Source organism: Paenibacillus sp. NPDC058071, assembly GCF_042885235.1.
Lineage (GTDB): Bacteria > Bacillota > Bacilli > Paenibacillales > Paenibacillaceae > Pristimantibacillus.
In genome coordinates this window covers 287,347-331,006 of record NZ_JBHVSK010000004.1, presented here as the reverse complement: position 1 = coordinate 331,006, position 43,660 = coordinate 287,347, and the positions used below count along the sequence as shown (strand labels likewise).

Annotated in this window: 39 protein-coding genes (1 of these 39 cut by a window edge); 12 read left to right on the top strand and 27 right to left on the bottom strand. The window is 51.9% G+C overall.

Features of this window, described 5'->3' with window-relative positions; translation table 11 throughout:
• Window positions 1-723 precede the first annotated feature (723 nt).
• From ACFVTB_RS09150 to ACFVTB_RS09130, 5 genes are all read right to left on the bottom strand, one after another.
• Complete coding sequence (locus ACFVTB_RS09150) at window positions 724-2,754, bottom strand: ABC transporter ATP-binding protein (protein WP_387747654.1); 2,031 nt, start codon at window positions 2,752-2,754, stop codon at window positions 724-726.
• 39 nt (window positions 2,755-2,793) lie between these two features.
• Window positions 2,794-4,542 carry an ABC transporter ATP-binding protein gene (locus ACFVTB_RS09145; protein WP_387747652.1) on the bottom strand — a complete coding sequence of 583 codons (1,749 nt, stop codon included), beginning with the start codon at window positions 4,540-4,542 and terminating at the stop codon, window positions 2,794-2,796.
• 655 nt (window positions 4,543-5,197) lie between these two features.
• Window positions 5,198-5,398, bottom strand: a complete 201-nt coding sequence (locus ACFVTB_RS09140) for a cold-shock protein (RefSeq protein ID WP_387747935.1) — start codon at window positions 5,396-5,398, stop codon at window positions 5,198-5,200.
• A gap of 296 nt (window positions 5,399-5,694) precedes the next feature.
• On the bottom strand, window positions 5,695-6,033 hold the full coding sequence (locus tag ACFVTB_RS09135) for a hypothetical protein (RefSeq protein ID WP_387747650.1): 339 nt from the start codon (window positions 6,031-6,033) through the stop codon (window positions 5,695-5,697).
• 48 nt (window positions 6,034-6,081) lie between these two features.
• The gene (locus ACFVTB_RS09130; protein WP_387747648.1) at window positions 6,082-6,783 is read right to left on the bottom strand and encodes a pirin family protein; all 702 of its coding nucleotides are present in this window, start codon (window positions 6,781-6,783) and stop codon (window positions 6,082-6,084) included.
• A 147-nt stretch (window positions 6,784-6,930) separates the two neighbouring features.
• Here ACFVTB_RS09130 and ACFVTB_RS09125 point away from each other — a divergent pair, with 147 nt between their 5' ends.
• On the top strand, window positions 6,931-7,104 hold the full coding sequence (locus ACFVTB_RS09125) for a hypothetical protein (RefSeq protein WP_387747646.1): 174 nt from the start codon (window positions 6,931-6,933) through the stop codon (window positions 7,102-7,104).
• Between the two features lie 37 nt (window positions 7,105-7,141).
• Here ACFVTB_RS09125 and ACFVTB_RS09120 read toward each other — a convergent pair whose 3' ends face one another.
• The 3 genes from ACFVTB_RS09120 to ACFVTB_RS09110 form a co-directional block, all read right to left on the bottom strand.
• On the bottom strand, window positions 7,142-8,059 hold the full coding sequence (locus ACFVTB_RS09120) for a helix-turn-helix transcriptional regulator (protein ID WP_387747644.1): 918 nt from the start codon (window positions 8,057-8,059) through the stop codon (window positions 7,142-7,144).
• 293 nt (window positions 8,060-8,352) lie between these two features.
• Complete coding sequence (gene yidC / locus ACFVTB_RS09115) at window positions 8,353-9,204, bottom strand: membrane protein insertase YidC (RefSeq protein ID WP_387747642.1); 852 nt, start codon at window positions 9,202-9,204, stop codon at window positions 8,353-8,355.
• On the bottom strand, window positions 9,156-9,503 hold the full coding sequence (locus ACFVTB_RS09110) for a hypothetical protein (protein WP_387747640.1): 348 nt from the start codon (window positions 9,501-9,503) through the stop codon (window positions 9,156-9,158). Before ACFVTB_RS09110 ends, yidC begins: the two co-directional genes overlap by 49 nt.
• A 213-nt stretch (window positions 9,504-9,716) precedes the next feature.
• Between ACFVTB_RS09110 and ACFVTB_RS09105 the strand changes: the two genes are divergently transcribed.
• Complete coding sequence (locus tag ACFVTB_RS09105) at window positions 9,717-11,825, top strand: multicopper oxidase family protein (RefSeq protein ID WP_387747933.1); 2,109 nt, start codon at window positions 9,717-9,719, stop codon at window positions 11,823-11,825.
• Between the two features lie 133 nt (window positions 11,826-11,958).
• Window positions 11,959-12,933: an aldo/keto reductase gene (locus ACFVTB_RS09100; RefSeq protein ID WP_387747638.1), complete on the top strand. Its 975-nt coding sequence runs from the start codon at window positions 11,959-11,961 to the stop codon at window positions 12,931-12,933.
• On the opposite strand, the gene ACFVTB_RS09095 is transcribed toward ACFVTB_RS09100, so the two are convergent.
• The gene (locus ACFVTB_RS09095) at window positions 12,930-13,844 is read right to left on the bottom strand and encodes a LysR family transcriptional regulator (protein WP_387747636.1); all 915 of its coding nucleotides are present in this window, start codon (window positions 13,842-13,844) and stop codon (window positions 12,930-12,932) included. The genes ACFVTB_RS09100 and ACFVTB_RS09095 overlap by 4 nt on opposite strands.
• Window positions 13,845-14,010: 166 nt before the next feature.
• On the opposite strand from ACFVTB_RS09095, the gene ACFVTB_RS09090 reads away from it, so the two are divergent.
• Window positions 14,011-15,099 carry a YeiH family protein gene (locus ACFVTB_RS09090; RefSeq protein ID WP_387747634.1) on the top strand — a complete coding sequence of 363 codons (1,089 nt, stop codon included), beginning with the start codon at window positions 14,011-14,013 and terminating at the stop codon, window positions 15,097-15,099.
• A gap of 32 nt (window positions 15,100-15,131) precedes the next feature.
• Here the strand turns inward: ACFVTB_RS09090 and ACFVTB_RS09085 are convergent, their stop codons facing one another.
• The 3 genes from ACFVTB_RS09085 to ACFVTB_RS09075 form a co-directional block, all read right to left on the bottom strand.
• Window positions 15,132-15,710, bottom strand: coding sequence for a hypothetical protein (locus ACFVTB_RS09085; RefSeq protein WP_387747632.1), 579 nt, complete (start codon window positions 15,708-15,710; stop codon window positions 15,132-15,134).
• A gap of 58 nt (window positions 15,711-15,768) precedes the next feature.
• Window positions 15,769-16,515 (bottom strand): type I methionyl aminopeptidase, encoded by a 747-nt coding sequence (gene map / locus ACFVTB_RS09080; RefSeq protein WP_387747931.1) that lies wholly within the window; start codon window positions 16,513-16,515, stop codon window positions 15,769-15,771.
• 240 nt (window positions 16,516-16,755) lie between these two features.
• Window positions 16,756-16,965 (bottom strand): hypothetical protein, encoded by a 210-nt coding sequence (locus ACFVTB_RS09075; protein WP_387747630.1) that lies wholly within the window; start codon window positions 16,963-16,965, stop codon window positions 16,756-16,758.
• Between the two features lie 269 nt (window positions 16,966-17,234).
• Between ACFVTB_RS09075 and ACFVTB_RS09070 the strand changes: the two genes are divergently transcribed.
• Window positions 17,235-17,738, top strand: coding sequence for a hypothetical protein (locus ACFVTB_RS09070; protein WP_387747628.1), 504 nt, complete (start codon window positions 17,235-17,237; stop codon window positions 17,736-17,738).
• Between the two features lie 252 nt (window positions 17,739-17,990).
• A complete protein-coding gene (locus ACFVTB_RS09065; protein WP_387747626.1) occupies window positions 17,991-20,279 on the top strand; it encodes a PAS domain S-box protein in 2,289 nt (762 codons plus the stop codon).
• 557 nt (window positions 20,280-20,836) lie between these two features.
• On the opposite strand, the gene ACFVTB_RS09060 is transcribed toward ACFVTB_RS09065, so the two are convergent.
• From ACFVTB_RS09060 to ACFVTB_RS09045, 4 genes are all read right to left on the bottom strand, one after another.
• Window positions 20,837-21,385, bottom strand: a complete 549-nt coding sequence (locus ACFVTB_RS09060) for a CatB-related O-acetyltransferase (RefSeq protein WP_387747929.1) — start codon at window positions 21,383-21,385, stop codon at window positions 20,837-20,839.
• 108 nt (window positions 21,386-21,493) lie between these two features.
• Window positions 21,494-22,738, bottom strand: a complete 1,245-nt coding sequence (locus tag ACFVTB_RS09055; RefSeq protein ID WP_387747624.1) for a polysaccharide deacetylase family protein — start codon at window positions 22,736-22,738, stop codon at window positions 21,494-21,496.
• 126 nt (window positions 22,739-22,864) lie between these two features.
• A complete protein-coding gene (locus ACFVTB_RS09050; protein ID WP_387747622.1) occupies window positions 22,865-24,241 on the bottom strand; it encodes a sensor histidine kinase in 1,377 nt (458 codons plus the stop codon).
• A 15-nt stretch (window positions 24,242-24,256) separates the two neighbouring features.
• Window positions 24,257-24,955, bottom strand: a complete 699-nt coding sequence (locus ACFVTB_RS09045) for a response regulator transcription factor (protein WP_387747620.1) — start codon at window positions 24,953-24,955, stop codon at window positions 24,257-24,259.
• 259 nt (window positions 24,956-25,214) lie between these two features.
• Here ACFVTB_RS09045 and ACFVTB_RS09040 point away from each other — a divergent pair, with 259 nt between their 5' ends.
• Window positions 25,215-26,015 (top strand): lipoate--protein ligase family protein, encoded by an 801-nt coding sequence (locus tag ACFVTB_RS09040; protein WP_387747927.1) that lies wholly within the window; start codon window positions 25,215-25,217, stop codon window positions 26,013-26,015.
• Window positions 26,016-26,264: 249 nt separating this feature from the next.
• On the opposite strand, the gene ACFVTB_RS09035 is transcribed toward ACFVTB_RS09040, so the two are convergent.
• From ACFVTB_RS09035 to ACFVTB_RS08990, 10 genes are all read right to left on the bottom strand, one after another.
• On the bottom strand, window positions 26,265-26,702 hold the full coding sequence (locus ACFVTB_RS09035; protein ID WP_387747618.1) for a threonine/serine exporter family protein: 438 nt from the start codon (window positions 26,700-26,702) through the stop codon (window positions 26,265-26,267).
• 24 nt (window positions 26,703-26,726) lie between these two features.
• Window positions 26,727-27,545 carry a threonine/serine exporter family protein gene (locus ACFVTB_RS09030; protein WP_387747616.1) on the bottom strand — a complete coding sequence of 273 codons (819 nt, stop codon included), beginning with the start codon at window positions 27,543-27,545 and terminating at the stop codon, window positions 26,727-26,729.
• Between the two features lie 149 nt (window positions 27,546-27,694).
• Complete coding sequence (locus ACFVTB_RS09025) at window positions 27,695-29,080, bottom strand: MATE family efflux transporter (RefSeq protein ID WP_387747614.1); 1,386 nt, start codon at window positions 29,078-29,080, stop codon at window positions 27,695-27,697.
• 120 nt (window positions 29,081-29,200) lie between these two features.
• Entirely contained in the window at window positions 29,201-30,385 is a 1,185-nt protein-coding gene (locus ACFVTB_RS09020) for a response regulator (RefSeq protein ID WP_387747612.1), read from the bottom strand.
• On the bottom strand, window positions 30,382-32,235 hold the full coding sequence (locus tag ACFVTB_RS09015) for a sensor histidine kinase (RefSeq protein ID WP_387747610.1): 1,854 nt from the start codon (window positions 32,233-32,235) through the stop codon (window positions 30,382-30,384). Before ACFVTB_RS09015 ends, ACFVTB_RS09020 begins: the two co-directional genes overlap by 4 nt.
• An 82-nt stretch (window positions 32,236-32,317) precedes the next feature.
• Entirely contained in the window at window positions 32,318-33,208 is an 891-nt protein-coding gene (locus ACFVTB_RS09010) for a carbohydrate ABC transporter permease (RefSeq protein ID WP_387747608.1), read from the bottom strand.
• Window positions 33,209-33,225: 17 nt separating this feature from the next.
• A complete protein-coding gene (locus ACFVTB_RS09005) occupies window positions 33,226-34,119 on the bottom strand; it encodes a carbohydrate ABC transporter permease (RefSeq protein ID WP_387747606.1) in 894 nt (297 codons plus the stop codon).
• 126 nt (window positions 34,120-34,245) lie between these two features.
• Window positions 34,246-35,583, bottom strand: a complete 1,338-nt coding sequence (locus tag ACFVTB_RS09000; RefSeq protein ID WP_387747604.1) for an extracellular solute-binding protein — start codon at window positions 35,581-35,583, stop codon at window positions 34,246-34,248.
• Between the two features lie 223 nt (window positions 35,584-35,806).
• Window positions 35,807-37,003 (bottom strand): polysaccharide deacetylase family protein, encoded by a 1,197-nt coding sequence (locus ACFVTB_RS08995; RefSeq protein ID WP_387747602.1) that lies wholly within the window; start codon window positions 37,001-37,003, stop codon window positions 35,807-35,809.
• Between the two features lie 99 nt (window positions 37,004-37,102).
• A complete protein-coding gene (locus ACFVTB_RS08990; protein ID WP_387747600.1) occupies window positions 37,103-38,296 on the bottom strand; it encodes an ROK family protein in 1,194 nt (397 codons plus the stop codon).
• A gap of 250 nt (window positions 38,297-38,546) precedes the next feature.
• Between ACFVTB_RS08990 and ACFVTB_RS08985 the strand changes: the two genes are divergently transcribed.
• Entirely contained in the window at window positions 38,547-39,185 is a 639-nt protein-coding gene (locus ACFVTB_RS08985; RefSeq protein WP_387747925.1) for an NAD(P)-dependent oxidoreductase, read from the top strand.
• 1,159 nt (window positions 39,186-40,344) lie between these two features.
• On the opposite strand, the gene ACFVTB_RS08980 is transcribed toward ACFVTB_RS08985, so the two are convergent.
• Window positions 40,345-40,830 (bottom strand): glutathione peroxidase, encoded by a 486-nt coding sequence (locus ACFVTB_RS08980; protein WP_387747598.1) that lies wholly within the window; start codon window positions 40,828-40,830, stop codon window positions 40,345-40,347.
• 186 nt (window positions 40,831-41,016) lie between these two features.
• On the opposite strand from ACFVTB_RS08980, the gene ACFVTB_RS08975 reads away from it, so the two are divergent.
• The 4 genes from ACFVTB_RS08975 to ACFVTB_RS08960 all read left to right on the top strand — a co-directional run.
• Window positions 41,017-41,457, top strand: a complete 441-nt coding sequence (locus ACFVTB_RS08975) for a MarR family winged helix-turn-helix transcriptional regulator (RefSeq protein ID WP_387747596.1) — start codon at window positions 41,017-41,019, stop codon at window positions 41,455-41,457.
• Window positions 41,458-42,018: 561 nt separating this feature from the next.
• Window positions 42,019-42,390 (top strand): GntR family transcriptional regulator, encoded by a 372-nt coding sequence (locus ACFVTB_RS08970; protein WP_387747594.1) that lies wholly within the window; start codon window positions 42,019-42,021, stop codon window positions 42,388-42,390.
• The gene (locus ACFVTB_RS08965; RefSeq protein ID WP_387747592.1) at window positions 42,387-43,289 is read left to right on the top strand and encodes an ABC transporter ATP-binding protein; all 903 of its coding nucleotides are present in this window, start codon (window positions 42,387-42,389) and stop codon (window positions 43,287-43,289) included. The genes ACFVTB_RS08970 and ACFVTB_RS08965 overlap by 4 nt, the downstream gene beginning before the upstream one ends.
• On the top strand, window positions 43,286-43,660 hold the 5' portion of the coding sequence (locus ACFVTB_RS08960; protein WP_387747590.1) for a hypothetical protein. It continues 309 nt past the right edge of the window; 375 of the gene's 684 nt are visible here — the first part of the coding sequence; its start codon is at window positions 43,286-43,288; its stop codon lies beyond the right edge, outside the window. The genes ACFVTB_RS08965 and ACFVTB_RS08960 overlap by 4 nt, the downstream gene beginning before the upstream one ends.

Genomic DNA, 43,660 nt, shown 5'->3' with positions numbered 1-43,660 from the left:
ACCGTCACACCTATCGGACCCCCGCACATCGCATGCTGTCTCAGCTTGCAGCCTCACGCTACCGTAGAACCCTTCGGACCCCATACATCACAAATTGTCTCCAATCTGCTGCCCCCGCTACCTCAACATTTTTCGCGCTCCCCGCTTTTCTGTTACCCATTGCTTAGCGGCCCCTTCTTTTTGAGCAATAACTGCAAAAAAGCAGTTATTCGCGCCCAGTCGCAGCCATTTCTTCTCAATAACTGCATTTTTGCAGTTATTTCCCGAGAAATCCCTCTCCTCAGCCGTTTCGATCGATAATAACTGCATTTCGGCAGTTATTGTTTGGAATGGAGCAGGTACGGTTCGAAATAAATGCCTTTTTGCATTTATTTCCTCGACGACCTGCTGCGCATGCCCACGCCTCGTAAGCGAGTATAATTGCTTACTATTACCCAACAAATCAATACCTTTTCCACCACCAACTGCACTCCTGCATCGCAGACCCTACATGAGGATTAACGCCAACATGCACCTGCGACCAACCACTCCATTAGGTACCGCGTACACACCTTCGAACAAACCCTTCATATCTGTCATTAGGCAGTGCTTCAAATGAATAAACACCTTAGCATCTCCAAGGCACATGCGACCACCGAACCTGCAAGCGCCCGACCCAGCCCAACCGTCACGGAGCAAAAAAAACCGCGCGCCGAGAACGGCGCGCGGTGCGAAAGCTCGCGATTAAGATGCAGTCACCGCAGCGCCTTGCTGCAGTTGGTACATCGCGAAGTACTTGCCTTGATGCTCCATCAGGGCGTCGTGATCGCCGCGCTCAACAATACGTCCGCGATCGAGCACGAGAATTTGATCCGCTTGGCGAATCGTCGACAGACGATGCGCAATCACGAATGTCGTGCGGCCCTTCTTGAGCACATCCAGCGCACGCTGAATGATTGCCTCGGTCTCGGTATCGATGCTGGCCGTCGCTTCGTCCAGAATCAGAATGGCCGGATCGTAGGCAAGCGCCCTTGCGAAGGAAATCAACTGGCGTTGACCCGCCGATAGCGTGCTGCCCTTCTCGATAACCGGCGCATCGATGCCGCCCGGCAGCGATGCGAACATGTCGTATGCACCGACATCGCGGAGCGCCTGCTCGACCGCTTCCCGGCTGATCGCCGGGTTGTCGAGGCTGACGTTGGAAGCGATCGTTCCGGTGAACAGGAACGGATCCTGCAGAACGATGCCCATATGCTGGCGCAGATGCTGCTTCGAAATCGACTGAATATCGGTGCCGTCGATGGAGATCGTTCCTTGGCCGGAATCGTAGAATCGGAACAACAGGTTCAGTATCGAGCTTTTTCCTGAACCGGTATGGCCGACAAGTGCTACTGTTTGCCCTTGGCGAGCGGTAAAGGTGATGTTTTTCAGCACAAGCTCATCCTTTTTATAGGCAAAAGAAACATCCTCGAACTTCACCTCGCCCTTGTACCGTTCGATCGCTCCCGGCGCCACGTCGATGCCCTCTTGATCCATCAGCGTAAACACCCGCTCCGCCGATACGCGGGCCGTCTCCAGGTTCGAGAGCTGGTTCACCACGCCGACGATCGGCTGAAACATCCGGTTCATCAGATCGACGAACGCGTACAGCACGCCGACCCCGATCGTTGCGCCCAGCCAGTCGCCCCAGAACATAATAATGATAACGAGAAACAGGATATTACGAATGACGTTAACCAGGTTGTGCGACGTAATTGAGTTCAAGCTCAACAGCTTGTTTTGATATTTAAAATAGTAATCGTTCAGCTCGTTGAACTCGTCGGTCGTTTCTTTCTGGCGGCGAAAAGCTTGAATAATCGGCATTCCTTGAATCGATTCATTGATCATGCCGTTAATTTCGCTCAGCTTGGTACGGATGATCCGGTTATACTTGGCCGCAAATTTGCGGTATACCTTGATCCATACAAGCAAAATCGGCACCAGCGGCAGCGCGAACAGCGCAAGCCGCGCATCCAGCAGGAACAGCGCTCCGTAGATGGCAGTCATGTAGACGATGGCCGAGAAAAAGTTGGCCAGAACCGCCACATACAGCTCGCGGATCGCTTCCGTATCGTTTGTAATCCGCGATACGACTTGGCCCGCGGCCAAGGTGTCGTAGTAGCCGACCGGCAGCTTTTGCGTGTGGGCGAACACGTCGTTGCGCATTTTCCGGACGATTTTGTTGGCCGACGTCTGCAAAAGCAGCCTTTGCCCGTATGTGAATACAGCACCCAGAACCAGCAAGCCGAAGTAGATGCCGGCGAGCTTCATTAAGCTCGGGATTTCCGGCTTATAGAAAGCATAGAGCTCCTTAACCGACATCCGGGTCACCGGAAACGTCGCCTTCTCGCCGGTTGTTTCGTTCGCGACGGTCATTTCCTTGCCGTCCGGCGAGACGGTTCGTTTGCCCCCTTCGAAAGGAAGGGCGCCTTCCAGCCAGTAGAACACTCTTCCCGATTGAAGCACTCGAACCTCAGGTCCCTTTGCTTCACCAGGCTCGTAGTGATCCTCGCGTTTATACCATTTTTCTTTATATTCGGCGGCGTAGCTTTCTTCCGCTGAAACCGCGTGCCATTTCTTCTCGACGCCGAGAATATTTTGATCGATCATGCGCTTGGCGATAAACGGTCCGGCAAGCTCGGAGCTGACCGCCAGCATCAGCAGAAGCAGCGCCCACAGGATCGGTTTCTTGTACAGCATGGCGTATTGAAACAATCGTTTGCCCGTTTGGCCCATTGTTTGGAACGCCTCCCCTCTTACGCTTTCTATTTTGATTTACGATTCGATCAGCGACTCCAGTTGCTGACGCTCGTATTGCTCTTTATACCAGCCGTCCTGCTGAACCAGCTTTTCATGACGACCTTCCTGCACGATGCGGCCTTCATCCAGCACGATGATCCAATCGGCGTGCTGCACAGCCGACAGACGGTGCGTCGTAATCAGGGTCGTCTTGCCAGCACGCTCGGTGCGAATGCCTTCAATGATTTCTGCTTCCGTGCGGCCGTCAACCGCCGACAGCGCGTCGTCCAGCATTAAAATTTCCGGATCGGCAATAAGCGCACGCGCAATGCTCACCCGCTGCTTCTGTCCGCCCGAAAGAGCGACGCCCTTCTCGCCGACCATCGTCTCCAGACCATCTGGCAAGAACTGAATGTCTTTAGCAAAGGAAGCTCTCGCGAGCGCCCGCTGCAAGTCATCTTCCGTTCCTTGACCCTTCAGGCCAAACAGTATATTTTCCCGGATCGTCTTCGAGAACAGAATTGGAGATTGCGGCACATAGCCGACCCAGCCTAGAAGCTGTTCGATCTGCAGCTTGCCAAGCGGCGTTTCCGATACCGTAATACGTCCATTCCCGATCGGATACTCGCGCAGCAGTTGCTTGAGCAGCGTCGTTTTGCCGCTGCCGGTCCGTCCGACGATACCGAGCGTTTGACCTTTGCGGAGCTCGAACGATACGTCGCGGAGGTTATCGAACGATGAGGACGGATAGCGGAACGTTACCCGGTCGAAACGAATCGTTTCCGGATTGCCTACCGGTATCGTGTCCGAATCGTCTTCGACGTCCGGTTTATAGCCGAGTGTTTCGTTTACCCGGTCTAGCGACGCATTGCCGCGCTGCATAACGTTAATCAGCTCGCCGATCGCGAACATCGGCCAAATCAACATCCCGAGATACACGTTAAAGGATACAAGCTCTCCGAGCGTGATTTCGCTATGAAAGACGAGGTAACCGCCGTAGCAAAGGCCGATCAAATAGCTGAGGCCGACCAAAATTTTCATCGTCGGCTCGAACAGCGCGTCGATTTTAGCTACCTCGATGTTTTTATCGAATACTTCCTTGGTTTTGTTCTCAAATCGTTCTTGGCTCGCTTCTTCCTGCACGAAAGCCCGGATGACCCGAACGCCGGAAACCGACTCGAGCACCTGGTCGTTCAGTTCGCCGAACGCATCCTGCGATTCCATGAACCGGGCGTGGATCTTTTTCCCGAAGTACGTCATCGCTAGTGCCATAAACGGCAGCGGAAGCAGAGCGGCGATGGTCAGCTTGAAGCTGATCAGACCGGCCATCATCACCAAAATCGTCAGCATAAAGAACGTAGAGTCGATGAGCGTCAAAATACCGAACCCGGCCGTCGTCGCCACCGCGTTCAAATCGTTGGTGGAGCGAGCCATCAAGTCGCCGGTCCGGTTGCGTTCGAAAAAGGTCGGCGTCATCCGCAAAAAATGCTTCATCAGCCTGCCGCGCATCAACCGCTCCAGCGCAAAGGCGCCCCCGAATAATTGATAATGCCAAATATAAGAGATAATGTAGCCGCCGACGACGGCCACAGACCAGCCAATTACAACCTGAGCAAATCCCGTCGCTCCCAGCTCGCCTTGATAGATGCCATCGATCGTATACCCGATCAACCACGGCGGCACCACATCGAGCACACCTGCCAGAATGAGCAGCACGCATGCGACGGTGTATCTTTTCCACTGCATGGCGAAAAACCAGCTTAATTTCTTCAATACGATGAACATAACGTGAGTTGGACACCTCCTGTGTTCCATTCCATTGCCGTTTTCATTTCTTTTGCCTAGCATAGCTGCCTGTTTTCTTAAAGACGGACATGCCTTGCTTCACAGTCAAATATTGCACTTTACGATACTGCACGATGCCTTGCACTAGCTTTGAAATCACTTTATTCCACTCGTTTGCTCCTCATCCCGAAAAAAAAGAAGCGCACCGTGTATAACGATACGCTTCCTGCATTTGGAGAGACCGGCAACGTTCGGTCCGCAAATGAAAAGGCGCACAGTTACAAAAACGTAACCATGCGCCTCAGATGGCATAGGGATGCCCTAATCTTCAAAGGGAGTAAACGCGCGGATGGATTACGTTCGCTATGAAATTTTTATGATGCGCCATAAAAAACGCCGAGTTGTTTCCTGCACTCAAATTAATCATAAAACGTAATCCTCCTTTCGAAATTTGTGAAATCTATTTGTCACTTTACCATCACATGAAAAAACTGTCAATACGAAATTTTCCCCATAAGGATAGCCGCAAAATATACGGAGCCCTCCGAGAACGCCAAAGAAAATGGCTTCAGCAGTACGGCAGTTCACCGTATCGCCGAAGCCATTTTCATTCGGAGCGGGCACTTTCTGTTGCGCAGCCGGTCTGTCATTTGTCCTAGCTGCGGACCGCGGAATTGGCGAGCGTAGGCAGCATTTTCTCGCCGCTCTGCATGGACGAACCGCAAATCAGGCAGGTAGGAGCCTCGTCGAACGTAAAGTTCGCCCGCATCCAGCCGTTGCAGTCGTCACTTTCACAGGACCAAATTTTCGTGTTGACTTCCGGCACTTCTTCCTGGATTTTTTTCCGAGTATAGATCGCGAACGCCTCCTTTGCTGTCTATGATAGAGTCTTCATCTTTGTTGCGTCTCGACCTGCTATTATACGGCAGGATCGAATTAAAAAGACCAGTCCGCCGTAATCTGCATCATTTTGCAACAATTAGCATAACCAAAACCGGCGGTTTCCATGCTGAAGTTTGAATAAAAATCGCCCTCTAGATATAGAGGCAATTCTCACGGAATAAAAAAGCTCCGCTTCATTACGAATGCCTATGTAAATACGAGTGATGTGGATATAAGAAGGCGAGAAAACAAGTTTAAGCACAGCTGCTTTTACAACTTGTACCCGAAGCTGTCTGGTACATAGACGATCCGCGACTTCGCTTCGAAAGTGAGCCTCTGCCCGCTTAAATCGTAACGAACGGTATCCTCGTTGACGTAAAACCATATTTTCGTGACAGGCCGCTCCCCGGTCTCGTCCGTTTGAAACAGAAAGACGTTCAGTTCCTTCCGCCATTTCAGAAGTTCCTCGATGGTCTGCCCGTACGTCACCTCGATTGCGAAGGTCCAGACATCCCCGTTGGCCTGTGCCAAGTAGGCTACCGGTTCCTTCCCCGAGTCGACAAAGGTACGACCGCCGACGGCATGCTTAATGAGCAAGGTTTCGATCATTTCGCATCCCCCTCTTGTTATAATCATAGCACATATTGCTTATAACCGTTACGGTAGATCGATAAACAGTACAAAAGCACCCTCTTCATTTGCGCTAATAATATAATCAGGCTCAAATTCGGCCCGTACCGTGTCCCGAGCTTCGAGCTGCACGCCGTTCATCGTAACCTGTCCTTCGATCACCATCGCGAACGCTCTTCTCCCAACGGTTTGACTGTGATAGACCCTTTTCCCCTTTTGCAGCCGCGTCAAATAGATCGTCATATCCTGATGAATCTTGACCGTCCCTTCCGCTCCGTCGGACGTAACGACCGGATGGAGCCGGTTGACGAGCTGCGATTCGTCGTATCGGGTCATTTGATAGGAGGGAGTCAGCCCTTTCTCCTTCGGCATGAACCACAGTTGCAGGAAGCTTCCTTCCACCTGATCGGAATCGTTGTACTCCGCGTGAATGATGCCCGTACCAGCCGACATGCGTTGAATTTCGCCGACCGTCATCACTTCGATATTCCCCAGACTGTCCTCATGCTTGATTCTGCCGCTGAGCGGAATGGTCACAATCTCCATATCGCTGTGAGGATGGGCGCCGAAGCCTCGGCTCGGAGCAACGGTATCGTCATTTAATACGCGCATCACGCCAAATCCGGTATTATCGGGATCGAAATACTCGCCGAACGAAAAGCTCAGAGCGCTCTTCAGCCATCCCAGATCGACCTTGCGCCGTTCGCCGGCCGGGTAGCGTTTAATCATAATAGGTTCCTCCTTCTGAATCGCTATTATCTTGCTCAAACTTCGTAGACAACATGTTTGGCAGTTTATTATGGCAGCAGTGGAATGCAAAAAAATTTGTGCGTCGGGGTAACCTAACGCTGCGAAATGGAAAGGAGCGACAGCTATATGACAACGGATAAGCGGGACAAAAGCGACAGGGAACACGATGATTTGGTGACGGAGAAGGACAATGACGAATGGTTTGGGTTGTTCAGCGACGATCCCCGGGCCAATGTCGTGCCGGATGCGAGCGATCGGCTGCGGCATATGTATCCGCGCGGTTCGGCCGATCGCAAGTAGCGGTTATCTTGCATCACATTCAGACTTCACGATGCGTTTAATATCGGGAAGGAGGGATACGGCCGGCATCGGTGAATCGCTGTCGGTATTCCCTCGGCGTTAACCCTTCCCGTTTGCCGAAACAGGCGGTAAAATAAGCGGCTTGCTGGAAGCCGACCTCTTCGGCGATATGCAAAATCGGAGCATCGGTATGCAGCAGCAGACGGCGAGCCTGCTCCAGCCGATAGCGGAGCAAATACTCCATCGGCGAGCAGCCAAAATGCTTTTGCATGCATCTGGCGATATAAACCGGGTGGAACTGCAGCGCCTCTCCCAGCTCCTTTGCCGAGATTTGCTGCCGGAAGCGTTTCCTTAAATAGGAAGCCGCCCGGTCGGCGACATCTTCGCCGGACGGGCAAGCTTTTTCCTGCCGCGATGCGGCTAATTGCTGCAGCGTTTGCTGGAAAACCAACTGCTGCTGCCACTGGACGGATTCAATGTGCGACATGGACTCAAGCTCGTTCAGCTCGCGAAGCAAGCTGTACATACGATCAGGACGAATTAGCGGAACGAATGTCGGAATCGACAAGCGAAACTGCCGCAATCGGCTCTTCGGCTCGTTATTCTCATGCTCAGCCATCCAATCCACCGGGTCTCGGTTCTCCTGACCGAGCTCTTCCTTCGACGCTTGCCAATCGCCTTGCGTATGAAAGTGCACCCAGAACAGCGCCGTCTTCTCCAGACAGCATGCCGTGGGGTAATGATGCAAATCGGGACGGAGTACGAGCGCATGACCTTCAGAAACTTCGTATTCGCGGCCTTCCTCTCCGATATAAAGGCTGCCTTGCTGAACGACGATTAAGCTGAAATCACCGATTGCGTACCGTTCGGGATAGCGCTGTCCCGCATCGGCGACGGAAAACCCGCTATAAATATAATGGGGGAGCGGAAGAGCGGCAAACTCGATGACGGACATGAACGGCGCCTCCTCCCGAGTGCATGTTGGTTGCTATCGTGATAGTTTTTATGATTCCGGTCAACGTTCTCCTTTTCAGTATATCACCTCAAATGACAGGTAGAAAGAAGGAGATTGCGAATCGTTCGACGTCCCATTGCATTTTTCCGCCAAGTTTAAGGAGAGATAGATGTCCAAACGAAGAAAAGCCTCCATCGTCGCTCGTGCAGCGGTTCTGGAGGCTTTCGTATTGGCCGGTTGCATTTCGCGTCCTAATCAAGCACGGAACGAGTCGGTCAAACGGTTCTATCGTTTTACTTCGACGTCGCGCCGGCTTTCGCTTTGCCCTTGGCTTTAGGAGTCGCAGGCAACGCGGCTGCTGGCTCGGGAGCCAGAACCGGATACATTTTTTTGGCAAGCAGCGTTTGCCCGATCATGAATATCCCGCCTACGACCCAGTACAGCGGCACCGCTGCGGGCGCGGAGAAGGAGAAAATCGCCATCATAATCGGCGACAGATAACCCATTATCGCCATCTGCTTCTGCTGCGCCGGATCCACGCCCAACTGTGAGACGCGGAATTGCACATAGTAGATTAAAGCGGCCAGAATCGGCAAAACATGATCCGGAGCTCCAAGGCGGAACCACAGAAATGAATGCTCCGCCAGCTCAGGCGTCATTTTAATCGCATAGTACAGGCCGGTCAGAATCGGAATTTGCAGCAGCATCGGCAAGCAGCCGATTGCCAGCGGGTTGAACTGATGCTGACCGTACAACGCCATCATTTCTTGATTCAGCTTCGCTTGCGATTCCGGTGTTTTGTCTTTGTACTTCTGCTTCAGCTTGTCAATCTCGGGCTGCATGACGCTCATTTTTTTCCGCATCGCTTGCTGGCTCTTACTCTGGCGCAGCATAAGCGGCATTAATACGAGACGGACAAGCAGCGTCATGGCAATGATCGCGAGACCGTAGCTGTCGCCAAAGAAAGCCGCGATATGCTGAATCAGATAGGAAAACGGAAATACAATATAGTGGTTAAAAAAACCCGGCGTATTGGCGTCAACTGTGCCGTTCGGCGCGCCGCAGCCGCTAAGCAGCAGCAGCACCATAATCACAGCTAGAAAGCGATATTTGTAAATAGAGGCGAATGCCTTGTTTGATTCCATGTTTTATCGAGTCCTCCTCGTTCGTTTCGGTTCATTTCCGTCGTGAACGAGGACATGCAATCTGCTGATTCGCCATCAGGCGATTCCTTTCTTTTCAGCCTTCGTACTAGCCAGTGCAAAATTCGATCCGGAAAAGCGGACTGCTGGACAAGCGGAATAAGCGGCACTCTGATGAATTTGCTGCTTGCCCCTACAAGCCCCGCGTCAAACGAAGGCCGAGTAAAGTAAGCGGCGTAAGCAAAAGAGCAGATGACGCTAATCGAAAGAAAATAGGGTATTAAATCATGCAATTCAAACAAGGATTTCACCTCCCTTTTATTATAGTTAGCCTAGCTTTTTCAGACAGACCTCTTTATCCCCGTCTAAAGTCCAGTTTCGTTCCCAACCGCGGACGGTTCAAGAGGCTGTGCGTTCAAGATACAATAGTAACAGCTATTAATCAAGCCCGAACGCGGGATCGGAACCATAAAAAATTTTGACAGTTCATAAGCAGGGGGTCCCTATTTGTGTATATGACCGGATATATGCTGGCCATGGCAAGTCTTGTACTATCTATCATAATCTGTTCCATTGCAGGAATCAAAGCATCCGCTATTATGTTCAGCCGTACAGAAGCGAAAATGCATCGCAAAGCGAAAAAAATATTCTATTGGGCCATTTACGCCACTGTGCCCGCCGCAGGCATCCTCGTCTCGACGGTGCTGTTCCTCCTGTCCGGTCATTCCGTCTTCTGGCTCGACCGGCTGGCGCTCATTCCGCTCGCCGGGGTTCCGGCCGCTATGATATGGCTCCTTGCGGCGCCTCGCCTGAAGCGGCTTCGCATCGCCACCGGCCGCAAGCCGGAAACGCCGCCGGGCGTCCGATTGGTCAGCCGCGCGGCTCATCCCGCGCTGATCGCGCCGTTTCAATTCGGTGCGCTCGGATCGATCGCCGGACTATACATTCTACTGACGTCAACAGCCCCTTTTCGTCCGCTAAGCATTGCTGTGCCGTTTCTGCTGCTTCTCGTTGCGGGTGTCGCCATTTGGACGGCCCACTTGAATCGCAGCTCTCGGGTGAGTCTCGCAGGCGAGGGACTGCCAAACCGTCCTTGGATGCGGTTGCTTGGACGGCTGGCTGCCGCCGTCCTCATTGGGCTCGCCGTCGCCTACCCGTTCTACAACGCTAAGGAAGCGAGCCAATTGCCCGCCTCCTTAAGCATGTCTGCCGGAGCTGCAGATTACGGAACCGGCCTGCCGCTCGTCCATGAGCATCATCATGCCAAGGCGGTGCAGACAGCCGCTGCTGCTGGGGCTGGGACTGGGACTGGCCGCATCGTATCAGTGGATCAACTGAAAGGACCGGCAGACCGGCAACCCGACGTCTCTTACACGCTCACCGCTTCGGTTCAAACGATCAAGCTCCGTTCGGGCGAAAGTGTAGACGCATGGACATACAACGGCCAAATCCCTGGTCCCGAGCTGCGAGCGCGCGTCGGCCAGCTCATCGAAGTCAAGCTAGTGAATCAGGATATTGAAGGCGGAGTTACGCTGCACTGGCACGGCCTCGACGTGCCGAACGGCGAGGATGGCGTTGCTGGAGCGACCCAGGATGCGGTCATGCCTGGTGAGAGCTATACGTACCGGTTCGTTGTGGAACAGGCGGGATCGTTCTGGTACCACTCTCATCAAATGTCGAAGGAAGCAGTCGATAAAGGACTGTTCGGTTCGCTCGTCGTTGAGCCAAGCGAAGGACTGCCTCCAGGAACGAAGGACATCACCGTGCTTACGCATCTATGGAGGGGAGCAGGCTTCGCTATCGGCGACGACACCGGCATACAACGCGTCAGCATCGCGCCGGGAACGCCGGTTAGACTGCGGCTGACCAACACCGACGATTGGGTTCGCCAATCGTATAGCCTCACCGGTACAGCTTTTCAAGTAGCTGCTATTGACGGCACCGATCTGAACAACCCTGGCGACCTGATCGACGTTAGCTTGGCGCTGACGACAGGCGGCCGCTACGACGTCACCTTCGTTATGCCGGATAAGCCGGTCTTTCTTGGCGTAGGCTTCGGCAGCCGTCTTGGCATACTAATGAGCGCCGACGGGACCGGTGATATTCCCGTACAGCGCGAAAGCGGGCCGGTCTTCGATCCGACGCGCTACGGCCAGCCGACGGAGACGGCGTTCGGAGCCGATTCCGTCTTCGATCGGCAGTTTCGAATGGTACTCGATAATAAATTGGGATTCTATAACGGAAGCTTCGGTCTTCAGTACACGATTAACGGAGAGCTGTTCCCGAATACGCCGATGTTCATGGTCAAGAAAGGCGAACTAATTAAGACGACAATCATCAATCGGGGAGCGGTCGACCATCCGATGCATTTACACGGCCATCATATGCTGGTGCTGTCCCGCAATGGAGAAAGAGTGAGCGGCAGTCCTTGGTGGTCGGATACGCTCGACGTCGGTCCCGGCGAAATATATGAAGTCGCGTTCATCGCGAACAACCCCGGCCTATGGATGGACCACTGCCACAACCTGACTCATGCGGCCGCAGGCATGTCGATGCATCTAATGTATGAAGGCGTCGAGTCGCCTTACGAGGTCGGCCGCGCGACGCCGAACCATCCCGAATAAACGAATCGAATTGGAGACTGCTGTCCGACCTTATCTCTCGCTTTTCCATCCGTCCAATATGATAAAATAGCTCCATAACGTCTCTATAGAATTGAATGAACTCTATTCTAAGCGTGAAAAGGAGCGAATCACGATGAAATTCAATCGGCTCGGCAACAGCGGCCTGCAAGTGTCTGCTCTCGGCCTCGGCACCAATTCCTTCGGCTCGCGGGCGGACGAACGGGCCTCGGCCAGCATTATCGATTGTGCTTTAGCGAACGGCATCAACTTTCTGGATACCGCTAATATTTATTCGGGCACGGAATCGGAAACGATCATCGGCCGCGCGCTCGCCGGCAGGCGGGATCAAGCTATACTGGCGACAAAAGCAGGCCTGCCCCGCGGCGACGGACCGAACGACAGAGGCTCCTCTCGCCGCCATTTGCAGCTCGAGCTGGAGGGCAGCCTGCGCCGGCTCAAAACCGACTATGTGGATCTATATCAGATCCACACGTTTGATCCCAATACGCCGCTTGAAGAAACGCTGCGCGCGCTCGACGACATGGTTCGTGCCGGTAAAGTCCGTTACATCGGAGCCTCCAATTATGCAGCGTGGGAGCTGATGAAGGCGTTAGGCATCAGCGACCGCTTCGGTCTCAACCGCTTCGTCTCGATGCAGACCAGTTATTCGCTTGCGGACCGAACGCCCGAACGCGAGCTCGTTCCGCTTTGCCTTGACCAGGGACTGGGCATCATCCCTTACTTCCCGCTCGCGGGCGGCATTCTAACCGGCAAGTACAATGCCGGAGATTCCGCGCCGGACGGTTCGAGAGCACAAACAAATCCGGGCTTCGCCCGCTTTTTCCGCGACAGCAATTTGGAGCTCGGCCGGAACGTCGGTGAGCTGGCGCAGCAGCTAGGCTGTACGCCTGCCGCTCTTTCGTTGTCCTGGCTCATGCACAAGCCTGTCGTGTCCACCACAATCGTGGGAGCAACAAGCGCCTCACAGTTGGAAAGCAATCTGCAAAGCGTTGCGCTGAAGCTTGAAGCTCCTGTTCTGGAGCAATTGGATGCCATAAGCGTCTCGTTCCGGGACGGCGAGCCCTTCGCGCTTTATCGCCTGTCCTAGTCGCCCGCTCTGCCAGTTGCATCGGGCATGCCTGACTGCGAACGCAGCATCTCGATAAACAGCTCCGCCGCTTTCGTATGCAGCCGGTCCTCCGGCAGCAGCAGCCAAAACGATCTTTCCACAGGCTGACCGTTCACGGTCAGCCTGTTTAGCGTGCCAAGGGCAATCTCCTTACGGACGGCCCAATGCGACAGCAGCGTAACGCCCAGCCCTGCCTCCACCGCTTCCTTAATGATTTGATTGCTGCCGAATTCCATCTTATTCGGCGGGTTCAAGCCGTAGGCTGCAAGCATGCGCTCGGTCGCCTCGCGCGTTCCAGAGCCTTCCTCACGCACAATCCAATGAGCGTCCTGCAGCGCCTCCGGCGGAATATCCCCGTTATCGCCAAGACCGCTCGCAGATGAAACAACAACATACATCCGATCGCTCGCAACCGGTTCGGCGTGGAGCCCGCTCCGCTCCGGCTCGCCCTCGACGATACCGATATCGAGCACCCGTGCAGCGACCAGCGCAGCAATCTCAGCCGTATTTCCGATCGTTATTTTAGGCTTGATTAGCGGATAAAGGCGCTGCAAATGCGCAACCATATGCGGCAGCACATATTCGCCAAACGTGTAACTGGCTCCGACAGACAGCTCTCCGCCGGGCTGTTGCATAAGGTCGTCCACCATCCCCTGCATCCTCGCGTACAAACCGGCGATTTCCTTGCCGTGCCGGTACACGATTTCTCCGGCGCGGTTCAAACGGACGTATTTATTGCTCCTCTCCAGCAGCTTCGTCCCCATCTCCGCCTCTAACGACTGGATGTGCTGGCTTACCGCGGGCTGCGTTAGGTGCAGCGTTTCCGCCGCCCTCGTAAAGTTTTGCTTCTCGGCTACCGTTAGAAACACGAGCATCGATTGATCGAGCATGAATCGCTCTCCTTATAATAAGTTTTTTATTATAACAACCATTATAACTATTTATTTTTCTTATGATAAGGAGCGGCGTATGATTAGAGTCATACTAACGACTAATTAACTGCAGCGGAAGCGCCTCGTACCGTGTGCGAACCGACGAAAGGAATGAGTACACATCGTGAGAACGTTAAACGCCAATGGAACTCCGTTCTTTCAATGGATTAGACAAAACGACCGGTGGCCCGGCTTGATTGGACTGCTTGCCGGGAGCGGTTTTACAGCCGCTATTGCAGGAGCCTCCTTGGTTTTGGCTCAGCTGCCCGTACTCCATCGCGCAGGGCCGTTAACGTTGTCGATTATCATCGCCATTATCATTCGGCAGCTGTTCGGATATCCCGCAATGCTGCGCCGCGGCCTGCAATTTTCCTCCAAATCGCTGCTGCGGCTGGCCATCATCTTGTTTGGCCTAAAGCTGAACTTTAACGCCATCTTCGATAAAGGATGGGGACTGCTGCTGCAAGCAGCGGGCGTCATTCTTCTATCTGTAGGCGGTACGCTATGGTTAGCCAAACGTTTAAAAGCGGATCTCCCGCTATCGCTGCTGCTCGGCATCGGAACCGGCATTTGCGGCGCAGCCGCGATCGCCGCCGTCTCGCCTATTCTGAAATCACGCGGCGAGGATACCGCGCTCGGCGCTGGATTAATCGCTTTAGCTGGAACGGTTTTTTCTCTCGGGTATACGCTTCTCCAGCCTATTGTGCCTATAACTCCGGAGCAATACGGCCTCTGGTCCGGCATCAGCCTGCACGAAATCGCTCACGCCGCACTGGCGGCCGGCGCTGGCGGGCCGGATGCACTGGCGGCAGGTCTGCTTGCCAAGCTGGCCCGCGTCCTGTTGCTTGTACCGGTTTGCTTCATCTTACTAGCAGTAATACAGCGTAAAGAACGCATTCGCAGCCAATCAGCGGGAACTGACCCGCATAGCAAACCGCATGGAAAGCTCCCTCTCCCATGGTTTCTGCTCGGCTTCGCCGCTATGAGCGCTTACGGCACTTTCACGTCGGGCACTTCGTTCGCGCTGGCGGCCGCAGCTGTAGAGCACGCATCGCAAGCGACGGCCTTCTTGCTCGCTATGGCTATGGCTGGGCTGGGCATGCAGGTCGATCTGTCGGCCGTCCGAACCCGGGCGCTTAAGCCCTTTGCCATTCTTATACTCGTCTCCACGCTGCTATCCGCCGTCTCGTTGCTGGCTGTCGTATATTTATAAATAAAAGCCGTTCGCCAAGTTGTCTTGCATCATCACTTGATCATATCCTTAACTTTAAAACCTTCTTGTTTAAACGGGCCGTAATAAGCTTCCATTAAGCTTCTGCTTGCTTGAACCGCGCCATCTCGGTCGGAAGCGGGACCGGCGATCGTGCGACCGCCGCCGGCCGAATCCGGCAACTGAACTCCAAGCGCAATTTGCTCGAAGTGGCGGCTGAAAAACAGCAGTTGATAGTCAGGACTCCAAAAGACGGGGGTTCCTTTATAGTCTGGTTCCGCGAACTGTATCGACGCATAATGCAGCATATGCGACATCCAGTTATCGCCGCTTTTATACAACTCCATTCGAAGCAGACGATCGTTACCGGCGACACCTTCTCCCGATGGCTCAACCGTTCCGACAAAGAGCGGTTTTCGGAAAAGGGTATGACGCACCTCGCCATTCACCTTGACCTCTACCTCGCGAATGGCCGGATCTTCTCCTGAAGGATCAAACAAAACCGTTTCGAACGTTTTGACGACATTCTCCGTGTACGTGTTCGCCGAATAAATCCAGACGCTTGCCCCGGCGGCGATACCCAGTGCGTATACCGCTATCCATCCCTTTTTCAAGACAGGTTCCCCTCCCATAGGAATAAAGAAGCCGCCCCGAAAGGAGCGGCCTTATGTTTTATTGTGCAGTCAAAATAATTGGGCCGTTCGCCGTAATGGCAAGCGTATGCTCATATTGCGCCGACAGTTTGCCGTCCCGCGTACGGGCGGTCCAACCGTCCGCATCGATCTTCATCTGATGCGTTCCTACGTTCAGCATCGGCTCGATCGTGAATACCATGCCCTCTTTAATACGAGGCCCTTTGTTCGGCGGTCCGTAGTGAGGAACCTGAGGATCTTCGTGCATATCCTTTCCAATACCGTGACCGATGAAATCGCGAACGACCGAGAAGCCCTCCGCTTCGGCATACGTTTGAATCGCATGCGAAACGTCGCCGATCCGGTTGCCGGCTACAGCCTGCTCGATTCCTTTGTAAAGCGATTCCTTCGTCACGTCAAGCAGTCGCTGCGCCTCTGGCGACACTTCGCCAACCGCGTAGGACCAGGCCGAGTCGGCCAGCCAGCCGTTCAGGTTGACGACCATATCGATCGTTACGATATCGCCTTCCTTGAGCTTTTCCTTCTTCGGAAATCCGTGGCAAATGACGTCGTTGATCGACGCGCAGGTTGCGAATGGATAGCCTTTGTATCCCTTTTGTTCCGGAGTTGCTCCGTGCTGCTTAATCAGCTTTTCAGCAAATTGGTCGATTTCATGCGTCGTAATGCCCGGCTGAATCAAGCCGGCGATTTGACGATGAACCTCCGCCAATATTTTGCCCGCCTCATGCATGCGGTTAATTTCCGCTTCCGTTTTAATCGTAATCATCATGCTCTCCTTCTTATCGAAAGGCGCCCGATCCCGGCCGCCCTGAATGGTTGCGTTAATAAAGAGCATACATCAGCGACAAGCCTGCTTGCAACCTTCATGGAGATACATTCCATGCCGTTTATATGCCATCTTCTTAAGCTTGGTTTTCTCCGCATACGTATTTTCACACGCAAATAGATCCCCTCCGGTAGAAGGGGACCGTTGTTAAAATTATTTAAAATGACCGCAATCATTGTTTTACGCGTCTCCCTCAGATGCATCTTCCTCTTCCGAATCTTCTTCCGCAGCTTCCTCGGACGCTTCTTCCGCTTCGTCCTCGCCAGCTGCAGCTTCTTCCTCACCCGCTTCCACCTCAGCTTCCGCTTCGACGGCTTCAACTTCTACCGCTTCCGATTGCTCGGCGGCAGCTTCTTCAGCAGCTTGTACAACTTCTTCCTCTTGGCTCATGTTTATCACCTCCCGGTCCTGATTACTTCTAATTGTAGCGCTTCCATAGTAGATAACAAGAGGTGTAAAATGTCGGATCATAAGAGGTTTTCAGCCATTTTCCCGCAGTCTGCGGTCGTACTTTGTAGATGCCTCGAAACGACTTTTTTCGCGTCCCAAAAGCTGGACTTTAGTCTAGTTTTCCTTGTCCCCCCAGAACGAGGACATAGGTCCAGCTCCATGCTATTCTGTATATAACGAACCTAATCGAAAAAGGAGAAGATCCATTTATGAGTAATCGCTCGATCCTGGCTCCCGTAGCTATTTTACTGGGAGCGTATCTCTTCCTGAATCAAGGCAGCAGCTTTGGCCCAGGCGCATTGTTCGGCACGTTCTGGCCTAGCTTGTTCGTCATCCCGCTCGGGTTATTTTTCCACTGGCTGTACTTCTCCGTAACCGGGCGAAAAGGCGTCGGGGTGCTTATCCCCGGGGGCGTTCTGCTGACGGCGGGCGTTGTCTCTCAGATCGCTATGCTTTTTGACAACTGGGTTTATATGTGGCCTGGTTATATTTTAGCGGTGGCCGCCGGCCTGTTCGAATTTTATTGGTTCGGCTCGCGCAACAAATGGCTGCTCATTCCGATTAATATTTTAACGGTGCTGTCGCTGCTGTTCTTCGTCGTCTTCTCGCTTGGCACACTGCTGAAAGAAATCGAACCGCTTCGCCCGTTCATCGCTGTCGTGCTGGTCGTAGGCGGCGCTCTAGCGCTGATCGTCCGCAGGAGAGAAAGCTAGACTGCCGTATTACGCTCTCTCCTTACGCGATGAACCAAACTGCAAGCCTTTGAATGAGGGACTTAAGCAAAACAAGTGCGTATCTGGCCATGATGGCCCGCGATGCGCACTTGTTTTGCATTCACTCACCTCTTGCCGGTAAATGTTACTTTTTTCCTATACTGTGCTTAAGACGTTAATCCACAAGGAATTTTGCCCTCCTATGTCTAATTAATACGAAGGACAACTTGGCGTTTTCGGGAGGACAGGCTTTTGTCAATCAGATCAAAATTATCATGGTTCATTACATTGACGGTTACAGTCATTCTTATTTTAAATATTTCTATCTATTATTTCTCATCTAAGTCGGAGCTGCAAAGCAATGCCGAGCAGCAAATGCTTGTCATTGCCAAGCAAATCGGCCAGACGATGGACGCGGCTCAGCAGTCCCGTCAGCTTATCGAAGCGACGATCGGTGAAAAGCTGCGGATTGCCGCCATAGCGGCCAAAAACAAGCTCGACCCCGACATTACAAAAGTGACGAACGAGGAGCTTGTCCGGCTTAGCCAAGAGCTAGGCGTCGATCAAATCTCGCTATGGGAACGAACGGAGGACGATATCGTCATCACCAAATCCTCCGATCCTAGCGAGATCAATCTCGGCTCACGCACGATGGATTATTGGTATACAGCCTTTAAACAGCTCTTCGACAAGCATCAGGTCAGCATTTCTAAAGGGCAATCGCTTGATCATTTCTGGTCGGGACCGATTAACTTCGCCGCCTCCGATCCGTCTGAAATTAATAAATGGGGCTACTATCACGACGGAACGACTAACTATATGATTAACCCGTACGTGCATGCGAAAATTTTTCTCGATTTCGAAAAGATTAACGGCAGCGAAGCAATGGCCGAGCATGTGCTGCGGGACAACCGGGACATCGTCAGCATTACCGGCTACGATCCTGAATTTGTCGGGACCGATCCAATCATAAAATATAAAAAAGGCCAGCCGGTCTACAATCTGGACGTACGCAGCATTATATTCGGCGATGACTCGGCCATCAGGCCGTCCGAGGTCGAAGCGATTAAGCATGCGGCCGAAACCGGCGAAACCGTCAAAACAAAAGTCGAAGAAAACGGGCGTGAATTGCTGAAAAGCTATGTACCGATTATTGGGCAAAAAACGTTTGTCATCGGCATCAGCTTCAACAGTGACGTTATTCAGCAATCGCTCACCCGCCAATTGCTTATTCAATCGGCTATTTCCATAGGGCTAATTCTCATCACCGCGTTGGCCAGCTCCTTCCTTGCCAGCCTAATCATCCGTTCCTTGAATCAAATTCTGATTAAGGTGAACGAGATTGCCCAAGGCAACTTTGGAGCGAGAATCGCCATTAAAAGCTACGATGAAATGGGTCTGCTCGCATCTCGCGTCAATACGATGAGCTACAACCTGCAGACGTATATGACAAGGCTTAAGGACGCGGCCGAGGAATTGCGCGATACGAAGCAATATCTGGAGTCGTTCGTCAACCATACGACCGACGCCATTCACGTCTCTGCACTGGATGGGACGGTCATTCAAGTCAACCAGGCGTTCGAGAAAATATACGGCTGGAGCGAGGAAGAAATGCTCGGCAACCGGCTTGATAATATCCCGGAAGAATATCGGGAAGAGTTCGAGTCCAAACTCAAAATCGTGCTCGCCGGCGGCTCCGTCACCGACCATGAAACGGTCCGCTACGATAAAGACGGGCAGTCCATCGACGTCAGCATGACGATTTCCTCGATCCGTGACGAGCAGGGCGAGATTGTCGCCATTGCCGCGATCACCCGGAACATCACGGCGCGGAAGCAAACCGAGGAAGTGCTTCGCCGGTCAGAAAAGCTGTCCGTCGTCGGACAGCTGGCGGCGGGCGTCGCGCACGAAGTACGCAACCCGCTGACCACGCTGCGAGGCTTCGTTCAGCTTATGCAGAAAGACGGCAAGCTTGCTCCCGCCTATTACGACATCATGCTGTCGGAGCTGGACCGAATCAACTTCATCGTCAGCGAGTTTCTCGTCTTTGCCAAACCGCAAGCGAGCCGTTATCAATTCGTAGACATGCGGGTCATTCTCCGCGATATCGTCATGCTGCTCGATTCCGAAGCCAACATTAACAACGTTCGGATCGAAACGCATATGGACGACGACATTCCGCCATTGCGCTGCGAGGTCAATCAATTGAAGCAAGTGCTCGTCAACGTATTGAAAAATGGCATGGAAGCTATGCCTGACGGAGGCGTGTTGACAGTTGCGCTGCTCCGCGCGGCGGAAGGCGATCTTCTCATACGCATTACCGACGAAGGCGTCGGGATCGCCGAGCAGGATATGGCCCGGCTGTGCGAGCCTTTCTTTACCCGCAAAGATGAAGGTACGGGCCTCGGACTGATGGTCAGCCAGCAAATTATAGACAACCATAAAGGCAGCATGAAGTTCGAAAGCGAGTTGGGCCACGGTACCCGCGTCGAGATCCGGCTGCCGCTGCCGCCGATGGAGTCGCCTTACGTCAGGCGCTGATAGAGCGGCGGTACTGATTTAGCCAGAAAAAAAGCCTGCGTTTCGAGCTTCGAACCTCGAACGCAGGCTTTTTTTGGACTAGCATTTCCCGGTGCCTACTTTGACGCCTAATGCGCGGTGTGTAAGGACACTGCGAGCAAGGAGGCCGTCTGCCTCCAGACTCGCCAGCATTTACGGTGCCGGTGCCTTGCATGAGGACACTGTGAGCGGGGCGCTCAACGCCTCAAACACTTCAGACTCGCCCTCCCGGCGGTGTCATCGCGGCGTGCGCAGTGCTCGGGTCAAACCTCGTCTTAGTGCTATGAATTAACTGCTGAAATGCAGCTAATTCATAGCTGCTTTGGCCCCTGAGCGGGAATAACTGCTTTTAGGCAGCTATTTCTTAGAGCTCCGGTCTAAATAGAGAGCATTTCAAGTAAATAACTGCCAAATTGCAGTTATATCATGGATTGTGCCCATTCTACGTAAGAATAACTGCTTTTTAGCAGCTATTGATATAAATTCTGAGTCGGGGCCCAATTTGAATTGCATCCCTCCTAGCGACAACAGCTAGACGCTTACTTCAGCGTCTGCGCGTATTGAAACAGACTAAATACATCGTTCGACATCAGCAACGGAATCGCTTTTTCAATCTGGTGCGGCTCCCAATCCCACCATTTGATATGGAGCAGCCGGTCAATCACATTTTGCGGAAACCGGTACTTCACGACCCTTGCCGGATTGCCAGCGACGATAGCGTAGGGAGGCACATCTTTCGTCACGACTGCGTGGGTGCCAATGCAAGCCCCGTCGCCGACCGTCACGCCGGACATAATCGTCGAACAAATGCCGATCCAGCAGTCGTTGCCGACGATCACGTTCCCCTTGGATACCGCCACTTCAGGGATATAGCTGAATTCCTGCATAAACGCGCTGAACGGATACGTTGTCCCCCAATCGTAACGGTGATTGCCGCCCAGCATGACCGTCACGCCCGCGCCGATGGAGCAAAACTTCCCAATACTCAAAATACTGTTGGAGCCATAGGACAGCACCAGCGGCTCACCGTACGAATACGGCGCGATATACGTGTTGCCGTTCAGAAATCTCGGGGGATACGCGGCCATCAGCAAATCCATTCCCATATGATCACTTCCTGTTCTCCTAATCTCGCAGTCTAGTACTACCTGTGATTAGCATATTCAAGAACCGTCCGTTCGGACTTGGACACGCGCTTATGTATCCAGCCTTACCGTTTTTGTCCGGTGATCCCACTCGATCCGAATGCCGTACATCTTGCAAAAATCGCGAAGCGGCACCATAATTTCGCCGTCCTTGCCCGCGACCGGATTCACCCCTTCGAAGCTTGCCGGAACGCTGTCGACGGTAACCATAACCGCCTCCCCCTCTTTAATGGAGCGCCCTGCCGACTTCAGCTTCAGAATGAACTGCTCGGCCGATTCACCGCTTTTCGACCCGTTGTAGCGGAAGCCCGCCGCATCACCTGGTCCGTTCAGCCCCGCCTTCACCGTAAACGTCACATCAATGCCCAACTCCTGAACGATCGCCAAAACCTCTTCGTTGTAAGCGCCGTATGGGAAAGCTAGCACGCTCCGTTCATTTCCCAGCTCCTCTTTCAACCTTTTCTCGGCCAATGCAAGATCCTTGGTTATTCTCGCCCGATAGATCTCGTCGTTTTCTTTACTCTTAGTTTCCGCATCGTAAAGCCGGCCCGTCAGAAGCGGTTTCTTTCCGCCGTCCGCATTTACAATGCCGTATTCATGCATGTTATACGTATGACTGTAAAAGGACATGCCCGACCGCTTCATTTCCCTCATTTGCTCCCACGTCATCTTAGGACGTCCTGTTTGCCGGTCGATTGCCGAAACGATCACAAAGTTGACCGCCGGATAGCCGAATTTCTTCAGCACCGGATAAGCTTCGGTAAAAAAGCTTTCGTAGCCGTCGTCGAATGTAAGAAGTACCGCATTGTCCGGTACGGCAGCCCCTTCAAGCATAAAAGCCAAATAAGTTTCGATGTCGATAACGCTGAACCCGTTGTCCTGCAGCAGTGTGAGTTGTGCTTCGAACTTGGCTGTCGGCCACTTCGAAGCATCTTCTCCCGGATCGGCCGACATATCGTGATACATAAGCACGGCTACTTTGCCGGAATAATAGACGTTCTCCCCCGCTGTTCCGTTGCTGGCGCTATGAGCATTGCCGCTGGCTGTCTGCGGATGCGCGAGCTCTATTTTTTTATGAAATTGCTGTTCCAAGAAAGAAGCAGGCGCCAGCATTTGTCCGTTCGAAAATGTAACGGCTGGCACGCTTTCGAGTCGATTGCCGTTGACGATAAATTCGGTTTCGGTCGGCGGAGCGCTGTACGAACAGGCTTGCAGCAGCCAGGCGGCGAGCAGCAAATGAACAGCTACAGGCAGGGATGAGAACAATGGTTTACGTGGATTAAGTCGCGATTTCAATGAAAAAGCCCCCTCTATTTCTTATCGTTTGCGATAAGTATAGAAGAGGCTTCTTAACAGTCTTGCAAGCAAATGCTTATCAAATTCTTAACATCCTCTTAAAAAGCGATTAAAGTTGCTCAGCCATTACTCCACTTTACTCGACAACGGCAGCCTGACTTCAAAGACGGTTTCCCGTTTGCCGCTCCTTACGGATATCGTACCACCGTGCTTCTCGACAATGCTTTTGGCAATCGCCAGCCCGAGGCCCGTCCCTCCCGTATGCTTCGATCTCGACGGATCGGCCCGATAGAAGCGCTCAAACAGATAGGGAATATCCTGCTGCGGAATTGACTGGCCGTAGTTGACGAATGCAATGACGGCAAACTCTTCATCGGTGCCGACTCGTATGTCGACCAACTTCCCTTGCGAGCCGTAGTTAATTGCGTTGGACAATAAGTTTTCGAACACCCGAACGAGACTTTCCCCCTCCGCCATCGCAACGACTGGCTCCTGCTGCGCTTCGATCCGGCAGCTCATCCCGGCGTTTTCCAGCGCGGGAACATACTCTTCGGCCAATTGACGAAGGAATCCGACGAGATCAAGCTCTCTCAACTCGAGTTCAACGGAATGATTGTATTTCGTATATTCAAATAAATGATCGATCAAATTTTTCAAGCCGACCGATTTTTCATGGGCAATGTTGACGTAGTAACGAAGCTCTACCTCGTCCTTATAGCGATCGTTCTCGATCGCCTCCAGAAATCCGAGGATAGACGTCAGCGGCGTGCGCAAGTCGTGCGAGACGCCCGTGATGAGGTCGTTTTTGGTTTTTTCCGCATGACGCTCTTCTTCGATCGATTGGCTGAGCTGTTTGCTCATTCTGTTAATATGATGCGCGAGCAGACCAAGCTCATCGGCGGATTTTACCGGAATAGCCGCATCCAGCCGCCCTTTTGCAATTAGCTGCACCCCTTGCGTAATGTCCTTCAAGCCATTGATAATCGGCTGCGTCATCGCTATAAACACGATGAAAAACAGCACAATACCGCTTACACTAATAATGGCTGGCGAACCGACGTGATTAATGATCCATCTTAGGCCAGGATTATCCGGATTTTTATAGAACGAATAGGCGACAAAAGCATGTCCGGCCAAAAGAAGGGAAGCAGTAACGAGAACGCTGCCCAGAAACCGAAATAGAAATCGCCAGCGGATGGTGCGAAACATTCCGACGCCCTGCTCCAGCTGACGATTGATTTTAGTCGCCCTCTCCTCTTTGTTCTTCAAAAAACGTCCGGTCAGCGCAGCATAAAGCCCCCCTGCGAACGCAACGAAAAACACGACTAGTACCGGTGTGGATCCGATTGACTGCACAACCCAGACGAGCCATTTCCGATACGGCTCTATTTGAATGAAGACGTCCAGAACCGCTCGTCCGGCTAAGGTGGCAAGCAGAGCCGAGAGAATGGCGGCTAACGCAATTCTGCCTTTGTTGTTTAGCATTTGATCTAATGCGGGCATGGATCTGCCCTCCTTTTATAGCGATTCCATTTTATAGCCGATACCCCAAACCGTTTTAATAAATTTCGGGTTTTGGGGATTGGGCTCGATTTTCTCGCGAAGCTTGCGGATGTGAACCATCACCGTATTTTTCGATTCCATAAACGGTTCGTTCCAAGCCGCTTCATAAATTTTATCCATGCTGAGTACGATTCCCCGGTTGACCGCAAGCAAATGCAAAATGGCGAACTCCCGCGGCGTCAGCTTTATTTCCTGCCGATCGACCGTTACTGTATGGGTCGCCGTATTGATATTCAAGTCGTCGATGACGATTTCATGCTCGTTTTTAACTTCGGCAGCTCCAGGACTAAACCGTTTGTACCGGCGGAGATGCGACTTCACTCTGGCCACCAGCACGAGCGGACTGAACGGCTTGGACACGTAATCGTCGGCACCGATGCTGAGACCGGCTATTTTATCGATATCCTGGCTTTTGGCAGACAGCATAATGATCGGAATATGATGCTCCTCGCGAATTTTCATGCACGCCTCTAGGCCGTCCATTTGCGGCATCATCACATCTAGTATAATAAGGTCGACTTTATTCATCCGCAGCCGTTCCAGCGCCTCCAGTCCATTTGACGCCGTCAGCAGCTTATACCCTTCGTTAATCAAATAGATTTCCATTAGCTTAATAATTTCTCGCTCGTCATCTACCAACAGAATCGTTTCCATCGGCGTCCTCCCTGCCAGCTTCAATCTTTTCGCAAAATTTCATACATCTTGACTATAATACCATCAATTGTCGCGCCCTGTAATCCTTCAATCCTTGACGACGCGGTGCCCGGTCGGTCCCCGCTTTAGGCAGCGTATTGGAGCGCACTTTGAATTGGTGATATGATGGACGAAGAGATTTGGAGAGGACGGTTGCCGCTTGGAAGGACAATATGACGTTAATGGGCTGGGACTAGACCAGCTATTGCTGCTCGATCGTATGGAGGACGGATCGCAATCGGATCCGCTTTACCCGTTCGCGCTGGACGAGCTGCTCTGCAGAAGCGCCGGCCGCGGAGGACCGGCGGTTTGCCATATTTGGCGGCATCCCAACGCTTTCATTATGGGCTTGCGCGACAGCCGACTTCCAGCAGCCTCAGACGGGCAGCTATGGCTGGAGGAGCAAGGCTGGACGACGGCGGTCCGCCATTCCGGCGGCGCGGCGGTTCCACTCGACAGCGGAGTCGTCAATATTTCACTTATTATGCCGAACAGCGAAGAGCCGGGCGTTCATTTTCACGGCGATTTCGAGCGAATGTACCAATTAATTTCTCTCGCACTGCGCCGCACAGGCCGGCAAGTGGACAAAGGAGAAATTGCCGGCGCGTACTGCCCTGGCGATTACGATCTCAGCATTGACGGCTACAAATTTTGCGGCATCGCCCAGCGGCGACAGTCGCATGCGTACATCGTGCAGGCATTCGTCGTCGCGGCTGGCTCTGGACGCGAGCGGGCCGCGCTTGTACGCTCTTTCTATGAGCGGGCAAGCGGCGGCAGAAGCGACGCTGACTATCCGCGCGTCGAGGACGACAGCACCGCCAGCCTCGAGGAGCTGGCCGAACTTGGTCCGGATGCTGCCGCTTCGTTCGCGACAGCCGTGAAGAGCGTCATCCGCAGCGGACAGACGGCTGACGGTGTAGCGCGCGCGGCGGCCAGTCTTACGATGCCAACGGAAGAACAGGTGCACGAAATGATTAGCACGCTCCGTGGACGCTACAGCATCGGTCCGGCTGACCGCTAGAAGCGGCTTTAAACAGCGATGGGAAGAACTCTCTGCACGTCAGGTCAGCACTCCCGCTCACTCGAGGCCAGCGCTGATTTCGCTTTTGAGCCCACTAAGCTCGTAAAATTATCTACATTGCAAATCTCAGTTCAAAATAAGCCCGTCAGCAATGTAATCGACGACGACTTCTTATCAACAGTCTAAAAAAAGCTGCCATGACGCATCCTTTGCGCATGGCAGCTTTTTTCCATATAACGTAATCATCCGCTACGGGCGAGAAGCAGACTTGCGCAGCAACTGATTCACAACCTCGGAGAGCACTAGGCCGATCGCGATAGTTCCCGACAGCATAAACGCTTTAACGCCCAACTGGACGGCCGCGTCATAATCGTTCTCTACCACTTTGCGCATCGCGTCGTAAGCAATACCGCCGGGAACGAGCGGGATAATGCCTGAGACGTTGAACACAATGATCGGCGTTTTGTACAGACGCGAGAACAGATGGCTCATGACGGTAACGACTGTGACGGCGATCAACGTCGCGGGCACGGGGTCGAGCGCCAATTCGATGCAAGCGATATAGACGAGCCACCCGGCCATCCCGGCCGCTCCGCATTGCGGAAGCATTCGTTTAGGCGCATGGAAGATAATCCCGAAAGCGGCCGATGCGATAAAGCTTGTCACCATCTGCTCGATCCACATCATGAGCGGTTCCCCCTTTGTCCAGCCTTAAGAATAAAAAGACAGCACGACCGCAATGCCTGCCCCAATCGCAAAAGCGGTCAGAAACGCCTCCGCCCCTTTCGACAATCCCGATACCAAATGGCCCGCCATCAGGTCACGCACCGCATTCGTAATATGAAGTCCGGGAACGAGCGGCATGACCGATCCGATAATAATACTGTCCAATTGGCGGCCAAAGCCGGTTTGAACCATTAAGGCAGCGGACACGCCAATTGCAGCGGCAGCGATAAACTCAGCGAAAAACTTGACCGGCACGAACTTATGCAGCGCCAACACGAGCATAAATCCGAGCCCTCCAGCCAAAAAGGCCGGCAAAAAATCCTGCCAGCCTCCCTGAAATACAATAACAAAGCTGCCGCTCGCAAGCGCCGCCGCCAATACCTGAAGCCTCGGCGAATAGGTAGAGGCTTGTTTGTCCACCTCTTTCAACAGCTCGTACGCCTCTTCAGCCGCCAAACGACCGCCGCTAATTTTGCGCGAAATATCGTTGACGAGCGATACCTTGCGCAAATTGACGGAGCGCTCCGAGATGCGAATGAGCTGCGTGGCAGGAGCGGAGCCGTTTGCGGCGAACAGAATGCCCGTTGGCGTGACGTAGCTGTGGGAATCAGCAATGCCGTAAGCGGCCGCTATTCGCGTCATCGTATCTTCAACGCGCGATGTTTCGCCGCCGCTCTGAAGAATGATTTTACCCGCGAGCAGGCACACCTTGGCGATGCTCCCTACGGATTCAAAATCCGAGCTCTCCTGACCATGCCGATCATTGTTGTCCGCATGCAGCCGTTGTTCGCCTTCCATCTGCATCAGCTCCTGCCTCCTTCCCTTAACTTCGCCTCACAGCCTAAGCGGGAGAAGCTGTCATAAGTTACCTCGCTTCATGAGGCAGGGCGGCAGCTCGCTTCCGACTTCCGAGGCCCCGTGCACGCACGCCCTTGCGCCTCAAAACCTTCTTCTTATGCCGTTACTTCGCCGTTTGCCGGACGATCATGCTTAACGAGCGCGTGTTTTTCCCATTTCCGGCTTTTCCATCTGAGCGACATAAGAATGGCGCGAAGCCATTCGTCCGTGGCGATTGCCAGCCAAATGCCCGGCAGACCCATATTCCAGTGGAACACGAACAAGTAACCGAGCGGCAAGCTAATGCCGACCATTGTAACCATGCCAATCCAGAGCGGGAACCGGGCGTCGCCCGCGGCGCGCAGTGAGTTGATGACGACGATATTGATCGTTCGCCCGGTCTCCAGCACAATGCTGTAGAGCAGCACTTGCGCGCCCAGCTTAATGATGTTCACATCGTCGGTAAAAATGCCCATCAAATGCTCGCGGAAAGTCATCACGAGCGCAACCATGACCAACGTAGCGATGCTCGCGGACTTGATGCTGCTCCATACCCGGCCATAAGCGTCGTCCATCCGGCCTCCGCCGACCATTCGGCCGATCATAATGGAAGTGCCGACGCCGACGGCGAACGCGAACAAGTAAATAAACATTGAAATATTGGAGGCGTACTGCCGCGCCGCAAGCGAGGCGTCTCCAAGGTAGGTCGCGTAATAAAGAAACGTCATTTGGCAGCCTTGGTACATCACTTGCTCAGCCGCCGAAGGAATGCCGATTTTCAGTATTTTGCTAATGTATTGCCAAGACAGCGACAAATAATACTTAATCTGAATCTTGATCTCCATAATGCGGTACAGCAGCCAGAAGAATACGATCAGCGCCAGCAATCTGCTGACGACGGTCGAAACGGCCGCCCCTTGCACGCCCATTTCAGGAAAGCCGAAATGACCAAAAATAAGCCCATAGTTCAAGATGATATGCACGACGTTCATGCCGAACGACACGAGCATCGCTTCTTTCGTAAAGCCGTGAACGCGAATGATGGCGGCAAGCGAGTTAATGATCGCCTGCAAAAATATAAATCCGCCCACAATCGCCAAGTAGCTTTGCCCATGCTGCAGCACTTCGCCCTGCAGGTTCAAGCCGGTCAGCAAACGTCCTCCGAACAACAGGAAGAAGCCGCTGAGCACAAGGCCAATAATGAGGTTCATCGTCACGGCCAGCGCCGAGATGCGAGCCGCGTCCAGCAATTTGCGGGAACCGATATATTGGGCGACAACGATGGAAGCACCGTTGCCGATAACTTCGAGAATCAGAATCGCAATATGCAAATATTGATTGGCGGCCCCCACGCCGGATACCGCGTTATCCGAAATCGAGCTCAGCATAAGCGTATCGGCGATCCCCATCAGCATAAATAAAAAGATTTCGAGGAAGATCGGCCAGGTTAAGAAAAACAAATTAAAATCTTTGGACTGCTTTTTGTCTGCGGCTGTTGCCATTTTGTGTGTGCACCTTCTCTTAGCGAATTATCCATGTAAAACAGACGTATCGTAACATAGATCCCGGGCATTTGCATTAACTGATTTTGCCCAAGTTATCCGCTAAATTGCATTCCACCGCTAATGTTCCAATAGCTCGTCCTGCTCTGTTTTTTGGCGGTATTCGGAAGGCGTCTCGCCGAACTTTTTACGAAACAGCTGTGAAAAATGACGGATATCCTGATAGCCGATTCGCTCAGCGACGTCGGCCAGCTTCAGCTTCGGATTTTGCAGCAGCTTCTTCGCCTGCTCGAGCCGCAGGCCAATCACATACTCCTTGAAGCCGCAACCGGTTTTCTGCTTAAACAGCTGGCTGAAGTAAACCGGATTCAAATACACGATCGAAGCGACCTTCTCCAGCGACAGATCGGCATGGTAATGCGTTCTTATATACTGCATGGCCACCTCAACCGCCTGATCGCCGCCGCTCGCGTAGTGCTCGTACACTTGCGTAGAGGAAGCCTGTCTCATACGTTGTACCTCGGCAGGCACCGATTGGATATCCGAAATGAGATCGGTATGCATAATTTGGAACGGTACGCGCAAGTATTTAATTAAATGCGTTCGCAGCTCCTCCAGCAATGAACCTAGCGACGCGTTGTTGCGCAGCATGACGAGCCCTAGCAAGCTTTTACTGTCGTGGATCGTGACGAACCCGCTGCCGTGGCTGCCGATCAGCTCTCCGAGCACATTTTCAATAATAAAATGTTCCAAATGAACAACCTTTTCCGCCTCCATCTTCACCATTATGAGATGAAATTCCGGATAGCTGTCCATAAACGATTTCATATCGATTCTGCCAATATCCAGCCCTGAAGCGTACCGTTGAAAAACGGCCTCCCGCAAATATTTCTGATTCGTCTTCAGCAGCTCGGCCTCTTGGATGAACTCCCGTTCGCGTAAAATTTCGACGCCCAGCTTCTCCACCATATCGACCAGCACTTCCTTGCCGATCGGCTTCAGCAAATAATCTTTAGCGCCCAATTTAACGGCTTCCTGCGCATAGGTAAATTCAGAATGAGCGGAGATGACCACCCATTTGATGTGAGGGTAGCTTGACGCCGTGAGGTTCATTAGCTCCAAACCGGTCATGCCCGGCATAATAATATCGGTAAGTACGATGTCGATTCGTTCTTTGCGAAGCTGCATGACCGCTTCTTCGGGATTCGAAGCGAGAAACAGCCGCGCTTCCTCGAAGCGGTTGCTCAGCGTTCGTTGGATGCCTTCCCGAATCACCTTCTCATCGTCAACGATTAGAATTTTCATGAGTGTTTGTCCCCTCTTTCGTATGGCAGCGGCATGACAATAACGACCGTTGTGCCTTCTCCCTCCCGGCTGTCAATCCGCAAGCCGTAATTCTCTCCATGGAGCAGCACGATTCGTCTATGCACGTTGGGCAAACCGATGCCGCGTCTCTTGGTGGTGCCGTCCCCGCTGTCAAGCTCCGCTCCCCTTCTGCCGAACGCCGGCTCCTTCATCTGCTCCCTCAGCTCGATCAATCTTTCCTCCGATATGCCCACGCCATTGTCCTCTACCACGACGCGAAGCTCTCGAGCCTGCTGGTTTACTTCCGTGTAGACGCGAAGCACGCCTGGACGGTCGAGCGGCTCCAGTCCGCTCTTCACCGCATTCTCAATAATCGGCTGCAGCGTCATCTTCGGCATCGGCGCCTGCAGCCAGTTCTCGTCGACCTCGATCTCTGCATGCACCCTGCCTTCGAGTCTGCTCTCGATAATCGTCATATAATGGCGCATTTGCTCCAATTCTTTGCCAAGCGTCGTCTTTGACGCTTCCTCCCAGTCGGAGCTATACCGGAACATATGCGAGAGCGATAGAATAACACGGCCCAGCCGATCGTTCTCTCTCTCATCGAGCATCCAGTAGATCATATCTAGCGTGTTGTACAGAAAATGCGGATTAACTTGCGACTGAAGCGCCTGCAGCTCTGCGTTCTTTTCACTGATGGAAGAGAGCGTCGTCCGCTCGATGAGCTCGTCCATCCGCTTCACCATCCGATTGAAAGACGAAACAAGACTGTTGATTTCCGAGAAGGAATTGACGTTTACCGCACCTCGGAAATTGCCGGTTTCCACCTGCTTCATCTCTCGGATGAGCAGCTTAAGCGGCGAGGCGATATTTCGCGAGATCAAACCGGCCAAAATAATCGATAAAATCAGCACGGCCGCGCTGACATACAATAAATAAAGTCTAGTTTGCACCAATTCAGCGCTAATATCCGCCTGCGGAGTCAAGCTGTATACGGTCCAATCGGCCATCTCCGCATTTGCCGCTACAATGAGCTGATCGGTTTGGTTATCGATGACAATATCGTCACCGACCGGCCGCGGCAAGCCCGCAAACGACGGCATATCCGGCTTGTCCCCATTCTCCGGGTCCACCGGTACCGTAGACGCGACTACATTATTGTTTTTGTCTACAATATAGACCCGACTGTTTGGGCTAATTGTGACATTGGACAAAGCCGATAGAATCCGGTCCGGGTTGGTCTCAATCAACACGATGCCAATCGGCTTGTAATTGTTAAGATCATATAATTGTCTGCCAAAAACAAAAACAGGATCTGTTTTCAACATACTGTTAATAAGCGAGCCTTGTGAGATGCCGAACCACAGCATTCTGCCGTTCAATTGAATAATTTGGCGGTACCAGTCGGCCGAACTGTAATTCAAGTCGACATTGCCCGCAAAGCGGCGCTCGTAGTTATATACCTTCCCATTATTCGAAATTACATGAATACCCAGTATATCGTCTCTTGAGAAATAAATCGCACCCAGCATATTGGTTATAGCGCGCTCGTTAGCGGCGCTGAACATTTCGATATCGTACTTGTCTCGCTGCTGCAGCAAGGACAGCAGCTCGTTGTTGCTATTGAACGATTTGGTGACGCTGTCATAGCCTTCAAGCATAAGGTCGAACAAACCGACCGTTTGCGAAATATTTTTTTCAGCCATATCACTAATTTTATTATGTATGATTTCTTTCGTTTTCTGATAATACAAAAAGCTAACGAGGATTAGCAGCGCTAGCATGGACGAAAGAAAGAGCATAAATAGTCTGCCGTTAATCGAATGGCGGTTTAAAATTCGGTTCAACATTCCGTCGGCCGCTCCTCATCTTTTTCCACATATTGTAGCATATTCAAGGCCTGCGGGAGAACGCAAAAAAACGGTGAAGGGTTTAACCCTTCACCGCGCCTGCTACCATGCCCTTCGTAATCTTATCGGCAAGCAGGAAGTAAATGACAACGACCGGCAATGCGCCAAGCACCAGGAATGCGCCAATCGCGCCGTAGTTGACCGAGTATTGGCTGACGAAGCTGTTCGCACCGAACGGCAACGTTTTGAGCGCCTGCGAAGAGATAAAGGTCGCTGCCAATACGTACTCGTTCCAGATGTTGATGAAGGTCAAGATCAAAACCGTCATCATAGGCGGAACCGATACCGGAAGGATGATGTTCCAGAAAATCCGGAAAACGCCCGCTCCGTCCACAATCGCCGATTCTTCAATCTCGTTCGGAATCGACTTCATAAAGTTACTTAGAATGAATACCGCTATCGGAGTCTGAAAGGCGATGTACGGTATAATCAAAGCCAAATGCGTATTCAGAATACCGTTTGGTCCGATATTTTTAAACATTTGCATGAGCGGCAGCAGCGTCGCTTGCATCGGAATCATCATCCCGATCAGGAACAGCAGCATAACCACTTGACCATACTTCCACTGGAAACGGCTGATTGCGAAAGCAACCATCGAAGCCAGCAACAGGACGCAAATCATCGTAATAAGCGTTACTTTCACGCTGTTGCCGAGAAATGAGAAGTACCCGGCGTCAAGCGCTTGCTGGAAGTTTGTCCATTGAGGAGACGCCGGCAAGGAGAAAAAGCCCCCGTCCAAAATCTCTTCATTCGTTTTCATTGAATAAATCAATAGCCAGAGGAGCGGATACAGCTGAGTTACGAGCAGCACCCCGAGCAAAAGGAACGCAAGACCTTTTCCAATACCAAATTTGCTTCTTGTCTTGTTTTTTGCGGATGGTTTTATCGCACCCGCTTGTGCAGATTGATTCAAAGCGGTTCCCTCCTCCATTACGAGTATTTCCGTTCTAAGCGGTTGAAGACGAAGTTAATGACTGCCGTTGCAACCAAGCAGACAACGACCAGGAACGTCGCAATGGAACTGCCGTAACCATATTTCATAGAAGCAAACGACATGTTGTACATATGCATCGCTAGAACGTCGGTAGCATGAGCCGGACCGCCGCCGGTCATGACCATGATCAAGTCGAACGATTGCAATGATCCTATAAAAGCAAGAACGATCGAAATTTTTATGATCGGAATATTCATTGGTAAGGTGATGTGCCAGTCAGCTTTCAATCCTTCGGCACCGTCAATTTTAGCAGCTTCGTAAATATCCGAAGGGATATTCTGAATACCTGTGAATTGAATCAATGTATGATAGCCGAGATATTGCCACAAGGCTACAACATACAAGGAGTACATCGCAATGCTTGGATCTGTAAGCCATGCCTGCTGCCAAGAGGCCAGGCCGATCATTTCCAGCACCTGATTGAGCATACCGCCCATAGAGGCCGGATTGTAAATCGTTTTCCACAGTTGGCCGATAACGACGACCGACAAAATTGCCGGAAGGAAGTAAGCGGAAACGAGGAAATTCGGTTTTTTCACGAAACGGTTAAGCACAATGGCGATAAACAACGCAATCGGAATCTGAATGCACATCGACACGATCGCGAATACGATAGTCCTGCGAACAGCAGGCCAGAACAATGGATCTACAAACAACATAGTATGGAAATTTTTAAGTCCGACAAAACTTGACTCGCCGATCCCGTTCCAATCCAGCAAGCCGCTGTACAGGTTGACGAGAATCGGAACGAATACGAAACAGACGTAGATTAATAGACATGGCAGTACGAACAGCGCTATCGTCCATTTCGATACTCTTAGTACGTTCATCTCGCGCTCCTCCTCAAAATGACACTTATAAGTACAATCGTGCATAAACGGCCCTTGCCGCCATTTGGCGGCAAGATCCGTTTAGCGTTTTGAAACTATAAGCTTCTTTATATTTGTTGTTTAGTCTTATTTGTTGGATTCGAATGCTGTTTGGTGCTCTTTCGCTACAGCAGCGGAATCGGTTTTCTTCACGAACAGGTTTTGGATGCTGGACAAGTGAACTTGAGCTGTACCAGGGTTCATCGTGTTGTCGAACGCCAAGTCGCCGCCTTTCACGTCTTTGAACAGGTCCAGAACTTCCATTGCCATGTCGGAGTAGCCAGCTGCACTGAAGTCGCCGTCGACTTTTTGAGCCAGACCTACAGCGCCTTTAGCTGCGAAAGCTTCTTTAGGGAAGTTCAGCATGAAGTAGTTCAGGAATGCTTTCGTTTCTTCCAGGTGTTTGCTGTCAGCGGAGATCGCGAACGCGCTGCCTGGAGCTAACATGAACTCGTTAGGGTCGCCTTTACCGTTAACAGTAGGGAATTTGAATACGCCCACTTTGCCGTTGACGGAAGAAGCTTCGATACCGCCTGTTGCCCAGCTGCCCATGTAGTACATAGCCGCTTTGCCTGTTTTGAACAAGTTCTCGCCTGCGCCGTAGTCGAAGGAAGTCGCGCCTTCTTGGAATGCGCCAGCTTGGATCAGGTTTTGGAAAGCGTCAACCGCTTCTTTGAACACTGGATCTTCAAACGTTTTCTTGCCGTCAAGAACTTCTTGCAGGAAGCCTGGGCCGTTTGTGCGAAGCACAACGTTCATGAACAAGAACGAACCTGTCCAAGTGTCTTTCTCACCGATTGCCATTGGCTGAATGCCTTTGGATTTCAACGTTTTCACGACATCAACGAGTTCTTCGAAAGTCGTAGGCACTTTTACGCCAGCTTGCTCGAACAGCTCTTTATTGTAGTAAACGATACCGATGTTGTTGCCATCAGGCAGCGCGTACAAGTTGTCGTCGAACGAATAGAATTCAAGAATGTCTTGGAATGTATCTTTCAGTCCGTTTTGCTCAACCATGTCGTTCAGCGGAGCGAACAGCTTCGCGTCAACAAATGGTTTCATTTGAGCAGCAGGGTTAACGACCGTAATATCAGGAACTTCACGGGAAGCGGCTTGCGTTTTCAGCTTCGCCTTTTGTTGGTCTTGGTTCAAGGAGTCGAGCTCGATCTTAACGTTCGTATGCTCTTTCTCGTATTCAGAGATGATTTTCTTCATGATGATGTTTTTCGGATCGGCTGGATCCGGATAAATGTTTTGGAACGTAATTTTCACGTTTTCCGCTTTTGGAGCGTTCGTTGCGCCTTCATTTGCTTTAGGGCTGTTCGAAGGTGTGTTGCTGCCACCGCCGTTGGAACCGCAAGCTGCAAGGCTCAGAGCAAGCGTCCCCGCTGCTGCAATTTTCAAGATGCCTTTCATGTTTGCCATTTGTATATCCCCCTTATTTGTGGATGTGTTCATTATGCTATTTGCTGCAAACCCTTACAATGCGTGAACTTAGGATAAAAGGTTTGTTTTCTTTAGATGCTATATTTTACCCCCCTGTTCCATACATAACCGACGCCTGCTCCTCAGCTGCGATACGAAAGGAAAAAGCGGCCGTAAAAAAGAGACATAACGAATCGTTCAGCGATCGCCATGTCTCTTAATATCAAGTTTCAATGGATATTTTATTCCTGTACTTGTTCCATTTGAGCTTCATTTGATTCATTTGGCAAAACTCCCGCAGCGGAATGAGCGCTCCGCCCTTCAGCTTCATCGGCTCAAGATCTCCGAAGTCGGCCGGCCGCCCGTTCATGCTCACCGCAAGCGCCGTTCCATCGGCGGCGGGCAATGCCTTAAGCTTCTCGATCAGCTGCTGCACCGACTCTCCGTCCTTCGCTCCGTTGATTCGGAAACCGTTCGTCTGCCCTCGTCCGTTGATGCCTTCCTTAACCGTAAAACTGATCTCGATGCCGAGTTCCTTCATCATGGAAAGTACTTCTTCATTGTAAGCCCCGTATGGGAAAGCAAGCACGCTCATCGGGTTGTTCAACTGCTCTTTGAGAATGGCTTCTGCCTTGCTCAAGTCGCCCTTCACTCTTGCCTGGAACTCTTCTTCCGTCTCCATCCGCTTTTCTTTCTTGAAGTACTGCTGGCGCGTCAGCATCGGCTTTTGCAGACCGTCTTCGCGTATCGCTCCGTAACGGTGCTGATCGTATGTATGGCTGTAGAAGTCCATCCCAGACTGCTGCATTTCCCGCATTTGCGCCCAGGTCATTTTCTTCGCCCCGCGGTTGACCTCAATGTCGGACACAATGACGAAGTTGACGGCCGGATAACCGAACTCCTTCAAAATCGGGAAAGCGTCCGTATAGAAGGTTTCGTAGCCGTCGTCGAACGTAATGAGCACGGCATTGTCAGGAACCTGACCGTCATTTTGGATAAAATCTACATATTGTTTAAGGGAGATCACATGAAAGCCGCTTTGCTTAAGCAGCACCAACTGATCCCGGAACTTGCTGGAAGGAATGAACGGCTTGTCGTCAACGCCTGTCTCCCTAATATCGTGATACATCAGAACCGCCACTTGATCTTTGTAGTAAATGCCGTCAGTGGCTTGCTGCTTGAGCGCCCACTCCATCTTCACGCCAAACGACTGCTCCAGAAAAGCGGCCGGGACGAACACTTCTCCCTGCTCCACCGTCACTTCGGGAGGCGTCTGCACCTTCTCCCCGTCAATTGAAATCGAATACGATCCGCGCCCGCCGCGGGAGCAGCCCGCCGCCAAAACGGTTACTAGAATAATAGATAAAATTGCCAGTATAAACACTCTTGCAAACGGCCGAACGTTTTGATCCGCTTTCATGTCTACGTTGTTCCCCTTGTCGTCTATTTTACAGAATATACATAACTATGAACGACCTAGGAACCGGAAAAGTTGCATTGTTTATTAAAAAAATGAGAATCAAATGAGAATTCGTTTAAGCACCATGACAGCGGCGCCTGCGGCCACCGCCTCCTCCGTCAGCAAGCCCTTCGAAAATTGCGGCTCATACTTTGGATAATAGTATGTATTCTCCCGAGCCACTCTCACCGCCGTATCATAGACCGAATCATGAGCGTTCAGAAAAGCGCCCCCTACAATAACTTTTTCCGGGTGAAGGATGTTAATGAGATTGGCGAGCCCGATCCCTAAATAAACCGCCGCTTGCCGAAACAGTCCGAGCACTTCGTCGTCGTTCTCAGACAAAGCAAGCAGCAATGATTCGAACGAAGACGGGGCCTCGACTGAATCATCTGACCGAATCATCTTACGTTCATACCATTCAGCAGCTTGTTTCTCCAGCGCTTGAACGGAAACGTACGCTTCAAGCGCGCCGTAATTTCCTTGATCGTGCAGCCGCGGTCCGTCCGTCTGAATAATCATTTGGCCTAGCGCCCCTTCGGTGTCGGTCGCACCGTATACGAGCCTTCCGCCTGACATCATGGCAGAACGAAGACCAGCCCCCGCATGCACGTACAGCATATGTTGAAACTGCTCGCTTCGCATCGCCCAATGCTCGCCAATAAGCGCCGTATTGGCCCCGTTGTCGAGCCATACGGGAAAACCGAGCCGATCGCGAAGCCATTCGCTTATTGGCACATTGCGCCAACCGCTCGCCGGAAAATAGATCGGGTCGATGATTAAACCGCGCTCGCGATCCAACGGGCCGACCGCCCCGACGCCCATGCCGACGACTTGCTCCCGGCGCAGATCATTCGCCGTCAGAAACGATTGCACGGCCTCGTCCACTTTATCTAGCAAAGCTTCCGGAGTCATCGTCTCGTCCATGCGCCAGCGGGTGAAGGACAGCCGATTCATATGCAAGTCATACAAACCCATAGAAGAATAGATCCGTGATATTTCAAGCCCGAGCAAATAGCCGTAGCCGGGATTCGTCTCATACAAAATGGGCGGTCTCCCGCCGGTGGAGTCGCCAAGCCCTTTTTCACGCAGCAGTCCGTCGGCAATCATCTCTTCCAAGAGCCGCGTCATGCTGTTGCTTTTCAGCTCAAAATGAGCCATCAACTCAGACTTCGATACGATGCCATGCTGGGCGATATAATCAAAAACCGGCTTTTTCGGAGCCAATTGTTTTTTTGAAGACGAATTTGCCATAATTCTGTTCGGCTCCTCTTCTCCCTGAACGTTACTGGTCGTTTACTGTACTTACTATGGATCTCATTATACCTGAGCTCCTTTGCCATTCGCTACAGCCATTATTGCCTGGGCTTGCCGCATCGCGTGCGCCTCCCGGCACGCGGTGCTCGGTCACACTTCGGCGGTTTGCCTTATATGCTCGGACTTCTCGGCTTTATCGGCTATAATGACTACCATACGAATAAGATGGCAAGGAGAGGTATTGATGATGCACATTGCAATGCTGGGAGGCAGCGGACGCGTCGGTCGAAAGTGGATCGATTATACGCTTCAAAACGATTTATCCGTTGCCGCACTTGTCCGGTCCCCCGAAAAGCTTGCGGAGGAACAGGCTTTGGCGCCTGAACGCTTGACCGTTGTAGAAGGAAATGCGCTTAACGCGGACGATCTGAGACGCGTCTTATCCGGCGCTGATACAGTTGCGTGCGCGATGGGAACGGACGGCGGCACAACGCTTACCGATTGCTTTCCGCTGCTGATTGGGGAAATGAAGCAACTGGGGATAAAAAGGATCATTACGATTGGAACGGCCGGTATATTGGAGAGCCGCAGCGAGCCCGGACTGCTTCGCTATCAATCGAGCGAGTCGCGGCGCTCTTTGACGAGAGCGGCTGAGGAGCATCACAAAGCTTACGAGCAGCTGCGGGACTCCGGGCTCGATTGGACGATCATCTGTCCAACGTACTTACCGGACGGAGCGGCAACAGGAGAATACCGCGTCGAGCCCAACTACTTGCCAGAGGGCGGAAGTCGCATTACGACTGGCGATACGGCTCATTTCGCCTATCGTTTGATAACGGACAAAGATAACCCGTACGTAGGCTGCCGCGTTGGCATTGCTTACTAAAGTTTGTTTAAGAGTTCCCACGATGGGACTCTCCGCCGCGCTGATAAAACGGGATATCCGCAACAGTTTCACGCACGTATCGCAGTCTGTGCACGCTCGCCGCGAGTAATTACTTTATTTCAGATGCTTTCAGCATCGTCTCGCTTTCTGCGCTACCTTGTCCGTGAATAACTGCCTTTTTGCAGTTATTTCAGCTAGAACCGGGCGGGGAGGGGGCAATAACTGCTTTTTTGCAGTTATTTCTGGACTCCCACGCGATCTGGGCCATCTTCGCCGTGAATAACTGCCTTTTCGCAGTTATTTCAGCTAGAATCCGGCGGGGCGGGGGTAATAACTGCTTTTTTGCAGTTATTACTGGACTCCGCCGCTATCTGAGCCACCTTCGCCGTGAATAACTGCCTTTTCGCAGTTATTTACGCTAGAGCCGGGCGGGGCGAGCTCAGTAACTGCTTTTTTGCAGTTATTTCTGGACTCCGCCGCTATCTGGGCCATCTTCGCCGTAAATAACTGCCTTTTTGCAGTTATTTCAGCTAGAACCGGGCGGGGAGGGGGCAATAACTGCTTTTTTGCAGTTATTTCTGGACTCCCACGCGATCTGGGCCATCTTCGCCGTGAATAACTGCCTTTTCGCAGTTATTTACGCTAGAACCGGGCGGGGAGGGGGCAATAACTGCTTTTTTGCAGTTATTTTTGGACTCCGCCGCTATCTGAACCACCTTCGACTTAAATAACTGCCTTTTCGCAGTTATTTACGCTAGAGCCGGGCGGGGGCAGCTCAGTAACTGCTTTTTTGCAGTTATTCAATTTTACTCCACACTCTCGCCCCCGCCCCGTACCCCAGCCTCACGCACACTGTCAACAGACTGGTGTAAACCAATTACTGAAACCATGTCTACACTAACCAACTCATATCGCATTTTGAATCGAAAGGGGCAAGAGGCAAGGGCGGGGAGTGGAAATCGTCAACCTTCATGATCCACCTTATCTGTAGCTGAAAAAAAAGAAACCCGAAGTCATTATGAAATGACTGGGTTTCTCCAAAAGCTAAAGTGGAGTTCATCCGCCGCGCTATGCCAGTTGTGACCAACATCGCCAACCGACTCTCGCGACTCACCTATCGAGCGTTCGAGCGTTCGAGCTCCGCCCTCTGCCCGTCTTCTTAGCCGGCATTAACCAGCGTACGAATCTCGCTCTCGATTTTTTCAGGGGTATCATTTGGTCCGAAACGCTTCAGCACGCGGCCGCTGCGATCGACGAGAAATTTTGTGAAGTTCCATTTGATCGCTTTCGAACCCAACACTCCCCGCGCTTCCGTGCTTAAATAATTAAAAAGCGGATGGGCCGTATTTCCGTTGACGTCGACTTTGGCATACAGCGGAAAAGAAACGCCAAAATTCAGCTCGCACGCCTCGGCAATTTGACCGTTCTCTTCCAGTTCCTGATTCATAAATTGCCCGCTTGGAAAACCAAGCACCGAAAAGCCTTTTGCGCCGTATTCGTCATGAAGCTTCTGCAGGCCTTTGAACTGTGGAGCAAAACCGCATTTTGTAGCTGTATTGACGATGAGCAGCACTTGCCCTTGGTAATTTTCAAGCGTCTCATTCTTCCCTGCAATCGTCTGCACTTCGATATCGTAAATAGACATTTTAGAATCGCCTCCTACATAATGTTCATTCCATTTTCTATAATTAAATTGTATACAATCAATTAACCAAAGTCAACTTCCCTCCTTGATTTTAAAGCTTTGACACATTGTCGAAAGTAGTGCTACAATTACTAATTAATTGAATGCAATTTAAAGACATCAGGTGTTGTTGGAGGTATGCTCAAAATGGAAAACGAAGAAAAGTTCAGACTGGACAACCAGCTTTGCTTTGCCTTTTACGCTTGCTCGAGAGAAATCATTAAATTGTACCGCCCTATTCTTGCAGAGCTGGACTTAACTTATACGCAATATATAACGATGCTCGCTTTGTGGGAAAAGGACGGCGTTCCGGTAAAAGAGCTCGGCGCGCGCCTATATCTCGATTCCGGTACGCTTACACCGCTGCTTAAAAAGCTGGAGTCTTCCGGCTATATTACGCGCACCCGAAATAAATCGGACGAGCGCAACCTCGTCATTCAATTGACCGAAGAAGGACGGCGCTTGAAAGAAAAGGCCGAAACGATTCCTGAGCGTTTGGTCGAATGCACCAATGCTGCACCCGAAGAAGTAATTTCCTTGCGCGATCAAATCCAATCTCTCCTTCGGAAAATGGATTCGCCTACTTGAGGAATCTCTTTGACATTCTGCAATCGCGTAACTAATCCATAAGGCAGACGTACCTCCCGCCTGAAATGATAAGCACTATCGGCAGCTATTCATTAGCCAAGTTAGCTGCCAGGCTCGCCAGGCTCTCGGCCTTGCCGAAATTTTTTATCAGCTTGATTTTCGCCTCAGGCTCTTATCGCCATCATGCAGCGAATCACCGCGCGCTGGGGCTGTAACCGAAAAAGTCAATGTGACCTCATTCAGAGGACATGTTGGCTTTTTTGCTTTTCTAATTTTGCTAGGGGTCAGCACTTTGTCATTGGTATGTGAATGTGGCATTTCCCGCTTCACCTTTCGCGTTTTTGCTCCCACTAGCATCTTGCCGCAAACACCCTCTCTCCCTTCCCCCTCCCTGATGTCCGCTGCCGCCCCCGATATATATTGCTTCTCGCTTCTTCACAGCCTCCCAACTACTTCTTCCTATTTTTTCTAAAAATAATTGACAATGGATATTCCAGCGTATATAGTTGATTACATGAGTAACCAACCGAATAAGTAATCAAGAAAAGGAGGCGTAGCTTTATGGTCGCCGCCATAGACGACAGCAGGCCGATATTTCTACAAATAGCCGAACAAATCGAAGACGATATCATCGAAGGCAGGCTGCCCGAAGAATCGCAAGTGCCTTCCAAAAATGAGTTTGCAGCCTATCACCAGATTAATCCGGCGACAGCCGCCAAAGGAGTCAACCTTCTCGTGGATGAAGGAATTTTGTATAAGAAAAGAGGGATCGGGATGTTCGTCGCCACAGGTGCGAGAGCTGTTTTAGTCGGAAAACGGCAGGAGCAATTTTACGAGCAATACGTCGTTTCCATGCTGCGTGAAGCGGAGAAGCTGGGCATTACGAAAGATCAGCTGACGGATATGATTCGGAGAGGAGGCGAAACGCAATGACGCAGACGCCTATTGTAGAGGTCAATCAATTAACGAAATCCTATGGGAGTGTCACCGCCGTCAACAACGTTAGTTTTTCGCTCACCCCCAATAAGATTTACGGCCTGCTTGGCCGCAACGGCGCCGGCAAAACGACAATCATGCATATGCTGACAGCCCAATTGTTCCCGACGAGCGGAAAACTGGCCGTCTTCGGGGAAGCGCCATATGAAAACAACCGGGTGCTCAGCCAAATTTGTTTTATAAAAGAGAGCCAGAAGTACCCCGATAGTTATAACGTTCAGGACGTGCTGGAGTTGTCGGCTTCGTTATTCCCGAACTGGGACCGCGAGTACGCCAATAAGCTGCTTCAGGATTTCCAATTACCACTGAAACGCAAAATTAAAAAGCTTTCCCGAGGCATGCATTCTTCCGTTGGCATTATCGCCGGGCTCGCCAGCCGCGCTCCGCTGACGATTTTTGATGAGCCTTATTTGGGACTAGACGCCGTCGCCCGCTCCTTGTTTTACGACCGGCTGCTCGAAGACTATGCCGAACATCCCCGCACCGTTATCCTGTCCACCCATCTGATCGACGAAGTAAGCCGCATGCTGGAGCATGTCATCGTCGTCGACCGGGGTTCTGTTATTATCGACGAGGACGCCGAGGAACTGCGCGGAGCGGCTTGCTCGATAGCAGGAACGACCGCCAAAGTCGAAAGCTTCATCGAAGGCAGGACGGTCATTGCCAAAGAACCGTTCGGAGCTCTGACCAATGCCGCCATCATGGGTCGGCTATCCGCAAACGAAAGGCAGCAGGCGGCCGCTCTTGGCCTCGAAATCGCTCCGGTATCGCTGCAGCAGTTGATCGTGCATTTGACCAAAGGGCAAACTCAACCGAAGGGAGGAGATCTTATATGAACCGCATTCCCAGCGTGCTGAAGATGCATTATCGCGATAAAACGAGCTGGTTCATCGTCCCCGGAATGGTGCTCGGATCAAGCTTCGCTGTCAACCTGCTGGTGGGAGCGCTTGGGGCCATCGAGATCTATACGGGCGGACTGATGTCCATCTACATTTATATGTTCGTTATGGGTATTCTCGTTGTGCCGCAAACCTTCCCCTTCGCCATAAGCTTTAGCGTACGTCGCCAAGACTACTATTCGGGAACAGCCCTTTATGCCGTGACCTCTGGAATCGTCATCACCCTTCTCCTGCTTCTGATGTCTTTCTTGGAGAGCGATGTCACGAACAACTGGGGCGTCGACCTCCACTTCTTCAATCTTCCTTAT

Excerpts from the sequence above, each read along its gene's own strand:
- ACFVTB_RS09150 (WP_387747654.1), bottom strand. The coding sequence starts at position 2,754 with ATGGGCCAAACGGGCAAACGATTGTTTCAATACGCCATGCTGTACAAG.
- ACFVTB_RS09145 (WP_387747652.1), bottom strand. The coding sequence starts at position 4,542 with ATGTTCATCGTATTGAAGAAATTAAGCTGGTTTTTCGCCATGCAGTGG.
- ACFVTB_RS09135 (WP_387747650.1), bottom strand. The coding sequence starts at position 6,033 with ATGATCGAAACCTTGCTCATTAAGCATGCCGTCGGCGGTCGTACCTTT.
- ACFVTB_RS09130 (WP_387747648.1), bottom strand. The coding sequence starts at position 6,783 with ATGATTAAACGCTACCCGGCCGGCGAACGGCGCAAGGTCGATCTGGGA.
- ACFVTB_RS09125 (WP_387747646.1), top strand. The coding sequence starts at position 6,931 with ATGACAACGGATAAGCGGGACAAAAGCGACAGGGAACACGATGATTTG.
- ACFVTB_RS09120 (WP_387747644.1), bottom strand. The coding sequence starts at position 8,059 with ATGTCCGTCATCGAGTTTGCCGCTCTTCCGCTCCCCCATTATATTTAT.
- yidC (WP_387747642.1), bottom strand. The coding sequence starts at position 9,204 with ATGGAATCAAACAAGGCATTCGCCTCTATTTACAAATATCGCTTTCTA.
- ACFVTB_RS09105 (WP_387747933.1), top strand. The coding sequence starts at position 9,717 with ATGACCGGATATATGCTGGCCATGGCAAGTCTTGTACTATCTATCATA.
- ACFVTB_RS09100 (WP_387747638.1), top strand. The coding sequence starts at position 11,959 with ATGAAATTCAATCGGCTCGGCAACAGCGGCCTGCAAGTGTCTGCTCTC.
- ACFVTB_RS09095 (WP_387747636.1), bottom strand. The coding sequence starts at position 13,844 with ATGCTCGATCAATCGATGCTCGTGTTTCTAACGGTAGCCGAGAAGCAA.
- map (WP_387747931.1), bottom strand. The coding sequence starts at position 16,515 with ATGATTACGATTAAAACGGAAGCGGAAATTAACCGCATGCATGAGGCG.
- ACFVTB_RS09075 (WP_387747630.1), bottom strand. The coding sequence starts at position 16,965 with ATGAGCCAAGAGGAAGAAGTTGTACAAGCTGCTGAAGAAGCTGCCGCC.
- ACFVTB_RS09070 (WP_387747628.1), top strand. The coding sequence starts at position 17,235 with ATGAGTAATCGCTCGATCCTGGCTCCCGTAGCTATTTTACTGGGAGCG.
- ACFVTB_RS09060 (WP_387747929.1), bottom strand. The coding sequence starts at position 21,385 with ATGGCCGCGTATCCCCCGAGATTTCTGAACGGCAACACGTATATCGCG.
- ACFVTB_RS09050 (WP_387747622.1), bottom strand. The coding sequence starts at position 24,241 with ATGCCCGCATTAGATCAAATGCTAAACAACAAAGGCAGAATTGCGTTA.
- ACFVTB_RS09045 (WP_387747620.1), bottom strand. The coding sequence starts at position 24,955 with ATGGAAACGATTCTGTTGGTAGATGACGAGCGAGAAATTATTAAGCTA.
- ACFVTB_RS09040 (WP_387747927.1), top strand. The coding sequence starts at position 25,215 with ATGGAGGACGGATCGCAATCGGATCCGCTTTACCCGTTCGCGCTGGAC.
- ACFVTB_RS09035 (WP_387747618.1), bottom strand. The coding sequence starts at position 26,702 with ATGATGTGGATCGAGCAGATGGTGACAAGCTTTATCGCATCGGCCGCT.
- ACFVTB_RS09030 (WP_387747616.1), bottom strand. The coding sequence starts at position 27,545 with ATGCAGATGGAAGGCGAACAACGGCTGCATGCGGACAACAATGATCGG.
- ACFVTB_RS09025 (WP_387747614.1), bottom strand. The coding sequence starts at position 29,080 with ATGGCAACAGCCGCAGACAAAAAGCAGTCCAAAGATTTTAATTTGTTT.
- ACFVTB_RS09020 (WP_387747612.1), bottom strand. The coding sequence starts at position 30,385 with ATGAAAATTCTAATCGTTGACGATGAGAAGGTGATTCGGGAAGGCATC.
- ACFVTB_RS09015 (WP_387747610.1), bottom strand. The coding sequence starts at position 32,235 with ATGTTGAACCGAATTTTAAACCGCCATTCGATTAACGGCAGACTATTT.
- ACFVTB_RS09005 (WP_387747606.1), bottom strand. The coding sequence starts at position 34,119 with ATGAACGTACTAAGAGTATCGAAATGGACGATAGCGCTGTTCGTACTG.
- ACFVTB_RS09000 (WP_387747604.1), bottom strand. The coding sequence starts at position 35,583 with ATGGCAAACATGAAAGGCATCTTGAAAATTGCAGCAGCGGGGACGCTT.
- ACFVTB_RS08995 (WP_387747602.1), bottom strand. The coding sequence starts at position 37,003 with ATGAAAGCGGATCAAAACGTTCGGCCGTTTGCAAGAGTGTTTATACTG.
- ACFVTB_RS08990 (WP_387747600.1), bottom strand. The coding sequence starts at position 38,296 with ATGGCAAATTCGTCTTCAAAAAAACAATTGGCTCCGAAAAAGCCGGTT.
- ACFVTB_RS08985 (WP_387747925.1), top strand. The coding sequence starts at position 38,547 with ATGCACATTGCAATGCTGGGAGGCAGCGGACGCGTCGGTCGAAAGTGG.
- ACFVTB_RS08980 (WP_387747598.1), bottom strand. The coding sequence starts at position 40,830 with ATGTCTATTTACGATATCGAAGTGCAGACGATTGCAGGGAAGAATGAG.
- ACFVTB_RS08975 (WP_387747596.1), top strand. The coding sequence starts at position 41,017 with ATGGAAAACGAAGAAAAGTTCAGACTGGACAACCAGCTTTGCTTTGCC.
- ACFVTB_RS08970 (WP_387747594.1), top strand. The coding sequence starts at position 42,019 with ATGGTCGCCGCCATAGACGACAGCAGGCCGATATTTCTACAAATAGCC.
- ACFVTB_RS08965 (WP_387747592.1), top strand. The coding sequence starts at position 42,387 with ATGACGCAGACGCCTATTGTAGAGGTCAATCAATTAACGAAATCCTAT.